The organism is Ammoniphilus soli (assembly GCF_040813775.1).
On record NZ_JBEGDL010000015.1, the window covers coordinates 57672 to 115342 of the forward strand.

57 protein-coding genes and 1 pseudogene (2 of these 58 cut by a window edge) are annotated in these 57671 nt (G+C 43.9%); 43 read left to right on the plus strand and 15 right to left on the minus strand.

Translation table 11 applies throughout. The features are described from left to right. Positions 1-963, minus strand: the 5' portion of a protein-coding gene (locus ABLT31_RS24095; protein ID WP_367756544.1) for a spore germination protein. Its footprint begins 630 nt before the window's first position; the window shows 963 of its 1593 coding nt (coding positions 1-963); its start codon is at positions 961-963; its stop codon lies off the left edge, out of view. A gap of 374 nt (positions 964-1337) precedes the next feature. Here ABLT31_RS24095 and ABLT31_RS24100 point away from each other — a divergent pair, with 374 nt between their 5' ends. From ABLT31_RS24100 to ABLT31_RS24125, 6 genes are all read left to right on the plus strand, one after another. Beyond that, on the plus strand, positions 1338-2171 hold the full coding sequence (locus ABLT31_RS24100; protein WP_367756546.1) for a transketolase: 834 nt from the start codon (positions 1338-1340) through the stop codon (positions 2169-2171). Beyond that, positions 2171-3124, plus strand: a complete 954-nt coding sequence (locus ABLT31_RS24105) for a transketolase family protein (RefSeq protein ID WP_367756548.1) — start codon at positions 2171-2173, stop codon at positions 3122-3124. The genes ABLT31_RS24100 and ABLT31_RS24105 overlap by 1 nt, the downstream gene beginning before the upstream one ends. Before the next feature lie 45 nt (positions 3125-3169). Further along, on the plus strand, positions 3170-3928 hold the full coding sequence (locus ABLT31_RS24110; RefSeq protein ID WP_367756550.1) for an SDR family NAD(P)-dependent oxidoreductase: 759 nt from the start codon (positions 3170-3172) through the stop codon (positions 3926-3928). A 126-nt stretch (positions 3929-4054) separates the two neighbouring features. Continuing rightward, a complete protein-coding gene (locus ABLT31_RS24115) occupies positions 4055-5389 on the plus strand; it encodes an MFS transporter (protein WP_367756552.1) in 1335 nt (444 codons plus the stop codon). A gap of 261 nt (positions 5390-5650) precedes the next feature. After that, positions 5651-6361 (plus strand): FadR/GntR family transcriptional regulator, encoded by a 711-nt coding sequence (locus ABLT31_RS24120; protein ID WP_367756673.1) that lies wholly within the window; start codon positions 5651-5653, stop codon positions 6359-6361. A 127-nt stretch (positions 6362-6488) separates the two neighbouring features. After that, entirely contained in the window at positions 6489-6635 is a 147-nt protein-coding gene (locus ABLT31_RS24125) for a hypothetical protein (RefSeq protein WP_367756554.1), read from the plus strand. Between the two features lie 88 nt (positions 6636-6723). Here ABLT31_RS24125 and ABLT31_RS24130 read toward each other — a convergent pair whose 3' ends face one another. Further along, the gene (locus tag ABLT31_RS24130; protein ID WP_367756556.1) at positions 6724-7338 is read right to left on the minus strand and encodes an RraA family protein; all 615 of its coding nucleotides are present in this window, start codon (positions 7336-7338) and stop codon (positions 6724-6726) included. Between the two features lie 233 nt (positions 7339-7571). On the opposite strand from ABLT31_RS24130, the gene ABLT31_RS24135 reads away from it, so the two are divergent. The 21 genes and pseudogenes from ABLT31_RS24135 (at position 7572) to fumC (ending at position 28506) form a co-directional block, all read left to right on the plus strand. Continuing rightward, complete coding sequence (locus ABLT31_RS24135; protein WP_367756558.1) at positions 7572-8345, plus strand: IclR family transcriptional regulator; 774 nt, start codon at positions 7572-7574, stop codon at positions 8343-8345. A gap of 243 nt (positions 8346-8588) precedes the next feature. After that, complete coding sequence (locus ABLT31_RS24140) at positions 8589-8765, plus strand: hypothetical protein (protein ID WP_367756560.1); 177 nt, start codon at positions 8589-8591, stop codon at positions 8763-8765. Positions 8766-8800: 35 nt separating this feature from the next. Then, positions 8801-9292: an acetyl-CoA carboxylase biotin carboxyl carrier protein gene (gene accB, locus ABLT31_RS24145; RefSeq protein ID WP_367756562.1), complete on the plus strand. Its 492-nt coding sequence runs from the start codon at positions 8801-8803 to the stop codon at positions 9290-9292. A 33-nt stretch (positions 9293-9325) separates the two neighbouring features. Continuing rightward, the gene (accC, locus tag ABLT31_RS24150; protein ID WP_367756564.1) at positions 9326-10681 is read left to right on the plus strand and encodes an acetyl-CoA carboxylase biotin carboxylase subunit; all 1356 of its coding nucleotides are present in this window, start codon (positions 9326-9328) and stop codon (positions 10679-10681) included. A 4-nt stretch (positions 10682-10685) separates the two neighbouring features. Further along, positions 10686-11048: pseudogene (locus ABLT31_RS24155) on the plus strand (glutamate dehydrogenase); the annotation flags it as partial. Between the two features lie 178 nt (positions 11049-11226). Continuing rightward, the gene (locus tag ABLT31_RS24160; protein WP_367756566.1) at positions 11227-11907 is read left to right on the plus strand and encodes a DNA-binding response regulator; all 681 of its coding nucleotides are present in this window, start codon (positions 11227-11229) and stop codon (positions 11905-11907) included. Between the two features lie 429 nt (positions 11908-12336). Further along, on the plus strand, positions 12337-13809 hold the full coding sequence (locus tag ABLT31_RS24165; protein WP_367756568.1) for an NAD-dependent malic enzyme: 1473 nt from the start codon (positions 12337-12339) through the stop codon (positions 13807-13809). A 17-nt stretch (positions 13810-13826) separates the two neighbouring features. After that, the gene (gene citD / locus ABLT31_RS24170; RefSeq protein ID WP_367756570.1) at positions 13827-14099 is read left to right on the plus strand and encodes a citrate lyase acyl carrier protein; all 273 of its coding nucleotides are present in this window, start codon (positions 13827-13829) and stop codon (positions 14097-14099) included. 12 nt (positions 14100-14111) lie between these two features. Next, entirely contained in the window at positions 14112-15005 is an 894-nt protein-coding gene (locus ABLT31_RS24175) for an aldolase/citrate lyase family protein (protein WP_367756572.1), read from the plus strand. Beyond that, complete coding sequence (citF, locus tag ABLT31_RS24180) at positions 14999-16546, plus strand: citrate lyase subunit alpha (protein WP_367756574.1); 1548 nt, start codon at positions 14999-15001, stop codon at positions 16544-16546. The genes ABLT31_RS24175 and citF overlap by 7 nt, the downstream gene beginning before the upstream one ends. A gap of 30 nt (positions 16547-16576) precedes the next feature. Then, complete coding sequence (locus ABLT31_RS24185; protein WP_367756576.1) at positions 16577-17443, plus strand: GNAT family N-acetyltransferase; 867 nt, start codon at positions 16577-16579, stop codon at positions 17441-17443. An 11-nt stretch (positions 17444-17454) separates the two neighbouring features. Then, entirely contained in the window at positions 17455-18885 is a 1431-nt protein-coding gene (gene citG / locus ABLT31_RS24190) for a triphosphoribosyl-dephospho-CoA synthase CitG (RefSeq protein ID WP_367756578.1), read from the plus strand. Between the two features lie 478 nt (positions 18886-19363). After that, positions 19364-19723 (plus strand): sensor histidine kinase, encoded by a 360-nt coding sequence (locus ABLT31_RS24195; RefSeq protein ID WP_367756580.1) that lies wholly within the window; start codon positions 19364-19366, stop codon positions 19721-19723. Then, positions 19716-20438 (plus strand): response regulator, encoded by a 723-nt coding sequence (locus ABLT31_RS24200; RefSeq protein WP_367756582.1) that lies wholly within the window; start codon positions 19716-19718, stop codon positions 20436-20438. The genes ABLT31_RS24195 and ABLT31_RS24200 overlap by 8 nt, the downstream gene beginning before the upstream one ends. 196 nt (positions 20439-20634) lie before the next feature. Beyond that, the gene (locus ABLT31_RS24205) at positions 20635-20895 is read left to right on the plus strand and encodes an HPr family phosphocarrier protein (protein WP_367756584.1); all 261 of its coding nucleotides are present in this window, start codon (positions 20635-20637) and stop codon (positions 20893-20895) included. Positions 20896-21004: 109 nt separating this feature from the next. After that, complete coding sequence (locus ABLT31_RS24210) at positions 21005-22597, plus strand: ATP-binding protein (RefSeq protein WP_462976531.1); 1593 nt, start codon at positions 21005-21007, stop codon at positions 22595-22597. 178 nt (positions 22598-22775) lie between these two features. Further along, positions 22776-23837, plus strand: coding sequence for a tripartite tricarboxylate transporter substrate binding protein (locus tag ABLT31_RS24215; RefSeq protein ID WP_367756588.1), 1062 nt, complete (start codon positions 22776-22778; stop codon positions 23835-23837). A 234-nt stretch (positions 23838-24071) separates the two neighbouring features. Then, positions 24072-24863 (plus strand): class I SAM-dependent methyltransferase, encoded by a 792-nt coding sequence (locus tag ABLT31_RS24220; RefSeq protein WP_367756590.1) that lies wholly within the window; start codon positions 24072-24074, stop codon positions 24861-24863. 15 nt (positions 24864-24878) lie between these two features. Further along, the gene (locus tag ABLT31_RS24225; RefSeq protein ID WP_367756592.1) at positions 24879-25334 is read left to right on the plus strand and encodes a tripartite tricarboxylate transporter TctB family protein; all 456 of its coding nucleotides are present in this window, start codon (positions 24879-24881) and stop codon (positions 25332-25334) included. A gap of 15 nt (positions 25335-25349) precedes the next feature. After that, a complete protein-coding gene (locus ABLT31_RS24230; RefSeq protein WP_367756594.1) occupies positions 25350-26876 on the plus strand; it encodes a tripartite tricarboxylate transporter permease in 1527 nt (508 codons plus the stop codon). A gap of 241 nt (positions 26877-27117) precedes the next feature. Then, complete coding sequence (fumC, locus tag ABLT31_RS24235) at positions 27118-28506, plus strand: class II fumarate hydratase (protein WP_367756596.1); 1389 nt, start codon at positions 27118-27120, stop codon at positions 28504-28506. 5 nt (positions 28507-28511) lie between these two features. Here fumC and ABLT31_RS24240 read toward each other — a convergent pair whose 3' ends face one another. Beyond that, entirely contained in the window at positions 28512-28757 is a 246-nt protein-coding gene (locus ABLT31_RS24240) for a hypothetical protein (protein ID WP_367756598.1), read from the minus strand. A 208-nt stretch (positions 28758-28965) separates the two neighbouring features. Here ABLT31_RS24240 and hprK point away from each other — a divergent pair, with 208 nt between their 5' ends. Beyond that, positions 28966-29898: an HPr(Ser) kinase/phosphatase gene (gene hprK, locus ABLT31_RS24245; RefSeq protein WP_367756600.1), complete on the plus strand. Its 933-nt coding sequence runs from the start codon at positions 28966-28968 to the stop codon at positions 29896-29898. A gap of 92 nt (positions 29899-29990) precedes the next feature. Here hprK and ABLT31_RS24250 read toward each other — a convergent pair whose 3' ends face one another. Then, positions 29991-31046 (minus strand): potassium channel family protein, encoded by a 1056-nt coding sequence (locus ABLT31_RS24250; protein ID WP_367756602.1) that lies wholly within the window; start codon positions 31044-31046, stop codon positions 29991-29993. A 314-nt stretch (positions 31047-31360) separates the two neighbouring features. On the opposite strand from ABLT31_RS24250, the gene ABLT31_RS24255 reads away from it, so the two are divergent. Beyond that, positions 31361-32791, plus strand: a complete 1431-nt coding sequence (locus ABLT31_RS24255; protein ID WP_367756604.1) for an alanine/glycine:cation symporter family protein — start codon at positions 31361-31363, stop codon at positions 32789-32791. Positions 32792-33049: 258 nt separating this feature from the next. Here ABLT31_RS24255 and ABLT31_RS24260 read toward each other — a convergent pair whose 3' ends face one another. Then, entirely contained in the window at positions 33050-33568 is a 519-nt protein-coding gene (locus ABLT31_RS24260; RefSeq protein WP_367756606.1) for a hypothetical protein, read from the minus strand. A gap of 293 nt (positions 33569-33861) precedes the next feature. Here ABLT31_RS24260 and ABLT31_RS24265 point away from each other — a divergent pair, with 293 nt between their 5' ends. The 5 genes from ABLT31_RS24265 to ABLT31_RS24285 all read left to right on the plus strand — a co-directional run bounded on the left by ABLT31_RS24265 (position 33862) and on the right by ABLT31_RS24285 (position 37950). Next, positions 33862-34572 carry an EcsC family protein gene (locus tag ABLT31_RS24265; RefSeq protein ID WP_367756608.1) on the plus strand — a complete coding sequence of 237 codons (711 nt, stop codon included), beginning with the start codon at positions 33862-33864 and terminating at the stop codon, positions 34570-34572. Positions 34573-34844: 272 nt separating this feature from the next. Beyond that, entirely contained in the window at positions 34845-35063 is a 219-nt protein-coding gene (locus tag ABLT31_RS24270; RefSeq protein WP_367756610.1) for a hypothetical protein, read from the plus strand. 196 nt (positions 35064-35259) lie between these two features. Next, positions 35260-35454, plus strand: coding sequence for a hypothetical protein (locus ABLT31_RS24275; RefSeq protein WP_367756612.1), 195 nt, complete (start codon positions 35260-35262; stop codon positions 35452-35454). Positions 35455-35669: 215 nt separating this feature from the next. Next, the gene (locus ABLT31_RS24280) at positions 35670-37277 is read left to right on the plus strand and encodes an ATP-binding protein (RefSeq protein ID WP_367756614.1); all 1608 of its coding nucleotides are present in this window, start codon (positions 35670-35672) and stop codon (positions 37275-37277) included. Beyond that, the gene (locus tag ABLT31_RS24285; protein ID WP_367756615.1) at positions 37255-37950 is read left to right on the plus strand and encodes a response regulator; all 696 of its coding nucleotides are present in this window, start codon (positions 37255-37257) and stop codon (positions 37948-37950) included. The genes ABLT31_RS24280 and ABLT31_RS24285 overlap by 23 nt, the downstream gene beginning before the upstream one ends. A gap of 214 nt (positions 37951-38164) precedes the next feature. Here the strand turns inward: ABLT31_RS24285 and ABLT31_RS24290 are convergent, their stop codons facing one another. Together ABLT31_RS24290 and ABLT31_RS24295 are read right to left on the minus strand one after the other, a co-directional pair. Beyond that, on the minus strand, positions 38165-38995 hold the full coding sequence (locus ABLT31_RS24290; RefSeq protein WP_367756616.1) for a M48 family metalloprotease: 831 nt from the start codon (positions 38993-38995) through the stop codon (positions 38165-38167). A gap of 171 nt (positions 38996-39166) precedes the next feature. Then, positions 39167-40477 carry a CitMHS family transporter gene (locus tag ABLT31_RS24295; RefSeq protein ID WP_367756617.1) on the minus strand — a complete coding sequence of 437 codons (1311 nt, stop codon included), beginning with the start codon at positions 40475-40477 and terminating at the stop codon, positions 39167-39169. A gap of 371 nt (positions 40478-40848) precedes the next feature. Between ABLT31_RS24295 and ABLT31_RS24300 the strand changes: the two genes are divergently transcribed. The 8 genes from ABLT31_RS24300 to ABLT31_RS24335 all read left to right on the plus strand — a co-directional run bounded on the left by ABLT31_RS24300 (position 40849) and on the right by ABLT31_RS24335 (position 49706). Then, positions 40849-41925, plus strand: a complete 1077-nt coding sequence (locus tag ABLT31_RS24300) for an AbrB family transcriptional regulator (RefSeq protein ID WP_367756675.1) — start codon at positions 40849-40851, stop codon at positions 41923-41925. Between the two features lie 90 nt (positions 41926-42015). Then, positions 42016-42633 (plus strand): sporulation-specific diadenylate cyclase CdaS, encoded by a 618-nt coding sequence (gene cdaS / locus ABLT31_RS24305; RefSeq protein ID WP_367756619.1) that lies wholly within the window; start codon positions 42016-42018, stop codon positions 42631-42633. 116 nt (positions 42634-42749) lie between these two features. After that, on the plus strand, positions 42750-44426 hold the full coding sequence (locus ABLT31_RS24310; protein WP_367756621.1) for a spore germination protein: 1677 nt from the start codon (positions 42750-42752) through the stop codon (positions 44424-44426). After that, positions 44383-45558 (plus strand): GerAB/ArcD/ProY family transporter, encoded by a 1176-nt coding sequence (locus ABLT31_RS24315; protein WP_367756623.1) that lies wholly within the window; start codon positions 44383-44385, stop codon positions 45556-45558. The genes ABLT31_RS24310 and ABLT31_RS24315 overlap by 44 nt, the downstream gene beginning before the upstream one ends. Continuing rightward, entirely contained in the window at positions 45555-46700 is a 1146-nt protein-coding gene (locus ABLT31_RS24320; protein WP_367756625.1) for a Ger(x)C family spore germination protein, read from the plus strand. Before ABLT31_RS24315 ends, ABLT31_RS24320 begins: the two co-directional genes overlap by 4 nt. Before the next feature lie 2 nt (positions 46701-46702). Next, a complete protein-coding gene (locus ABLT31_RS24325; RefSeq protein ID WP_367756627.1) occupies positions 46703-47839 on the plus strand; it encodes a Ger(x)C family spore germination protein in 1137 nt (378 codons plus the stop codon). A gap of 232 nt (positions 47840-48071) precedes the next feature. Continuing rightward, positions 48072-48911, plus strand: coding sequence for a GGDEF domain-containing protein (locus ABLT31_RS24330; RefSeq protein ID WP_367756629.1), 840 nt, complete (start codon positions 48072-48074; stop codon positions 48909-48911). 75 nt (positions 48912-48986) lie between these two features. Then, positions 48987-49706 (plus strand): YebC/PmpR family DNA-binding transcriptional regulator, encoded by a 720-nt coding sequence (locus tag ABLT31_RS24335; protein ID WP_367756631.1) that lies wholly within the window; start codon positions 48987-48989, stop codon positions 49704-49706. Between the two features lie 609 nt (positions 49707-50315). On the opposite strand, the gene ABLT31_RS24340 is transcribed toward ABLT31_RS24335, so the two are convergent. From ABLT31_RS24340 to ABLT31_RS24375, 8 genes are all read right to left on the minus strand, one after another. Then, positions 50316-50621 (minus strand): hypothetical protein, encoded by a 306-nt coding sequence (locus ABLT31_RS24340; RefSeq protein WP_367756633.1) that lies wholly within the window; start codon positions 50619-50621, stop codon positions 50316-50318. 361 nt (positions 50622-50982) lie between these two features. Beyond that, complete coding sequence (locus ABLT31_RS24345; protein WP_367756635.1) at positions 50983-51183, minus strand: hypothetical protein; 201 nt, start codon at positions 51181-51183, stop codon at positions 50983-50985. Between the two features lie 350 nt (positions 51184-51533). Next, positions 51534-51695 carry a hypothetical protein gene (locus ABLT31_RS24350; protein ID WP_367756637.1) on the minus strand — a complete coding sequence of 54 codons (162 nt, stop codon included), beginning with the start codon at positions 51693-51695 and terminating at the stop codon, positions 51534-51536. A gap of 89 nt (positions 51696-51784) precedes the next feature. Further along, complete coding sequence (corA, locus tag ABLT31_RS24355) at positions 51785-52828, minus strand: magnesium/cobalt transporter CorA (RefSeq protein WP_367756639.1); 1044 nt, start codon at positions 52826-52828, stop codon at positions 51785-51787. 8 nt (positions 52829-52836) lie between these two features. Then, complete coding sequence (locus tag ABLT31_RS24360; protein WP_367756641.1) at positions 52837-53916, minus strand: DUF3231 family protein; 1080 nt, start codon at positions 53914-53916, stop codon at positions 52837-52839. A 59-nt stretch (positions 53917-53975) separates the two neighbouring features. Continuing rightward, on the minus strand, positions 53976-55109 hold the full coding sequence (locus tag ABLT31_RS24365; RefSeq protein WP_367756643.1) for an NAD(P)/FAD-dependent oxidoreductase: 1134 nt from the start codon (positions 55107-55109) through the stop codon (positions 53976-53978). Positions 55110-55432: 323 nt separating this feature from the next. Next, positions 55433-56290, minus strand: coding sequence for an ABC transporter substrate-binding protein (locus tag ABLT31_RS24370; RefSeq protein WP_367756645.1), 858 nt, complete (start codon positions 56288-56290; stop codon positions 55433-55435). 171 nt (positions 56291-56461) lie between these two features. Beyond that, on the minus strand, positions 56462-56710 hold the full coding sequence (locus ABLT31_RS24375) for a DUF1450 domain-containing protein (protein ID WP_367756647.1): 249 nt from the start codon (positions 56708-56710) through the stop codon (positions 56462-56464). A gap of 373 nt (positions 56711-57083) precedes the next feature. Between ABLT31_RS24375 and ABLT31_RS24380 the strand changes: the two genes are divergently transcribed. Next, a protein-coding gene (locus ABLT31_RS24380) for an undecaprenyl-diphosphate phosphatase (RefSeq protein ID WP_367756649.1) crosses the window boundary here: on the plus strand, positions 57084-57671 show its 5' portion. The gene runs 216 nt beyond the window's last position; only the first 588 of its 804 coding nucleotides appear in the window; the start codon lies at positions 57084-57086; its stop codon lies beyond the right edge, outside the window.

A 57671-nucleotide genomic window follows, 5' to 3' on the forward strand; every position in this document is an offset into this window, starting at 1 on the left:
ACGCAGCAAGCGAAGAAGCGTAGCGATATCGAACCGCTGGTAATAGTCTTCCGCTGCCGAAAAGAATTGCGGGAAAATGACTGGAATGAGGAGGACGAAGGGGGTTCCATCCACAAAAATGGCGATACGCCCTTCCAAAAGTCCGGCAGCAATGACATCAGGCCTTTCTGTATGAAACACCGTGGGAAAAACGGTGTATGTTTCATCCTGGATTAATTCTTCAATATAGCCGCTTTCCAGTATACTGTCTATTTCGATCCGGGTAAGTCGTTTCCGGACTTCTTCAATGACTTTTCCATTCGCAATCCCCTGAATGTACATGATGTTGACCGCAGTTTGGGTTACCCTTCCTATGGTTAGGTTTTCCAACCAAAGGTTAGGATCTTTAATTTTTCTCCGGACCAATGCGGTATTCGTCCGTATGTTTTCAGAAAATCCTTCTTTTGGGCCGCGGATGACCGTTTGCGAAGAAGGCTCCTGAACACCGCGGTCTTCCCATCCTTTCAAACCGATCAGCAGACCTTGAGAATATCCATCTAATAGGATGGCAGCATCCCCTGATAAGATGGATGGAAGCAAGGTTTCAAAATCCGAAACATCCTTGATGTTCCCTACAGGAAGAAGCTCTTTCAGGAGTTGAAAATTAAAGTTCTCGGATGAATGGTCTAAATTCACGTCGCTTTCTGGTATATCCAGCATTAAAGATTCCATGATAAATTGATTGACAGATTGAGCATCAGACAAGCCTTCTGTAAAGACCAGAGCTATTTTAATCGACTTTTTCTTTCCGATGCCAAATTCCCTGATAACAACATCCGGGCTATTTCCAATAACCTCCATAATTATTCGAATATTTTCCTGAAGATTGGTTTGTAAAGGTGTTTTTTTCTTTATATGTTGATTATTAGGGATTGAATTAGATTTAAATATTTTCCTGATCGTTTTGAACATACCCAAAAGCATATCATCTCCTATTTACACCTCGATACTAGGTTAGTTCAAAATGTTTATTGTGCATATTGTGGTTAATTTAACCAATTAGTTTATATGTATTCTCAATGGATTTCATCTTTGCACCAGAAACTTGTAAACATCATTTCTGTTACAGTATTTGAGGTTTGAATGCTGTTTTTTTGATTTGAATAAAAATTATTTCCTTTCCAATTCTTTATTGACTATTACACGGGTTGTAGGTATACTAAATATACAAGTTCACTTAGCAGACAAGTAGACAAGTAGACAAGTGAACAGGATAGAAAAGTGCACACAGGGTTATAAGGTTTGTTACTAAAAAAAGAGAGCAGTAAACTTCAAGTCTACTAAGAGGAGTGACAAATATGAAAGCGATAGGCGTAGAAGAACTAAAGCAAAAAGCTATTGAGCTTAGAAAAACAGCTCTTACCATGATTTATGAAGCGCAATCTGGACATCCGGGAGGTTCCTTATCCGCAGCTGATATTATAGCAGCTCTCTACTTCAAAGAGATGAATGTGGACCCTCAAAACCCTAAATGGGAAGACCGTGACCGATTTGTTCTATCCAAAGGACATGTTTGTCCCATATTATATTCGGCTTTAGCTTTACGAGGTTTTGTTCCTTATGAAAGCGTGCACACCTTAAGAAAATATGGTTCTCCTTTTCAAGGCCATCCCGATATGAAAAAGTGTCCAGGCATTGATATTTCTACTGGATCCCTGGGGCAAGGACTTTCTTGCGGAGTGGGCATGGCCATAGGCGGAAAAAGAGATCAAAAAGATTATCGAGTGTTCGTCATGGTGGGAGATGGAGAGTGCCAAGAAGGCCAAATCTGGGAAGCAGCCCAAAGCGCCGTGAAGTACAAACTGGATAATCTGGTTGTATTTGTGGATGACAACCGATTACAAATTGATGGAACCTGCGACGAGGTCATGCCTAATCAAGATTTGGAGAAGAAATTTCAGGCTTTTGGTTTTGAGACGAGAAGAATTAATGGTCATTCCATGGAAGAAATTTTGGAGACGTTGGATTATGTTAGAGAAGCTAAAAATGGTAAACCCAAGTGTATTGTCGCTGATACGGTAAAAGGGAAGGGAGTCTCTTTTATGGAGGACGTGGTGGATTGGCATGGAGTCGCTCCTAATGAACAACAGTATCAACAGGCACTAGCAGAAATTGCAGGGGGGTTAAAATAATGAGTGTAATGGAAAAAGCAGCCCGCGTAAAAAAAGCCACGAGAGAAGGCTTTGGTGATGAAATTGTGAGATTAGGACAAGAGAATAACAATATTTTCGTGGTAGATATCGATATCGGAAAATCTTGTAAAACAGGAGCGTTTTCTAAGCAATTGCCTAATCAGCATATCAATGTGGGGATCGCAGAGCAGAACGGCTGCGGAATTGCTGCGGGTCTTGCAACAACGGGCAAGATCCCATTCGTTAGCACTTACGCGGTATTTGGCTCCTTAAGAATGGCTGAGCAAATTAGGCAAGAAATTTGCTATCCCAACTTAAATGTAAAAATTGCCTGCTCTCACGGGGGACTTACCCCAGCAAACGATGGCGGAAGTCACCAGGCTATTGAGGATATGGGAGTTTTAAGAACCATTCCAAACATGACGGTGATTATGGGTGCTGATTATTATTCTACAAGAAAGCTAGTTGAGCAAGCAGCAAAGATGTACGGTCCTGTCTACCTTCGCTTTACTCGTGATTCCGTTCCTGTGATTTATGATGAAAACGAAGAGTTTACGATTGGGAAAGCCAAAAAGCTAAAGGACGGAAAAGATCTCGCGATCATTGCGAATGGCGATACGGTACATCTGGCATTGGACGCAGTTGAGGAACTGGAAAACGAGGGGATCTCGGTAAAGCTATTAGATATGCATACGATTAAACCTCTGGATAGAGAAGCAGTTGTTGAATGTTTAGCTCTCGGCCATGTCATTACAGTAGAAGATCACAATATTCTAAACGGTCTCGGAAGTGCCGTTTGTGAAGTAGCAGCGGAAGAAGGACAAGGAAAGGTTAGAAGAATAGGGGTTCAAGACCGCTTTGGAGAATCTGCCCCTTATGAAAAGCTGATGGAGCTTAACGGAATTACGGTCGATAATATAGTGAAAACAGCTAAGGAAATGCTTGCGAAGTAAAAAATCTAGAAGAATTAAAAACTATTAAATAGGGGTGCGTAAAGGATGTTTAAATTAACTAATCGAGTAGCTATCGTCACGGGAAGCGGTACGAAAAGAGGAATTGGGCGTACAATAGCCTTAACGCTTGCCAAGCAGGGAGCAGCTGTAGTTGTAGCCGATTTAAATGCAGAAGGAATTGAAGATACAGTCAATGCTATTACTGAAGCTGGAGGGAGAGCTTTGGGTGTAGAATTGAATGTTACTAGTAAAGAATCTATAGATGCAATGGTAGGAAAAGTGCTAGAAACCTATGGAAGAATCGATATTCTCGTAAATAACGCCGGGATTTCCCAAAAGGTGACGGTTGAAGACATGACGCTTGAGGACATGACAAGAATTTTTAATGTGAATATGTATGGATTATTCTTATGTACACAAGCCGTAGTCCGAGTTATGAAGGAACAGAAATACGGCAGAATCGTAAGTCTCTCCTCCGTGTCAGCTAAAAGAGGGGGAGGAGTATTCGGAGGTTCGCACTACTCTGCATCCAAAGCCGCAGTATTGGGCTTCTCTAAAAATCTCGCCCGTGAAGTTGCACTTGATGGAATAACGGTTAACTGTGTTGCACCAGGACTTGTTAATACGGACATCTGGAAGTCCCTTCCTGAAGAGTTAGCGAATAATGTTATTGCAGGAATACCAATGGGCAGACCTGGGGAAACGGAAGAAGTTGCAGCAGCCATTGCATTCTTGGCTTCTGAAGAAGCATCGTATATTACAGGTGAAGAAATCGATATCAATGGCGGTTCCCACATGGATTAATCCAATTTTTTCCATCTAGGCATTCCGATTTATTATGCCTAGATGGAAAACAAAACAAGCTATTATCGGCATAAAAGTTTATATATAATGAAAGTTAAGTTATCCATAAATAAAGGAGGGATTACTTTGGATACAACACAATTAGAGAAGTCAACGATTAAAAAAGTTTCGATAAGATTACTACCTTTTCTATTTCTTTGTTTTGTAGTAGCTATACTTGATAGGGTAAACATTGGATTTGCTGCCCTACAAATGAACGAAGATTTAGGCTTTTCAAATGCGGTTTACGGGTTGGGTGCGGGAATCTTCTTTCTAGGTTATTTTCTTTTAGAAGTGCCGGGGAGTGCCCTGATGAATAAAGTGGGAGCTAGAAAATGGATTTCTAGAATCATGGTTTCATGGGGATTAATAGCATGTTTCATGGCTTTTATGCAAACACCACTGCAATTTTATATTGGTCGCTTTCTTCTAGGAGTTGCTGAAGCAAGTTTTTATCCATGTATGGTGTGGTATTTAAGTGGTTTTTATCCAACAAAGCATCATGCAAAAGCAATAGCAGGATTTATGCTGGCTATACCGGCTGCTAACGCAATGGGTGCTCCTTTGTCAACGTACTTGCTGACGATCAACTGGTTGGATATATCAGGATGGCAGTGGTTGTTTATTTTACAAGCTATTCCAGCTATCATTTTAGGTATTGTATGTTACTTCTATCTTAATGATAAAATTGAGGATATCAAATGGTTAACCAAAGAAGAAAAACAATGGTTGATTGATATTACGACGAAAGAAAATCTTGAGAAACAAGAAGTCAAGCACTACACCTTTATGCAAGCGCTAAAAGATCGTGATGTTCTCACCTTATCCGTTGGATACTTTTGCTGGATGATTGGCTATTACGGAATTAACATGTTCTTGCCTACCATCTCGAAGGGCTTATCGGAGTCCATATCCTTGAGTTCACAAAGTATGGGTTGGATTATAGGGCTTATGTATTTATGTGCTATGGTTACGATGATTCTAGTTGGTAACCATTCAGATAAGAAGAATGAAAGACGCTTACATGTTGCGGCATGTTTAACCGTAAGTGCAGTGGCCATGATCCTGAGCTCCTATGTTGCAAGTATTAACATTATCGGATCATTCATCCTGCTAGCCATTAGTTTATGTGGAGCATTTGGTGCATACTCCCCGTTCTGGGCTATTCCTCCTTCTTTCTTAACGGGAGCTGCTGCTGGGGGTGCCATAGCTTTGATTAATAGTGTCGGTAATCTAGGCGGATTCTTTGGGCCGTACCTTGTCGGATATATTAAAGATGTAACGGGATCCTTTCATTTAAGCATGATCTTTCTAGGATGTAGTTTGATTATAGGTGCTAGTATAGTCCTTTTCTTAGTAAGACAGTCAGGAAAGTTTAATGGTGTAGAAAAGATAGATCGTGAGAATAGAAAGGCTGTATAAAGCCTAATACGATAGGTGATTGGTGCCACGCGTTGAAATTGTGTAAGCGGTATCGATATGTTGAGCTGATTACTATTTTATGGTAGAGTAGTCTTATTCTTCCTGTATGGGCTTTCATTTTAGAATGCCAGGATCGTTTAGATAAGGAGTTGTGATTCTTCACGTTTGGATGATGGGAAATTTGCCTTTTAAATTAGTAAATTATATAATAGGATGGATTTATAAAATATGGGTATAATGAGTCAACAATGTTTGAAAGAAGTGGTTACCATAAAATTCAATCCAGTATCCAGTCAAAAATTGCATGTACAAATTTATCACCAAATTCTTTCAGAAATCCAGTCAGGGTCATTTAAAATAGGTGATAAGCTTCCTTCTGAAAGAGAACTGTGTGCACAATTCGGTGTGAGCCGCGCAACCATTAGACAGGCTCTTAGTGCATTGGAGCTGACCGGCATCATTTATTCCCGCCAGGGAGAAGGCGTGTTTGTGAATAGCACCCAGGTTTCAGTTGAAAGTTCCCAATCAGAAAACTTACTTGAGTCCGTATCGCCAGAAGATATTATTGAAGCAAGAATGAACATAGAACCTCTTATTGTAAAGTTTGCGGCGTTAAGAGCCACGACTGAAGATATTAAGAATCTCTCTTCGACCATAAAAAAGATGGAAGAGGAAACGAAGGCCGGCATATATGTACCAGAAACAGATGAACAATTACACAACGAGATAGCCAAGGCTTCCCATAACGATCTCTTTATTAATTTTATGTCTTCTATTACTAATGCGATGAAGCAGCAAGAAATGTGGAAATTTATTCGGGATAGAACCGTGACCCGGCCAGACTATAGAGAAGTTAATTTTAATGAGCATAAGTCGCTCATTAAAGCGATTGAGGAGCACAATGAAGAAAAAGCAGTAAAATTAATGACTGAACATATGCAAAACTTATATGAACGATATTGGAAAGACTAGATGGTATTCATAGCGAACACCCAAAAATATCTAAGACTGTTTTGATTTTCGTCTAACATGAAACAGGCGAAGCAGGTTTGATATTTCTTGGGTGTTTTTTATACGGCTTGATGCATGAGGTTAACGGGTGCCAAAGTTGGGTGAGTTATCCTATGAACAAGTGAAAAAGAATCTCCGGAATGAATGGGAGAAAGCTGGTTTGAGAGTAGAGGTTTCTCAATATAATCAATCCGCGAAGAGAAAAATAATAGTTTTGCAGCATAGTGTAAGCTGATATCCTAACATTGAAACTCACGTGTTCATCAAAATGAGAAGGGTTACCCACTCGGTTAGACCGATTGTAACCCTTCATTTGTCTTCTATTACGAAAGAATATCATCCAAATGCTGCCTCACGGCTTCCGGTTTTCCGGAGATCATGCTGGCCCGTTCTTCATCTTTTTTCATCTTCTCTATGGCTTTGGCGAGAATCGTTTCGGCCTCCGCTTGGGGGACAGCCACCACGCCATCGGCATCGCCGACAATAATATCTCCCGGCTGGATGGTTACCCCGCCGCAAGATATGGGCACATTGATTTCTCCCATTCCAGCCTTGCCGCTGGCTGCAACGGTCGTTCCTTTGTAAAAGACAGGATAATCAAGATCTCGAATTCCTTGAATGTCGCGAATGACCCCGTCAACGACCATACCTTTGATTCCTAGAGTCTGTGCCATGCCAACGACAAAGTCTCCGGCCACCGCGCGGTATGTATCCCCTTTGGCATCAATCACTAAGACATCTCCTGGCTGAGCTTCCCGAATGGCCCGAAGTACGGCTTGGTTGTCTCCCACAGGCATTTTGACGGTGAACGCCCTGCCGGCTACTTTATATTCATCCTTTAAAGGCTTAATGCTGGAATCTAGGTTGTTGAGTCCTTGCATAGCGTCAGAAATGCAGGTGGTTGGCACCTCTTCAAATCGTCTCACGATATCTTTCATGTAAATCCCCTCCATGTTTTGATAGGATTGCTTATTATCTATTTAATCATATGAGCAGGATTCGGTAAAATACAAATGGATTATGGATAGCCATAACTGTTTGTCCGATGACACTATGCAAAATTGAAAAGTATCGGAGAATCCATTAAAATTGATAGAGCTACTTTAACTAAACGGTAATGCAACAATTAGCGATTATGAATCATATTCTTTTTGATAAGGAGGGATAGCAGGTGCAAAGCAAAAATAAGACAGTTGTTAAATCTATGTGTCTCCTTAATCTTTTTATAACGCATGCGAAGCTAAATTTGAATGAGATGGTAGAACTTTCGGGTGTTCCCAAAACCTCCGTTTACCGAATGATTGGTTCCCTTGAAGATATGGGGTTCCTTACTAAGGACGAGGAAGGAAAGTACTCACTTGGTCTTTTGTTTCTCCAATTTGGACAATTAGTGGCGGAACGTCTAGATATTCGGCAGATTGCTTTACCTATCATGCAAAACTTGAGAGATGATGTTGGAGAAGCCGTAAATCTTATTGTAAAAGATGGGAAGGAATCCATATATATTGAAAAATTGGATACGAACCATCCTGTGAGGCTTTATACAAAAATAGGCCGAAGAGCTCCGCTCTACGCTGGAGCATGCTCTCGCATACTCCTTGCTTATTTGTCCGATGATGAAAGAGAACAATATTTGAATGAAATTGAACTGCATCCCATTGGGCTCGGAACCATTACAGATAGGGAAAAACTTCGCCTTGCTTTGGAGCTGTCCAGAAAGGAAGGCTACAGCGTGAGCCATTCTGAGCTTGAGAATTATACTTCTGCTGTGGCTGCGCCCATTTTCAATCATATGGGACAAATGGTAGCGGGTCTTAGCGTTGCGGGTCCTGACGTACGCTTTCAGGACGAGAGATTGCCTGAATTGATCAAGAAGGTTAAAGAAGCGGCCAATCAAATTTCGGAGAAGCTCGGATTTATGGATTCATCTTTGGTTAACTTATGAGTTGCCGATTACATTAAAAAACTCATCTTCCATATGTTGATATGGCAGATGAGTTCTTTTTGTTTCTGGGAATGAATTCACTTTAAAAAAATATGCCTGTTTTTCGATTTATCCCTTGTGGTTCTATATTCAAACAAGTATAATAATTTTATAAAACCGAATTACGGAATATTAATTCCGAATTACGGAATTAAAGGGAGGTCAAATTGTACCAGACCATCACTAAAGGAAACTGCTTTTGAGTTGCTCCCGTTTGGAGAATCAGCAATTATTGTCGATTTCGGCAAAGGGATTCATCCGGATAACCACCGAAATGTGAAAGCGCTAACGGAATATCTGGAGGAGGCAGAAAGACTCTACAACGAAAGAGAAAAAATCATCCAAGATTTAAGAACAGGAATGAGATTGGAGCAGAAATAAGAAATTTAATTCAACCATAAAAAGGAGTGGCTATCATGCTTAAAATACATGAAATCAGAGAAATCATCAAAATGGTTAATGAATCTTCTATTCAGCAATTTGAATTTGAACAAGAGGCAACCAAGATTATCATTGTGAAAAATGACGTAAGATCTGCATCTAACCCAATCCATCGTGAAGAGGCTGTTGGCAATGATACGAAACTTGATCCATTACCCGCTTTGACCCCAGAGGTACAGGCCGTTCCCGTTGCTGTAAAAGAGGTTGAAGAACGCAAAGAGGTGAAGGTGCATAAGGTCGTTTCTCCTATGGTTGGGACGTTTTATTCCGCTCCCGAGCCAGGTGCCGAGGCATTCGTAAAGATCGGTCAGAAAATTGATGCCAATACCGTGGTTTGCGTGTTGGAAGCTATGAAATTATTTAATGAAATCGAGGCGGGAGTAAGTGGAGAGATCGCAGAGATCTTGGTTAAGGACGGAGAGATTGTTGAATATGGCCAACCTTTATTTGTCGTTCATCCAGAATAGAACACAATCTCATTTGGGTAAGGGGGAAAAGAGATGTTTAAAAAAGTGCTGATTGCCAATCGGGGAGAAATCGCAGTTCGCATTATTAGAGCTTGCCGCGAAATGGGAATTGCAACTGTAGCGGTGTATTCAGAAGCGGATCGACAGGCATTGCACGTCAAATTGGCGGATGAAGCCTATTGCATTGGACCTGTCGCCTCTAAGAACAGTTACTTGAACATAACCAATTTAATGAGTGTAGCAACTCTTACCGGAGCGGATGCCATTCATCCGGGATATGGATTTCTCGCTGAAAATGCCGATTTTGCGGAAATTTGCGCTGCCTGTGATATTAAGTTCATTGGACCGGATGCTGAAGCTATCCAAAAAATGGGCGCGAAAGCTGTGGCTAGAGAAACGATGAAAAAAGCTGGGGTTCCGACGGTTCCCGGTACGGAGGGGCTCATCGAAGATCTTGGGGATTCCGTCATGGTGGCCCGGGATATTGGATATCCCGTCATCGTGAAGGCTACAGCAGGCGGTGGCGGAAAAGGGATGAGAGTAGCAAGGGATGAAGAGGAGTTAGTCAAATCCATCCGCCAGGCCCAAAAGGAAGCGGAAACGGCTTTTGGCAATTCAGGAGTTTATTTGGAGAAATATTTGGAAGAGCCGAGGCATGTGGAGATTCAAATTATGGCAGATAAGCATGGCAATGTGGCATACCTTGGTGAACGGGATTGCTCCATTCAGCGGCGCCACCAGAAGCTGGTGGAGGAAGCCCCATCTCCTGCGCTTGATCAGGAACTAAGGGAACAAATGGGTCTTGCGGCCATAAAGGCAGCTCAGGCTGTTCATTATCACGGGGCAGGAACGGTGGAGTTTCTGTTGGATAAACACGGTGAATTCTATTTTATGGAGATGAATACGCGAATCCAAGTGGAACACCCCGTTACGGAATTGATTACGGGTATTGACCTTATAAAAGAACAGATTGCTGTGGCTGCGGGTTACCCTCTATCTTTCAGTCAAGAAGATGTAAAAATAAATGGTTGGGCGATAGAATGCAGGATTAATGCAGAAAATCCGGATAGGAATTTCATGCCATCGCCAGGCAGGGTGGAAATGTATCTTCCCCCGGGGGGATTCGGCGTAAGGATTGACAGTGCGGTTTATCCCGGATACGAGATTTCCCCTTTCTATGATTCCATGGTGGCAAAGGTGATTGTGTGGGGGAAGGACCGGCAGGATGCCATTCAGAGAATGAAGCGAGCGCTAGGCGAATTCGTTATTGAGGGCATATCCACAACGATTCCATTTCATCAGCGATTGCTGGAGCATGAGAAGTTTATAGATGGAGATTTTAATACGAAATTCCTGGAAAATTACAATGTATTAGAGGGGAAGAAGTAAAACGATCGAAAATCAAATTACTGAAGCCAATGCATCAGATATTAAGGCAAGGATTGTAGTTGAGGCCGCAAATGGACCGACTACCTTAAAGGCAACCGAAATCTTGACTCAGAGAGGCATTTTAATTGTCCCTGATGTATTAGCCAGCGCTGGCGGTGTGGTTGTTTCCTATTTTGAATGGGTTCAGAACAATCAGGGATATTATTGGACGGAAGAGGAAGTCAACGAAAAATTAGAGAAAATTCTAGCTGCCTCTTTCAACCATGTCTATGAAACTTCTGTAGAAAAGCAAGTAGACATGAGATTAGCCGCATACATTGTGGGACTGAAAAAAGATCAAGCTGTTATTTGGAGAGGATGGGTATAGTTCGATAATGAAGGAGGAAGGGTCGCATCGAACATTTTGACGTCATGATTGTTGGTGAGCGGTGAATGACGAGGGTGTCTCAAAAGTTAGCTTTTGGGTCACCCTCCCTTTTGCTAGAATAGGAGGAGAGTCCCCAAAAGAAGGACTTATCTTTTCTTTACATGTGAGGAGGAATCAAATGAATTTTGAAGAACACTATTCAAGCTTTTTGAAGGACCATCAAACAGCCCGAAAAGGGGAAGGTCTCCGAAGGTTAAAAGAAGGACATGCACCTGCGGAGATGATGTTTTTAAAGAAGGTATGGTGGCCGGTTTTTCGCCATTTCCATCACCTGCACCCAGAATATGAGGTTGATGATTTCAAAGATGGGAAAAGGTATTTAGATTTTGCGTATATCCGCCATGGCATAAAAATCTGCTTTGAAGTGGACGGCTATGGTCCTCACTTGAAGAACATTAGTCGCTGGCAGTTTTCGGATCAACTCGAGCGGCAGAACCAGCTGGTGATTGACGGATGGATAGTCTTACGCTTTTCTTACGATCAAATCACAGAGAATCCCCGCCGCTGCCAGCAAGCAATCCAACAGCTCATAGGTAAAATGTTTGGAGACGAACTCTCCCACTTCTCACTTTCCTATCTAGAAAAAGAAGTCATTCGTTATGCTTTGAAAAAAGGCGACGTGATTACACCCGGGGAAATTGGAAGTCTATTAAATCTGAGCTATAAACCGGTGAAAAGGATCTTATTGGAGTTGAGTCAAAAAGGCATGATTCACCCGACCCCAGGAAAACAGAGAGTTCACTTCTACCGGTTGGACGAAGGGGTGAAAAGTCCATTTTTCCATTCCCGTGTGGAATAAGTGGAAAATCGCCACTTAAAATCAAAATCAAGCTAGAAAAAGTCAATATAATGGGAAAAGTTCCACCTAATTCAGTTTTAGCCCCTCATTTTGGTCGTTTCCCGTCCAGTAGTGGTCGTTTTTCCACCTACACGTAAGAAAAAATCATGATCTGGAGTTTTAGTTGGCGAATCTCCACTTATTGCAACCCCAACCACCTTTGCCTCGCAAATCTGCCGACCTCCCACGCACCCTAAGACATTGCTGTCCCCAAAAACTCGGTTCCTTAAGGGACAGCCTTTCGCATCTGTGAATTTTATGAACAAAATGATTCTAATGAAATTTAACGAATTTATTCCAATATACTTCAAATTTTGTATTTTCAAGTAGTATTATGAACTACGAACAATATAAACGATTGACTAAGGGAAACGGAAAGGTGGAGTATTCATGTCCATACCAGTTGGAGCAAGCATGCATATCATCATTCGAATTCAATTCGAGAAGGATCAGGCTTCTTTTGGCGAGATTGCCGAAGTGATCAGTCAAGCTGGAGGGGACATTGTCGGGATCGATGTGATTTCATCGAGCAAGACCCATACGGTTCGTGATATCACGATTAATGCGATAGATACCAAGCATGGGGATTCGATTGCCGAAAGTTTAAAGAGTATCCAGGGTGTGAAGATTTTGAATGTGTCTGATCGCACCTTTCTTATGCATATTGGCGGAAAAATCGAAATGGCTTCCAAAGTGCCTGTTAAAAATCGGGATGATTTATCAAGGGTCTATACACCGCATGTGGCTAGGGTATGCACGGCCATCGCTGAAGATCCGGAGAAGGCTTATTCCTTAACGATTAAGCGCAACACGGTGGCGGTGGTCTCCGATGGAACAGCGGTATTGGGTCTCGGAGATATCGGGCCAAGCGCTGCCATGCCGGTGATGGAAGGGAAAGCGATGCTGTTTAAGCAGTTTGCAGGTGTAGATGCTTTTCCGGTTTGCTTGGATACCCAAGATACGGAAGAAATTATAAAAATAATCAAGGCGATCGCACCTGCTTTTGGAGGAATCAATCTAGAAGATATTTCATCTCCGAGGTGCTTCGAAATCGAAGAGCGGCTGAAAAAAGAGCTCGACATTCCGGTTTTTCATGATGACCAGCATGGAACAGCGGTAGTCTTGCTAGCCGGGCTGTTGAATGCGCTTAAGATTGTAGGTAAAGAGCTGAAGGATATCAAGGTCGTATTAAGCGGAATCGGGGCAGCGGGTATTGCTTGCACGAAAATGCTATTGGCTGCCGGAGTGCGTCATATCATTGGCGTTGACCGCCACGGTGCGATTAACCGACTCAAAGATTACGAAAATCCGCATTGGAAAGCTTATGCTCAAATCACCAATCCTTATAATGCAACTGGAAGCTTATCAGACGTTATCGAGGATGCGGATGTATTTATTGGGGTTTCCGCACCGGGAATCCTCAAGGTGGAGGATGTCAAGAAAATGGCCAAAGACCCGATTGTATTTGCTATGGCCAATCCTGTTCCGGAGATTGACCCGGAATTGGCAGAGCCTTACGTTCGGGTGATGGCGACAGGAAGATCTGACTTTCCTAACCAGATTAACAATGTCCTATGCTTCCCTGGAATTTTCCGCGGGGCGCTGGATTGCCGGGCGAAGGAAATTAATGAAGAAATGAAGCTGGCTGCAGCCCAGGCCATTGCATCGGTGGTCACCGATGAGGAGTTGAGCGAAACCTATATCATTCCTAGTGTATTTAACGATAAAGTGGTGGAAAAAGTGCGGGAGGCCGTTGTACAAGCTGCTTATAAAACAGGGGTGGCCCGCAAGCAAGCTTTGCCAACGGGAGAGCATGCTCAAGATCAGCATATGGACTTAGAACTAGGGTTGGTTGAGGTCTAAAAAGGGGGACAAATTGGATGGTTACGCAGCTTAAGCCAGCCCAAGCGGGAACGGTTGAGTCGTCGGACATTTTAATCCTGCTGGCTCCCGCAGAACCTGGAACCGGAATCCGGATTGAATTGATCAGTCCCACTATGCAGCAATATGGGGAACACATCAAAGTGCTTATCACCGAGACTCTCCGTTATCACGGCATAGAAGACGCGACTGTTCACGCTAATGACAAAGGAGCATTGGATTATACCATTCAGGCCCGCGTAAGAACAGCTATTTCGCGGGCAGTCAGCTAAGGAGAGAACAAAATGGAACATTTACGCCGAGCGATGCTTTTCGCGCCGGGAAACCATCCTGCCATGCTGCAAAATGCGGGGATCTACGGAGCAGATACGCTCATATTTGATCTGGAGGATGCCGTTTCCATTCCAGAGAAGGATAGTGCGCGCTACTTAGTTCATAACGCCATCAAATATCTGGAGTATCCGTGCGAAGTCGCGGTTCGGATCAACCATATCAGCACGCCGTGGGGATATGATGATTTAGAAATCATCTTGGCGGCCAAGCCCGATCTGATCCGTCTGCCGAAGGGAGAAACGGCGGAGGATATCAAAATCGTGGATGACATCATTAGCCAAGCAGAAGCGAAACATGGCTTTGAGCCGGGTACGATCAAAATGATGGCGGCAATTGAAAATCCGAAAGGGTTGAGAAATGCATACGAGATCGCAACGGCAAGCCCAAGGATGGTGGCGCTGGCCATCGGAGGAGAAGACTTTGTCACTTCGCTTAAAGGCTGGAAGACCAAAGGCGGCTTGGAATTGTTCGTGGCTCGTACCGAATTGCTTTATGCAGCGAGGGAAGCGGGAATTTGCGCAATAGATTCCGTATTCTCTGATGTCAGGGATGATGAAACCTTCATAGCTGAAACCACGCTCATCAAAGAGCTGGGCTTTGATGGGAAATCGGTGGTGAACCCAAGACAGATTGAATTGGTTCACGAGATCTTTACGCCTACATTAGAAGAAGTCAGGAATGCGAAAAAAGTGCTCGCTGCTTATCAGGAAGGGCTTGAACGAAAATCTGGCGTAATTTCCATGAATGGAAAAATGGTGGATGCTCCCATGATTGTCAGAGCAGAGCGGATATTGGCCTATGCTTCTGCTGTAGGGGCTTATCAGGGGGAGGAAGCAACATGCTAAAAAACGCAGCAGGCAGATCCGTACCGGAATTCCTGAACGGATACAAGAAAGTAACACCATATCAAGGGCCCTTTGCCACTCAGCCAACCGGCCGCGTGGTTGGACCGAAGGTCGCGTCTTTTGATCCGTCAGCCAAGAAACTTCTACAGTCATTGGATGAGGCCATTGAAGCAACCGGGTTGAAGGGCGGAATGACCATTTCCTTTCACCACGCTTTGCGAAATGGGGATTCCGTCATCAATATGGTTGTCGGCGCTATTGCCCGCAAGGGGATTCGAGGGCTTACCCTTGCCCCCAGCTCGTTTTTAGATGTGAACGATGAACTTGTTCCTTTCATCGAGCAAGGGGTCATCACCAGGGTTGAAACAAGCGGAGCCAGGGGGAAGCTGGGGGAATACCTGACGCTGCACGGCCTGGAACAAAAGCCTGTGATTATCCGTTCCCATGGGGGCAGGGTACGGGCCATTGAATCTGGAGAGCTGCATATAGATGTGGCCTTCATTGCTGCGCCAACCTGCGATAGGTTTGGGAACATCAATGGAGTGGAGGGTCCCTCCGCCTGCGGATCCATGGGATATGCTATGGTCGATGCCAAATACGCAGATAAAGTCGTGGCGATTACCGACCACCTCGTGGATCATCCGATTTGTCCGGTGAGCATTCCCCAAACCCAGGTTGATTTTATCGTAGAAGTAGACCAAATCGGGGACCCGAAGGGGATTTCTTCCGGATCGTTGCGGATTACCACGAACCCTAGGAATCTGCGCATTGGGCAAATGGCAGCCAGAGTCATGGAGTATTCGGGTTACTTTCAAGATGGTTTTGGGATGCAATTAGGTTCAGGTGCGGCAGCAGGAGCGGCGGGGAGATATTTGAAAGAGAAAATGCTGGAACAGAAAATCTCGGCAAGCTTCGGCATTGGCGGGATCACCGGCCCGTTTGTCGATTTGCTGGAGGAAGGCCTGATTCGTACCGTTTTTGACGTTCAGAGCTTTGATGGTAAGGCGATTGAGTCCATAAGGAAAAATCCTTGGCACCAGGAAATGGATGCAGGCTTCTATGCCAATCCGCATAACTGCGGTCCTATTGTCAATCAGCTTGATTTTGTCGTCCTTTCCGCCACAGAGGTTGATGTGAATTTCAACGTGAACGTAATTACCGATTCGAATGGCATTATCATGGGAGCGGCGGGAGGACATCCGGATGCTTCAGCCGGATCGAAATGCACCATTATCGTTGCACCATTGCTGAGAGGACGTTTGCCGATGGTGACGGAGGCCGTGCAAACGATTGTAACGCCGGGTGAAACCGTCGATGTCATCGTTACGGAAAGAGGAGTCGCGGTCAATCCCAAGCGAGAGGACCTGATGGAACATCTGAAAGGGTCAGGTCTGCCCCTCATGACGATCCATGAACTCCGGAATTTGGCTTATGAATTGGCAGGGAAGCCGCAGCCTATAGCGCTAACGGATGAAATTGTCGGGATCGTGGAGTACCGGGATGGAACCGTGATGGATGTCATTCGGAAACCAATGTACTAAATAAGGCTGCCAACGAAAAGGATGGGACATATGCTTAGCGGGATTGAAACGCAAATCGTAAATCTGAAGGATGGACATCAGTTCAGGGAGGTCCAAGCCTTTCTGGGGCGATTCGGTTTAACGTTTGATCAAGGTGTTGAGTACACGCTGACCTTTCTTCGTGACGGGAGAATCATCGGAACGGGATCTTTTACGGGGGAGGTCTTGCACAATATCGCCGTGGATCAGGCTATGCAAGGGCAGGGGCTAGTTTCTGCCATTGTCTCGGAGTTAATACAGGAATTGGCTCGAAGAGGCAGATTTCACTATTTTATATTTACGAAGCCATGTCTTTCCCGCGTTTTCGAAAAGTTAGGGTTTGTGGAGATTGCGTGCGCTGAACCTTATGTTTCCTTGCTGGAAACCGGGATCGGATCCGTATCCGTCTACTGTGATCAAATAGAAAAGCGAATGGCCTATCTAGAGGGAGAGCGTGCAGCTGTTGTCTTGAACGAGAATTTTCTTGCTGAAGGGAATCGGATTGTCGAGCAAGCGTCTGAAGAACATGATGCCGTTATAGTTTTTGTCAGTGACGGACTAAGATTAGCAAGGGAGAAGTATGCTTATCTAAACAATGTCATGGTTTTTTCGGCAGATAAATACACGGTTTCTTCTGAAGTATTCCCAACTTATTTCATTCGCAGGGAAGATCAGCTGATTTCTCGAACGCGTCTTGATGCCATGCTGTTTGCGACTCAAATTGCGCCAAGACTAGATATCAAAACCCGTTATGTTGCAGATCCAACTTGTTCAGTTACCTCCGCTTATAACCAAGCTATGCAGGAGATCTTGCCGGTCTATGGCATCGACGTTCGAATCATTAAGCCGGCAGAACAGAACCTCATCTCTATTGGGTAGGAGAGGCAAAAATGCAGACATTCCAATACAGCTACGTTAAAATTGAAGACATTTTGGAGGCAAAAGAAAAACGCACTCAGATCCAGCGGGAACTTCGGAGTTTGTATTATTCCCCTGTAGTCAGTATTTCGGTAAATATGCCTGGAAAGGTGAAATACACGAATGACACCGTTGATCTTATCTATAGCGCATTAGTCAAAATGCGTGAGTATGCGAGAAAGGCAGGATGTACGCTTCTCGAAGAACGGATTTTTCATGCGCCTACTGGTCCTGTTGCGATGATCGCTATGAAAGGCGATGCGCATGTCATCAAAGGATTGGCCATGTCAATAGAAGAAGAGCATTCGTACAGCAGGCTGCTGGACATCGATGTATTTGATCAGGAGGGGAGACAGATCAACCGCGCTAATCAGGGGTTAAAGGAGCGAGCCTGCATGGTTTGCTCCCAACCCGCCGTGATGTGCATCCGATCCCAGTCTCATACTCCGGAGGAAGTTTTGTCAATGGCCATGGGTTATATGAATAAGTTTAAAGCGGAGCAGACCAACATTTGGCCTGCTCCTGTTATCATGATAGGGAATCTGGCGTTAGAAGCCATCCTCATGGAGGCCACCTGCAGCCCTGCACCAGGGCTTGTCGATCGTTTTCATTCCGGTGCTCATGAAGATATGGACTTCTTTACGTTTATCACGAGCAGCAGTGCGATTAATGTAGCCATGTATCGTTGTGCCATGGCAGGGTGGATGCATAAAGGAGAACCGCGGGATCTGCTGAATGTTCTTCGCCCGATTGGAAGAGAGGCTGAAGCCTCCATGTTTAAGGCTACGAAGGGCGTCAACACCCATAAGGGGATGATTTTCTTAGTGGGTATCCTGTCGGCTGCGGCCTCTTTGGCCATTCGGAAACATGTGGCAACACTAACCAGCCAGACGGTAATAGCTGAAGTAATGGCCCTTTGTGATGGCATCGTGGAACGGGAACTAGCTAGTTTACAGAAAAAGCATCCGGAGAGGGATTTAACGGCAGGTGAGCGTTATTATTTGGAATACGGAGTGACCGGGATCCGCGGGGAAATGGAAGATGGGCTCCAGAGTGTTCAGGCGAAGGGGCTGCCTCGCTTGAGAGAAGCGCTGAGCGAAGGACTCTCGGTCAATGACGCCTTAATTCATGCGCTGATAGGGATCATGACCGCCTCCCAAGACACAACAATTTTAAACCGGCATGACATGGACACCCTTTATCGGGTCCAAGCGGAAGCAGCGTCCATTATGGCTGATGGAGGGATGCTTACTCCCCTAGGCCGGAGGCGCGTAAAGGAATTGGACGAAACCTATTCCAGGAGCGGGATCAGCCCGGGAGGAGCGGCCGATCTGCTGGCTGCTACGTACTTTTTGCATCGGATAGAAGAAGATTCTTTATCCTGGTCCATACAGACGACATAATGGGAAAAGCTCCACCTATTTTAAAAATGGAGAAAAATAAGAAGGCGATAGTTGGAAAAAAGCCACTTATCACTGATAAAACGGTCCAAAACGGAGTCATTATCGTGATTAGTTGGCAAATTTCCAACAATTTCATATAAAATCTCATAAAAATTAATCGTAAGTGGAGATATTCCATTTATTTCATTGGCTCCATCCAAATCAAGAAAGCCCTTGAAGATCCCAGCCGCCCAGCCGGGATCCCAAGGGCTTTATATTTTTATAGAGAAATCACTCCCCAAAATATAGCTTCAATGGTCATGACAATAGTAGTTGCAAACGCCCATTTTATGGCATATCGCTGCAGCTCGCCAAAATCGGAACCTGATAAAGTCATATATTATCGATCAAATATACTCATATGGTTTTTATGAAAAAAAATATAAATATGACTCTTATCGAATTTATCGTCGTAATCTGTTAAAATAGTATTTCGCCAATGATTGATTCCAAGTCTATCGTTACGATTTTGGGGAATATTATCGATAATGCCATGGATGCGGCAAGAGAAAAACAAGGCTTAAAGCAGAGGTTAAAATCTCCTTTCACTGATCTGGGCAGGGATATTGTCTTTGATGTTGAAGATAATGGTGCAGGGGTGCCTAAAGAATCGGAGAATCTTATCTTCATGGAAGGCTTTTCGACAAAAAATAAGGAAAACCGCGGGTTGGGTTTAAATATTGTGAAAAACACGCTAGCTCTGTTGGACGGGCACATTTATATCGGGGAAAGCCATTTAGGCGGAGCGAGATTCACGATTGCTATACCGAAAGGGCAGGAGGGAATGAACCATGTCTGATGAATCCATAACAGTGATGATCGTCGAAGATGACGAAGTTGCAGCAAAAATATATGAACAATTCACCCATAAACTGGAAGGTTTTCGCGTCATTGCAACGGCAAGTTCAGGCCAGCAAGCCATGGAACTGTTGAAGGTCTTTACCCCCAACTTGATCTTGCTTGATATTTTCTTGCCGGATATGAATGGAATCGAATTGGTTTGGGAGGTTAGAAAAAATCATCGAGTTATCGATGTGATCCCGATTACAGCAGCCAATGATGCGGATACGGTAAGTGAGGCTATACGCGGAGGGGCATTCGGTTATATCATTAAGCCCATTATGATCGATAAATTTTTATCCACCTTGGAGCAGTATGCCAATTCAAGAGATCACCTGCGAAAAAATAAGATTATGGACCAGAATGAAGTGGATTTGTTTTTTGGAAAAGGCGACAAAACGTTGATAAAAAAAGAGGAAGCAAATAGAAAAGAGGGCGGAGAAGCCAACCGGCTTCCCAAAGGAATCGATAAGCATACCCTAAAATTGGTCCGTGAAAAAATGAAGGAAGAGACGGGGAGCGTAAATGCGGATCAATTGGCCCAAGTGATTGGGATAAGCCATTCCACTGTTCGCAGGTATTTGGAGTTTATGGTATCGAATCATGAATTAGAAGTGGAGATTGTATACGGAACGGTTGGCCGTCCGGAAAGAAGATATCGATTTGTACATTAAGAAGGATAAGAAATAGATTGTTTATGAAATTTATTAACTTAATATTGATTAATCGTGCTGTTATCTGATACTTTATAGATAAAGAGTTATATGAACTCTATAAAACTAGAAAATGACAACGGATTAAACATGAGGGACAGGGATGAAAACCTTGTTTTACATTTAATAAAAAGAAATTTACAGGGAGGGGAAGCCAATGGCTCTTCAAAAAGCAACGGTTAATTTGAAAAATGGATTGCAGGCCCGAGCTGCTGCATCTTTTGTTCAGCAGGCCAATCGTTATGCAGCAGATGTTTTCATTGAAATGAAAAATTGTAAGGTTAGCGCAAAAAGCATTATGGGAATTATGAGTTTAGCCCTAGGAATGGGATCGGAAATTGCCATTTCAGCAGTAGGCCCAGACGCCGATGAGGCTGTAAATAATCTCAAATCGATAGTAGAAAAGGAAGCGGTATAAATCAAATTGACACTCCAATTGAAACTGGAGTGTTTTTTTTATTTACTAGCCACATAAACTGCGTTATTCTACTTAAAAACGTATCCTGGGGAGAAGGAGATCCATGTTCTTGCCACTAAGAAAGATCCGGATGAAACTGCTTACGCAGATCGTTTTGTTGATTACGATTGTTGTGCTGATCAGTATGTTTCTTGTAAACGCTCTTTTTACATTTATGATTGAAAACATAATAGAGAAGAATTTGGGCCAACAGGCGATGATGGTGGCAAAGCTAGCGGCGGAAAATGAGGATATAATTCAAGGGTTTGAGGACCAGGATCCGCCAAGGGTAATACAACCGATTGCAGAGAGGATTCGGGAAGTAACAGGGGCCAGTTATGTGGTGATCGGAAATCGGGAGGGGATCCGTTATTCGCACCCTAATCGATCCTATATCGGTAAACGGATGGGAACAAGCAATGAAGCTGTTTTTATAGAACGCGAATCGATTATTTATGAAGGCGTAGGGATTTCCGGCCCGGCGATTAAAGCGAAGACCCCGATATGGAATGCTAAGGGACAACTGATCGGCGTATCCTCTGTCGGCTTTTTATTGTACGACTTTGAAAGAAGGGTCACCGAGTATAAAGCAAGAATTATCGCTCTTTCTATCCTGCTCCTTTTGATTGGAGTAGTGGGTGCGATCCTTATTGCCCGACGCGTAAAAAAGCTGATTTTTGGTTTAGAGCCAGAGGAAATTTCCTTTATTTTTAAAGAAAAGGAAGCTACGCTAGAATCGATTCGGGATGCCATTGTCGCGGTTAACATGGAACACAAGGTCACTTCGATGAATAAAAGGGCACGGGAGCTGTTCCAGGGGGATCAGTTGGCGATCGGCGGAACCATTCCCAATGAACGTGTTCAGGATATGCTGAAGGAAGTGATTCAAAAGAAGGAAGGCCAAATCAATCAGAACATGATTTTGGGGCATCAGCAGTATGTGTTGGACTTCGCGCCGATTCTTGAGCAGAACGAGGTGAAAGGGGTGGTCTTGACCATACGTACGGTGTCTGAAATCGAGCAACTGACGGATGAAGTGTCAAAAATCAAATCTTTTTCCGATAACATGCGAGCCCAGAACCATGAATACCTCAACAAATTGAACACGATTTATGGCCTGTTGGCCTTGAAGCAGTATGATAAAGCGATGGATATGATATCAGGAGAAGTTAAAGAACGGCAGGATATGATCGAGTTTTTGATGTCATCGGTGAAAGATCCGCTAATTGCAGCTTGTCTGTTGGGGAAGCTCAACCGTTCTAAGGAGTTAAAGGTCTCTTTGGAAATCGATCAAGAAAGTCATTTAGTGGGGGTGCCGCAGTCGATCGATTCGAAGGTGCTGGTTACCATCCTAGGAAATCTGATTGACAATGCGATGGAAGCGGCGAAGGAAAAGCAGGGGATGAATGCAGTAGTGAAGGTTTCATTCACGGACTTGGGACTGGATCTCCTCTTTGATGTGGAAGACAACGGGACAGGAGTGCCGGAAGTGTGGGAGGATTCCATCTTTGTAGAGGGATTCTCGACGAAAAGCGGCGAAAACCGTGGGTTAGGGTTAGCTATTGTGAAAAATTCACTCGCCTTGCTGAACGGGCAAATTTATATTGCAAAAAGTCATTTGGGCGGAGCCAGATTTACGATTGCCATACCGAAAGGGAAGTAGAACACTCCAAAGGGAACTTGGAGTGTTTTTTTGTTTTGACCCCGTGAAAAAAATGAAAAAAATACACTTAATGCATTTTATCCTAATTAATTGAGTAAACTATCCATTCTTAATTTTCGGTGTTAACATGATCAATAAGAAAGCGATATCAGAAAACGTTTTTAAAGGGGGATAAAAAATGGTAAATCAAACAAGATGGAAAAAATGGACAACGATATTTTTAAGCGGTGCCCTAGCTCTTAGCTTAACAGCATGCGGCGGTGTGAGCCAACCGGCAGGAAATGAAAGCGAAACCAATGCCAATGCCAAGACGGAAACGGCGTCAGCTTATCCGGAAAAGCCCATTTTGATTACGGCACCTTCTGGCGCAGGGGGTGGTTTGGACTTAACGGCGAGAGCGTTAACCAAGACCTTGACGGATACCAAATTAGTGTCCGAGACCATGACGGTGGAAAATAAACCGGGCGGAGGCCAAGCGGTAGGTTTAGCGGACTTTGCAACGAAAGATCCTAAAGATCCTTATCGACTTTATTTGCCTTCGGTTCCTTTAATCATTAACAACTTGAAAAAGGAAGGGAATAGCCCGTATTCCTATAAGGATTTGACTCCATTAGCCCAGTTGACTAAAGACTATGGCGCGATCGTGGTAAAAGCCGATTCGAAATATCAGGACCTGAATGCTTTATTTGAAGATATGAAAGCTAATCCTGAGAAGATTACCTTTGCCGGCGGATCAGCCCCTGGTTCACAGGACCATTTAGTAGCCATGCTTCCGGCAGTCAAAGCGGGAGTAGATCCCAAGAAAATTAAGTTTGTGTCCTATGATGGCGGCGGTGAAACGATGACCGCACTACTAGGCGGAAATGCGGATGTGATCGCGACTGATATTTCCGGTACAGGTGAATATTTGAAGGCGGGAAAAGTGCGAGTGCTAGGGATTTCCGCATCCGAGAGATTAGGCGGCGATTTTAAAGACATCCCTACGTATAAAGAGCAGGGCATTGAGGCAGAATTCACGATCTGGCGCGGTCTCTTCGGTCCGAAGGAAATGCCTGCGGATGCCGTGAAGTATTGGGAAGAACAGCTGAAAGCCATGTCCGAAACGGAAGAGTGGAATAACGCATTGAAGGCCAACGGATGGGAAAATGGATTTAAAAGCGGGGAGGAGTTCAAGAAATTCCTTGAGGAACAAGAAGCTTTGATTCAAGAAATTCTAGTTTCACTGGATATGGCGAAATAATAGGACTGGCAGTTGATAGGTACTCTAAGGTTCAATTTTCAGCAGCCTGGATGATAACGGGAGTTTCTCTGACTATTCATTAGTTTAGATTAAAAAAGTGAAAAATAAGCGGAGTTTTTCCGGTTAAACCCCAAAAAACATGGATTTTGTCAGTGTTTTAAAGAGATAACCGGACTTTCTCCTGTTATCTCCCCCTATCCTAAATTCTAAGCAAACTTATATTCGGAGGTTACCATGGACAATCAACAGATTAAAGCCAAAGTACAGGATCAATTCGGGAAAAACGCTGAAAAATATGTGGCCAGCGAATCCCATGCGAAAGCCAATGACCTTTCAGAAATGATTGATTGGCTAAGCCCTGAATCGAACCATGTGGCATTGGATATTGCGACAGGCGGAGGGCATGTGACTAAGGCGCTATCCCCTCAAGTCGGTCAAGTGTTTTCGACAGACTTAACTCTTCCGATGCTGGAAGCGGCAAAGAGACACTTGGATTCAACCTGCAAAAACGTATTTTATGTCCAAGCGGATTCAGAATCCTTGCCTTTTCTGGAGGAAACGTTTGATATCGTGGTCTGCCGCATTGCAGCCCATCACTTTCCGAATCCGGAGCGGTTCGTTCGCGAAGTGGGGCGCGTGTTAAAGCCAGGTGGGCGGTTTTTGCTCATTGATAATGTGGCACCGGAGCAGGATGGCTTGGATGTTTATATGAATCAGCTTGAAAAGCTAAGAGATGAGAGCCATGTCCGATGCTATACCACGTTAGAGTGGAAGCAATGGTTTGTACAGGCCAACCTCCAGTATGAGCGAGCTGTTCTTCGCAAGAAAACGCATAACTTCCCGGTATGGGTTCGCCGTACCACAGAAACGGAGGAGCAGGTTCGCCGAGTCGAGGAACATATCTTGGCAGGCAGTCAAGATATGCAATCGTATTTTTCCGTCACCGTAGAAGAGGGCGAGATCAAGTCACTGCAAATCGATGAGTGGATGGTCATGCTGCAAAAAGTGCAAAAAGGCAAGGAATAGCGAGGTGGGCATCATATGAGCCAGAGGTTTGACCGGTATTCAAGTCTTGTCTTTTTTATCATCGGGATGGGATTTGTGTACGAAAGCGGAAGGATTTCCACAAGTGCCTATGGCAGCAGTGTAGGTCCGGATATTTTTCCGAAGATGTTGGGAATCATTCTTATCCTATTAAGTGTCCGTCTGTTTTACGAAACCAAGTTTTATTCGACGGTAAAAGCGAAGGCGCAGGCTTTGGATTATAAGAAATTTATCATTATCCTTGTTTCTGCTGTCCTTTACGGATTATTATTGGAGCCGCTGGGGTATGTGCTGACCACGTTCATCTTTTTGGCCATTGGGTTTCAAACGATGGAAAAAGGCGGTTGGTGGAAAACGCTGCTCATCTCCGGCGGATTCTCTTACGGCATCTATTATTTATTTGTTGAAGTATTGGAAGGTTCCTTGCCAGGGTTTCCTGTATGGTTCAACTAGGAGGTGATCGACGACATGGACACGCTTCAATATCTTGTGAATGGATTTTCCATCGCGTTACAGTGGCATAACTTAGCCTTTGCGTTTTTTGGCGTATTAATTGGTACGGCCGTCGGCGTCCTGCCAGGCATCGGACCGATGAGTGGGGTGGCCTTGCTGATCCCGGTGACCTCCACCTTAACCTCGGGACTATCTCCTGAGTCGGCGGCAACCAGTTCGATTATCCTGCTTGCCGGAGTTTACTACGGAGCAATGTACGGTGGTTCGACCACTTCGATTCTTTTGAACACGCCTGGAGAATCTTCTTCCGTGGTTACTGCGCTCGATGGCTATCAAATGGCCAAGCAAGGCAGGGCAGGGGCAGCGTTGTCGATCGCGGCCATTGGCTCTTTCTTTGCCGGAATTGTGGCGATTGTGGGATTGGTTCTTCTCGCCGAGCCGTTATCGGATTTAGCTTTGTCGTTTGGGCCTGCCGAGTATTTTTCCCTGATGCTTCTAGGTTTGTGTGCTGTCAGCGGACTAGCGGGAAAATCGATGACCAAAGCTCTCATCATGACCCTCTCCGGATTGCTGTTAGCGACGATCGGAATGGATAATGTGTCTGGCGTAGCCCGCTTTACCTATGATATTCCCGTGTTGTATTCCGGATTGGAGTTCTTGACGATTGCCGTGGGTTTATTTGCCCTTGGCGAAGTGTTTAAGACCATACTGGAAAAAGAAACAAATGAAGGTGAGGTAGCGAAGGTAGGACGGATTCTCCCGACGAAGCAAGATATGAAAGACAGTGCAGCCCCGATTGTACGCGGATCTTTTCTTGGATTTTTCATCGGCATCCTTCCGGGAGCGGGAGCCACATTGGCCTCTTTCTTCTCTTATATAATGGAAAAGAAATTAAGCAAGAATCCAAGCAAATTTGGCCAAGGGGCCATTGAAGGGGTAGCTTCCCCTGAATCAGCGAATAATGCAGCTTCTGGTGGAGCGATGATCCCGCTATTGACATTGGGGATTCCAGGCTCCGGGACGACCGCGATCCTAATGGGTGCTCTCATCATGTACAATATTCAGCCCGGTCCGCTGCTCTTTACCGATCATCCGGATGTGGCCTGGGGGCTAATCGCGAGTATGTTCCTTGGAAATGCCATGCTCTTGGCCCTGAATATGCCTTTAGTAAAAGTATTTGCTAAAATTATCGAAACGCCGCCTAAGTATTTATTGCCCATTATCATCGCGATTTCTATTTTCGGGGTTTATGCGGTTCAGTTTACCACCTTTGACCTCATGCTGCTGATTGGGTGCGGTGTAGTAGGATATTTCTTAACCAAAAACGACTTTCCGGTCGCCCCGTTGGTTTTAGGATTAGTCTTAGGGCCGATGATCGAAAATAACCTGCGCAGAGCCCTGACTACATCGAATGGAGATTTCATGATCTTCCTGCAGAAGCCGATGTCGCTTGCCTTCCTGATCGTGGCGGCATTGTGGATGATTATTCCATTGATGCTAAAAATGCGAGGCAAGAATGTCATTATTAATGAAGAAGCTTAAGAAGACCTTGGGATAAGGTCTTCTTTTTCTGTTTCACCGCACAGTGAATTTTAATTACGATGCTTAATAAATACTCTATTAAGTGAAGAAATTTTCAAACAGGGCATCGCACCATAGGTGATGCTCTTTTTTTTTGAATAACATTGACATTTTTATCCAAGTATAAATAGGACGATTTAGTAATATTTTACAAAAGGCACATGCAGATGTTAACGGGTTTAGTGTGAAAGGAGGAATATCCATGGATTATCGGATCGAAAGGGACTCGCTGGGAGAGATCAAGGTGCCGGCTGATAAGCATTGGGGAGCCCAAACCCAGCGGAGCACAGAGAACTTTAAGATTGGTACCGAAAAGATGCCGATCGAGGTGATCAGAGCTTTTGCCATTCTAAAGAAAAGTGCCGCATTGGCGAATCAGAAGATAGGAAAGCTGCCATCTCCTAAAGCGGAAGCGATTGTCCAAGCGGCAGAGGAGATTTTGGAGGGGAAATGGGATGAGCATTTTCCTCTTGTGGTTTGGCAGACCGGAAGCGGGACCCAGTCGAATATGAATGTCAATGAAGTAATTGCCCATCGCGGGAATGAATGGCTAGAGCAAAAAGGGGTCATTGAACGAATCCACCCCAATGATGATGTGAATAAATCGCAAAGCTCCAACGACACGTTCCCCACAGCCATGCATATTGCAGGTGTTCTGGCTATCGAAAACCAGGTGCTGCCGGCTTTAGTTCAACTAAAAGAAACGCTTCACAAAAAAATGGATGAATTTAAGGATATTATTAAAATTGGACGCACCCATTTGCAGGATGCCACCCCTTTGACGCTAGGGCAGGAGGTCAGCGGCTGGCATGGGATGATGGAAAAAAGCAAGAACATGCTCAGCGATAGCGCGGAAAGAATGAAGGAGCTGGCTATCGGAGGTACAGCTGTCGGAACGGGCATCAATGCCCACCCGCAATTCGGCAGCATAGTGGCGGAGCAAATCAGCTCCTTAACGGGAAAGAAATTTGTTTCTGCACCCAATAAATTTCATGCGCTGACGAGCCATGACGAGATCGTATTCGTTCATGGGGCGCTTAAAGCACTTGCTGCGGATCTCATGAAAATCGCGAATGATGTCAGATGGTTGGCTAGCGGTCCACGAAGCGGAATCGGGGAAATTAACATTCCTGCTAACGAGCCGGGCAGCTCGATTATGCCGGGAAAGGTGAACCCTACGCAAAGCGAAGCTTTAACGATGGTGGCCTGTCAGGTGATGGGTAACGACGCGGTGATCGGGTTTGCGGCCAGTCAAGGAAATTTTCAGCTTAATGTCTTTAAGCCTGTGATTATCTATAATTTTCTTCAGTCCTGTCGATTGCTTTCCGACGCGATGCTTTCTTTCAATGACCGCTGCATAGCCGATCTTCAACCCAATTTGGAAGTCATCGGTCGCAACCTTGAGAGATCGCTCATGCTGGTTACAGCCTTGAATCCGCATATCGGTTATGATAATGCAGCTAAGATCGCAAAACTGGCGCACCAGGAAGGGATAACCTTGAAAGAAGCGGCGTTGAAACTGAATTTGCTCACGGAAGAGCAGTTTGATTCCATCGTTAGACCAGAAGAGATGATTCGACCGAAGGCCTAACGGGTTTAGATTGCTTTACTAATGATGTCTTCCTGTTGAGCCAGCAACTCTTTGGAACGAAGCCGAATCACTTCGAGAGAAATGGTGTGCAGTAAGCTTTCGTAATTTAATAAAGATAAACTTACGCTGCTTTGGAAGGAGGTATGGACACTATAAACTATACACTGAGCTTCCTGATTTTTAAGCAAAACATCTTTAAAGAATGGATATTCACATCGTTGAAAGGCTTCATTTATATTTCCGATAGTCACAGCACTCACACTCCATTTGATTGTTAAGTCCATAATAACACTGTTAACGGCTTATTAATGTGAGAAATGTCACACTGCATGAAAGTGATCGAGGATATCGATCACTTTTTATTTGTCCGTTTTTAGAACGTTAACAGGTGGAGATGACTTTTTAATTTTTATTCAGTATAATTCAATTTTAAAAGGCTATCAGGACGGTGAATGGAAAGTGAAAAGCATTACAGTTGAAAAATTGGTACGGAAGTTTTCAATGATAGTATTGGCTGGTGAAGATCAGCTGCAGAAAACGATCACGCAATCAAGAGTGCATCGTCCGGGTCTTGAGTTTGTTGGTCATTTTGATTTTTTTCCAGGGGAGCGCATTCAAGTCCTGGGAAGAAAAGAAGTGAACTATCTGCACAAGTTAAGTAAAGAGGAGCGTAAAATCCGCATCGGCAATGTCGTGCAATATCAGCCACCGTGTTTTATCGTTACAGCCGGCGAAGAGGGGCTTACCTATTTAACTCAACATTGTATAGAACAGGGAATCCCTTTATTGGTCACCAACAAAGTGGAGACGACTTCCGAATTCATTACGAAATTGGATGCCTACTTGGTTAAAGAATTAGCGCCTGAAATTGCTGTGCATGGAGTTTGCGTGAATGTGTCGGGGCTGGGGATTCTGCTTCGAGGCAGCTCGGGAGTAGGGAAAAGCGAGACGGCACATACCTTGATTCGTCGGGGACACCGGCTCGTGGCGGATGATATCGTTGTCCTAAAGAAGCTAAGTCCGCAAACCCTTCTGGGCACACATGATGAAAAGACAAAGGAATTTTTGGCTCTCCGCAGTATCGGGCTGTTGAATGTGGTTCGCTTATATGGAAGAAGGGCCTTTCAGGATGAAACCCGAATTGCTCTGGATATTAAATTAATGAAATGGCAAAAAGATGCTTTGAATAATGAACTGGAACAAGAACCAAAATATATTGAATATATGGGTGTTAAGATTCCTTCCCTTGAAATTCAGCTCCAGCCTGGACGAGATGTCGCAGGATTAATTGAAGTGGCTGCCAATAACTGGTTTTTGAGGCAGGAAGGATACAGCGCGGCAGAGGAGTTTATGAGCAGAATTGAAGCTTTTTCGAGAACCAATACGGAATAGTTTAGTACCGTGCATTTGAATTTTCAGGAGCCATTCGGCTCCTGTTCCTCTAATGGGAGTTCGTCGCCAATCGTAGAGTGGGTTTGTGTTTTTTAATGCCATATTTTGGAGGAAATTTGTGAAAGAGTCTCTTCATCACAAATGACGAAAAGCTGTGCATCATCAGGAATGGGATCATCCAGTTTATGGTTTATGTGAAGATCACCTCGGTCTGCTACAAGGGTGGCTCCTTTGTTAAGAAGATCAGTGAAAGCATCACGATATGTAAACCATTGATGTTGTTTTGGAATCGCATACATACCTTCATCAGTTTGTCTGCTCATCAGTTCGGAGTACATACGCGTAACTCCGTGGGAAAATATGGACCTTACTGCTGCATGGGAAATCATTTCTTGTGTAGGAATAAATTCATCCACCTTCACATGTTTAAATAATCGAATATGCTTTTCGTTAATGACTTCAACAGTCACATGAATGGGGGTTTGAACTTTTTCTTCAATGGACGTAATGGCAGTGGCAACCAATAATGTCTTTCCATCGACAAATAATGGATTTTTTACACTTTGATTTGTTTCGGTTATTTGATCAGCAAAAATAATGACCCCTTTTGCTTTAGGTAAATTGGCTTGGAGTAAAGTCTCTTCCTCGGCAGCATCCCCACGGACATAAAAAAGACGCTCTTCTATTATGGGAACCTTCTCCAATTCATCAATGAGGACAATGTCAATATTGTCATCCGACTTTAAGATTTCTTTGATCGCTAACTTTGACTTATCACTCCATCCAATCAGAATGATATGATTATCGCCTTTGAATTTCATTTTTCCACCAACTTTAAGATTTTCGATACGATGTACAGATTCAATCACTTTCCCAAACAGTACACTAATAAGACCGATGCCGGTAATATAAAGACCGATAGTAAATGCTTTACCGGCATCTGTGACTGGAGAATAGTCTCCAAAACCAACGGTTGCAAGTGTTGTAAGAACCCAGTAAATAGCAGTAAAATACGATTCAAAGTTTTTTGGCTCAAGAGAGAAGGCAATATATGCCGCAGCTAATATGTAAAAAATGACAAAGGGTACAAAAATTCTAGCCCTCAACTTGATCAGGTAGTGCAATGATTTTTTTAGAATGGTTCCCATCCGTATCCGCCTTATAGTTCATTAATTAGGTATATATTACCCAATTCTTTTATCAGCATGAAATTTGAAACGATGTCATTCGAATCTGGATGAGGTATCCTGAATGGTCCTTGATAAGCAAACTATTTTTTCGCAATTCCAATACCGATAGTTTTAAATATTACTATATTAAACAAATCTATTCACAAACCTTTCACATGTATGTATAATCAATAAAGTATTTTGGTGAGTCAAGTGAATCATTCGAATCCTAATTTTAGTCATATTGGAAGCGATTTAAATCTGTAATTCAGAAGGAAAGGTGGTTGGGAAAGTTGGGATTCCTACAAAGTGTTGTTTCTGCAAGCAATGATCTTCTTTGGTCTTATATTATTATAGGCTCTCTTATTTTCGTTGGCGTATACTTTACGCTGAGAACGAAGCTTGTCCAATTCAGAATGTTAGGTGAAATGATCCGTCTATTAGGAGAAGGAGCAACTCAATCCAAGAATGGAGAAAAGGGAATATCCTCATTTGGAGCTTTTTGCATTAGCACGGCTTCCCGCGTAGGTACGGGAAATTTGGCTGGGGTTGCTATTGCGATTGTGTCCGGAGGTCCTGGAGCGGTATTTTGGATGTGGCTGATTGCGATGATCGGTTCGGCATCGGCGTTCATTGAAGCTACGCTGGCGCAGATTTATAAGGTGAAGGATAAAGGGAATTTCCGCGGCGGTCCTGCCTACTATATGGAAAAAGGACTCAATAAGCGCTGGATGGGAATCTTGTTTGCTGTCCTGATTACGATATGTTTTGGGCTTGTGTTTAACTCGGTGCAAGCCAACACCATTTCAGTTTCCCTTGAATCCGCCTATGGGATTGATCGTATGGTGATGGGATTCATTCTTGCGGTTTTGACGGCGTTCATTATTTTTGGCGGGGTAAAGAGAATTGTAAAAGCAACGGAATTCATGGTGCCTATTATGGCGGGCGGGTATGTTCTTCTTGCCTTTTATGTGGTCCTCACGAATCTTTCTGAGCTTCCGGCTGTTCTTACCCTCATTGTGAAAAGCGCGTTTGGCTTTGAGCAGGTAGCCGGCGGAAGTATGGGTGCGGCAGTCATGATGGGGATCAAGCGCGGCTTGTTCTCCAATGAAGCGGGGATGGGAAGTGCGCCGAATGCTGCGGCAACCGCGCATGTGACTCATCCGGCGAAACAAGGCTTAATTCAAGCGCTAGGTGTATTCGTAGATACGCTTTTAGTCTGCAGCGCGACCGCTTTTCTTGTCTTGCTTTCAGATGCCTATGGAAAAGAGGATTTAACCGGTATTGAACTAGTCCAAGCGGCGCTTACGACTCATATGGGCTCATGGGCAGCTGGCTTTGCCGCTGTTGCTGTATTCCTCTTTGCGTTCAGTTCTGTGGTAGGGAACTATTACTATGGAGAAACGAATATTGAGTTTATCAAGAACAGCAAAACTTGGCTATTAGTCTACCGTTTGGCTGTTATCGGGATGGTCCTGTTTGGTTCCGTTGCGAAAGTAGGGATTGTCTGGGATCTTGCGGACTTGTTCATGGCCTTGATGGCCATTACCAACTTGATCGCCATCCTGATGTTAGGAAGAGTAGCCTTAGCGGCGTTAAAAGATTACCAGGAGCAGAAAAAGCAAGGAAAAAATCCAGTTTTCCATGTATCTCATATTGAAGGTCTTCAAAATGTGGAATGCTGGGGCGAAGCGATCGAAGAAAATCAGCGAAAAGCGGTTTAGGATAGGGAAAAGGACAGTGCCAATATGGCTCTGTCTTTTTTAGCGGGTGTAAGGCGATCATTACGGGTATTCGCCCGGAAATTACGAACACCATGGTTGAACTGGGTATTGCCTTACACGAAAAAGTGGAAACCATAGGGACATTGCAGCAAGCAATAGAAGAGTATAGCCAAAATCAATTCAAGGGAATTGTCTCTTAAATCGAAGAAAGCTCTTTCATTGTGGAATTCACAGTGTAAGAGCTTTTTCATTTCGTGATTAAGATACGGTCATTTTCCTTTTGAAATATCTTTTATCCCCTAATTCTTCTATGGCCATTCCGATGATCTGCTTCTCGTAGTGCAGCGAATGATTTCCATCCCCAAGAAGATCCGTCCATTTTTGTCTTTTGAATTGGAGCAGATGCTTCAAATCCAGTAATTTGTTTACGATTTCCGTTGATTGTTCCTGTGTGGAAGCTTCTTTTGCTCCGATGGGAGGATAGTTTTTTTTACATAGGGATTGGAGGTAGACGTTGATTTGGTTCAAAGAGATTTCTTCATTGTAGTAGGCGATAAGCCTATGCGTTAGAAATTCATAATCATCCGTGTTGACGATATAGCTTTTTCCCCCCTGAACGTGGATTACACCGGAAGCTATTAAAATCACTTCATTAATGAATTGGAGTTCCTGCTTGAATATTTCCTCACCCGTAGCAAATGATTTTTTAATGGCTTGTTGTCGTTGGGCAATCCACTGTCCGATTTTCAGCAAGCGGATAATTGATTTGAGTTTCATTTTTTATCCCCCTCCTATTTTCTTAGTGCAAAAATCTTTCACACCATAAAGAAAAGGATGGCTTGGTAGTTAGCCTCATCTTTCATCCTACTTTAATTTATGAATCAAACAAGCCTTTCTAATACCATTTTCGTATTCCAAAAATCTGCATAGCGCGAGGGTCATTCCTGTATAAAAAGACAGTTATCCCTCGATAACAGGGCTGGAGGGTCGTGAAAGCAAAGATTTTGAATACTAACTTCCTTTTGTGCCGTAAATAAGGAATAGATCCCTTAGGAAGGAAAGAGAAAACGATGACTCCGTATGAACAACAAGCCTTGGATGAGGCCATGGAATGGAAACGAAAGATCAGACAGCGCTCCAGCTTGCTGCAACGAATATCGAAAAAAGCACAAACGAAAGTAAATAGCATGATCCCTGAAAAATTTCATCATTACGTGACGGAAACGGTGAAAAAACTTGTGCAAGCTACTTTGTTTGGCTCTGAATTCACCACCAAATCAAGAAGATGGGAAGTCCTCAATCTGGAAGAAAGAGAACAGCAGATCAGAAAGACCTGGGATGTTTATCGGCGGACGGCGGTGGTGGAAGGAGCAGGGACAGGGGCAGGCGGAATATTTTTAGGGCTTGCTGACTTTCCTTTGCTATTGTCCATTAAGATGAAGTTCCTGTTTGAAGTGGCCACTCTTTACGGGTATGATGTCAAGCAGTATGAAGAGCGACTTTTCATCCTTCAAGTGTTCCAGCTCGCCTTTTCCAGTGTTGAGCATCGGCAAGAAACCCTGCAAATCATTGAACAATGGGAAGAACGGAAAGATGATTTGCAAACGGTGGATTGGCGAAAGTTTCAGCAGGAATACCGGGACTACATTGACTTTATAAAAATGCTTCAGTTAGTACCCGGGATTGGTGCGGTGGTGGGCGCATATGCGAATAACAACCTGCTTCAGCAGTTGGGAGAGACGGCGATGAATGCGTATCGTTTACGGTTGTTGAAAGACTAACCCCATTTTGATTGGGTTAGTCTTTTTCTATTGAATGGGAGAATTAATGAGTTGAATATGTTATCTCTAAAATGGAAAACTAGTAATGTTATATACTTTTTTAGCAAATATGTTATACTTATATTAAAAGATTCATTCCAGAAAGGAGTACGTCATCATGGGAGATATACGATGGATGAATGAAAAAAGAGACAGGATGGTTGATAGATTGACGAGTGGTATTATTGGTCGGAAAGAACGAATGGATCTGTATAATCAAATGACATACATAAATGAAAACCTCTCCCTTGCATGATCAAAATCCCGTGATAGGTACAGAAATTATTATGAAATTAGGAACAAGGGAATACCGCTTATGGCTTTACCTAAAGGATAGGAACTTTGAACGCCCGGATATGCATGAAATGGTCGAATATTTTGGCGTACACGTCCGCACGTTGCGCGGATGGCTGAAGAAGTTAGAGAAAAACGGATATATAGAGAAGAGATAGAATCATAGTTTGTATTTGCCCTTCCGAGATCTGAAGGGCTTTTTCTGTTGTGGCATGGCATGAACTTTATGAACGAAATGACCCTTAAGCATTTTATTAAACATATTTGAATAAACTTTATATTTGATATAAAAAGAGTAATATAAAGGTTGTAAGTGCTATCATACAGATGAGATTATAGGAGGAGTACAGCATTATGACGGGAACAGCTATTTTATATTTGCAGGATGAACGGATGATTATACTCCGCAATATTGAAAAGACAGTAATGGAAGAAATCCAGGCGCAATGCGGGTGTGATCGCTGCATTTGCCATGTGGATAATAAGGAAGTCGACTATGGGTCTGTGAAGCATGCGATATGGATGGATCGTGCCGATATTGGCGACTAGAAGCTGTGAACAAAATGATTTTTTTACTCATAAATGTTTAAATTCAACTTATGGTTATAATCTATAAAAATGATTGGTGAGCTAGTATACTGGAATTGAAAACGTTGTCAATGAAAGCTCCGCTTCGAACTGTCGAGGTGGAGTTTTTCCCTGCTTATGAGACGTTAGAAAAAGTGGAATAATAAACCAAATCCCGAGAGAGGAATGGATCTCGCTTGCGATTGCAAACCAAATTGATCTTATTAATCGGCTCCTTAATTTTGCTGGTTATCTGTATAACCGGGATTACCTATGAATATATGCTGGAAAATACCTTAAAGGAACAAATCGGGATCCGGGCATTAGAGGTAGCGAAGACGGTAGCGCTGGTACCGGAGATACATGATGCTTTTTCCGAACCCGAGCCTTGGAAAATCATTCAACCCATTGTGGATAAGATAGAAGATGGGACAGGAGCGGAGTTTATTGTTGTGGGGAATCAGGAGGGGATACGATATTCTCATCCGAAATCGGGACAGATTGGCAAAGAAATGGTCGGAGGAGACAATCGGTTGGTGCTTGAAGGACAATCGATTATTTCTGAAGCCGTGGGAACTTTAGGTCCTTCGCTGAGAGGGAAAACCCCCATTTTGGATGAATCCGGACAAGTCATCGGTCTCGTATCGGTCGGCTTCCTCCTTGAGGATATTGACAGGCTGGAAGTGGCGCACCGTAAACGAATGATTTTCTTCGGGGGAATCGCGCTCGCTATTGGTATCTTAGGGGCCTTGCTGATTTCGAGGAATGTAAAAAAAGCCATTCTGGGGTTAGAGCCGGAGGAAATTACTCGATTGTACCAAGAAAAAAAAGCGATTATCCAATCGATACGAGAGGGCATCGTCGCAGTGAATGCAGAAGGTGTCATTACGACTGCCAATAGGAATGCCATAAGCAGAGCCGGCTTTACTCAGGAAACCGATCTTATTGGAAAACGTGTGATGGATATTTTTCCAGGTTCCAACATCCTGCGGGTGATCCATTCTGGCAAGGCTGAGTACGATCAGGAAGTGCTGATCGGTGATCAAACCGTGGTGGCGAATCGATTGCCCATCCTTGATAAACATCAGAAGGTCCTTGGAGTAGTGTCCAGTTTTCGGCCTAAGTCGGAGTTGTATCGGCTCGCCCAGGAATTAGCTCATGTTAAACAGTACGCCGAAGCTCTAAGGGCTCAAACCCATGAATACTCCAATAAGCTTTACATGATCTATGGACTCATTCAATTGGAATCCTATCAAGAAGCCATTGAAGTCATTACAAATGAAGTGGATATCCATCAAAACCTCATTCCTTTCATTATGCAGGAAATCCCTGATCCGATGATTGGCGGGTTGCTATTGGGCAAGTTTAATCAGGCAAAGGAACTGAAGGTAGATTTGGAAATCGACCGTGAAAGCAGTTTTGGGGATATACCTCCTGTTCTTGACCGAAGTGACTTGGTTACGATTCTCGGGAACCTGATTCAGAACGGGCTGGAGGCTGTCTTGAGTCAACCGGTGAAAAAAGTCAGCGTATCCCTTACGGATATTGGGAACGATCTGATTATGGAAGTGGAGGATACAGGCCCTGGAATCCCAGATGAACATGTAAGCAAAATATTTGAAAATGACTTCTCCACTAAATCAACAAAAAATCGGGGAATTGGACTGGCACTAGTCCACCAAGCCGTAGATAAATGGAATGGTTTTATTACCTACTCGCGAAGCACTGCAGGAGGCAGTATCTTTACCGTTGTGATTCCTAAGGATGGAAGGGGAGAAATGAATGATTCAGGTTCTTATCATTGAAGACGATATCCGAATCGCTGAGATTAATCGGCGGTTCATCGACAAGGTTCCTGATTTTCAAGTCATAGGAATAGCTACAACGAAAGAGCAGGCGATGGAACAGATCGAAATTTTGCAGCCTGATCTGGTTTTGCTTGATGTCTATCTACCAGATATGAATGGGTTGGAATTTATGTCCTGGATTCAGCAGGAGTATCCCAATACGGATGTGATCATGATTACAGCGGCGAAAGAAGTCCATTCAGTGAGGGAAGCTATTCGCAAAGGGGCCTTTGATTATTTGGTCAAGCCCCTAATCTTTGACCGATTCAAAGAAACGATGATGAACTATCGGGAGTTTCGGCTCAAGCTTACCCAGCTTAAGAATAACCCGCAAACAATGGGGCAGGAAGACATTGATTCCTTGCTTCAGGGATCTAGAAAATTGGAACAAAGGGAAGCCTATCTTCCCAAAGGGATTGACCAGCTTACACTAGAGAAGGTTTCTTTGGCCATTAAAGAAGAAAGTCAGGGCTTGACTGCGGAAGAGGTCAGTCAGAAAATAGGGGCTAGCCGTTCCACAGCCAGAAGGTACTTAGAGTATCTGGTTTCCAAAGGAGCCTTGAAATCCGACCTGTCCTATGGCGTAGTAGGCAGGCCGGAAAGGATTTATCGGAATGTCTATGCGGATTAGGTTTGAGAACATGGGTCTCGGGGTCAGCCGCAATAACGGGAGAATTTCCGGTTATTTCTCAATTTCTGAAGAAAAAAGGGAAAATAAGCGGACTTTTTCCTGTTAAGTACTATGAACTTAAGATTTTTTGCCATTTTAGAAACAATAACCTGATTTTCTCCTGTTATTTTATTCGAGTTGGCCTCATTTTTTGAAATAACAGGACTTTCTCCTGTTATCCCCGGCCCCCTGCCTGTACCCCCCGCTTTTCCATATGGTCTTTTATCCGATCAATCCTATGCATGACCGGTGGATGGGTAGCCGAGATCTTTTCCCAGAAACTCCGATTCCAAGATCGCTCCGCGTTTGTTGAGCGTTTTAAAAAAGAAATAAAGCCATCGCCTCCACCTGCTTCAACAACGAAGGAGTCGGCACGATATTCTTCTCTGGGTCCCACAACGCGAAAGCCGGCACCGAAATACCATCGGATCATAGCGAGGATAAGATAAATGATGGCAATGGGTCCGGTAAACGTTGCGTCAATCCATCCCATTGAGCTTGGAAGCAGATCATAAGATTGAAATTTGATAACATGCAGGATCACCCAGGCAGATAGGATTCCCCCGATATTTAAGATTCTCGTCATAGCATAACGCGAGCTGTCTCCATGCTTCAAATGACCAAATTCATGGGCTAATACCCCATACAATTCCTCACTTGTTGATTTCTCCAGCAGCCCTTTGGTCATGCCGACGGCATGCTTCCCTATTGCATACGCATTGGGGAAGGAGGAGTCCGCTATGAACAGGCGTGGAGGTTGGGGGAGATGGGCCTTGACCGCAAGATCTCGAAAAAGCGAATCTACTCTACTGGATTCTTCCGATAACGCAGGTCTAAGTCCACTGCTCCATAAGAGAAAAGATTCAATGAATCGCGTATGTGCAGCCCCAACGAATAGCAATGTAAGCATTAAACTTCCCAATAAGCCATAAAGGGCATTAGATACAAAACAACTCGCCATCACGAAAAAGATCAACCCATTAAAAAGGACCACTAAAGTAAGCATAGGAAATCCTCCGATGACAACAAAAATCCTTGTTAATTTAATTTTTTCTTTTTTAAATTCTCTCTTTTTTGTCGATTTCCTACTTTCGGATGAAAATAAAAAAGCTGTCCTCAAGCGCAAACTTGAAGGACAGCTTTTTCACATTTATTTATTATATAGGAAGTTGCTATTTTAGAAGGATAATACACCGATAATCAGGGCGGTCAAAAGCATAACCATGGTCGTTCCAATGGCCCACTTCAAGGTAAAGCGCTGATGTTCCCCAAAGTTTACGCCAGCCATTCCTACTAAAAGGTAAGTGGAAGGGACAAGCGGGCTGAGCAAGTGTACAGGCTGTCCCAATAGGGAAGCACGCCCGATTTCGATAGGGCTGATGCCATAGGCTGTAGCCGCTTCCGCAATGATGGGAACAACTCCAAAATAATAGGCGTCATTGGACATGAAGAACGTAAAAGGCATGCTTGTAATCGCTGTAATGATAGGCAAATGCGGACCTAAGGCATCCGGGATCATGCCCACAAGCGTGGTGGCCATGGCATCGACCATTTTTGTTCCGGATAGAATGCCGGTAAAAATTCCGGCGGCAAAGACCATAGATACGACAGCCAAGGCATTTCCTGCGTGGGCGGATAAGCGTTCTTGCTGCTCTTTGAGTTGCGGATAGTTAACCATCATGGCAATGGCAAACGCTATCATAAACAATATAGTAAGCGGCAAGATGCTCGTCAATAAACCAGCCATCAGCAGAATGGTTAATAGGAAGTTAAACCACAAAAGCTTTGGGCGTTTCAGTTCCATGGTTTCAGCCGTTGCTGCAATTTGTTCGGTGAAACGCATTTGCTCAGAGTGAGAATATTGGATTTCAACAGTCCCTAATCGTTGACGTTCTTTTCTTCCAAGGTAGTAAGCTACACATAAGACCCAAGCACTTCCTGCAATCATACCTGGAATCAGGGGCGTAAACAACTGGGAAGCATCCAGGTGCAAGGCGCTCATGGCTCTCGCCGTAGGACCGCCCCATGGGGTAATATTCATCACGCCGTTTCCTAACATCGCAACCCCTGCCAGGATCAGCGGGTTCATGCCGAGCCGCTTATAGAGCGGAAGCATCGCAGAAACGGTAATCATATACGTGGTTGTTCCGTCGCCGTCTAAAGAAACGATCAAGACAAGAGCAGCTGTACCTACAACAATTTTTAGAGGATCCCCTTTTACTGTCTTGAGAATCTTAGACACTATAGGATCAAACAATCCGGTATCGATCATAATGCCAAAATACAAAATTGCAAATATGAGCATGACTCCTGTAGGAGCGATTTGCTTGATTCCATCCATCATCATGGGGCCGAGTTCCGGGGCAAAACCGCCTAATAAAGCGAAAACAATCGGAACCAGGATGAGGGCGGTCAGTGCGGAAAGACGCTTGCTCATGATTAAATACATGAAAATCGTAACCATCATAAACCCTAATAAAGCTAGCATGTGATAATATTCCTCCTGTCTAAGATAAAATGAATGCGTGTTCATCAGTGATAGTGAACCGTTTCCTGACTTCATGATAAGGTTTACATACAAACCTATGGTCCCGCATCCCTGCTGCCATTTGTACGAAAGTCAGAAAACTTTGATATGCCTTGATTATAGCAATAGCGAGGAGACAAACCTAGTTTGTGTTAATAACATAAAATAAAGACATTAGTGGAATTAAAATCATTAAGTTTAAGGAAATAAGAATCCAACTTATGGTTTTAATGCTCTTAATCTTGAAGAAAGAATGAAAGACTGCTATTTTTAAGGGTGCTAGTAATATAAGATTTCGGATGTCATCGGTTCGAGGAGATGAGGAAGTGGAAATGGTTAAATATGGGCTTATGCTGCTGAAAACGATCGCGGTGGCCCTATGTGGGGCCCTCATTTTTTCTTTATTGAACATGCCCCTTCCCTGGATGCTAGGTCCGCTGTTTGGGGTTGCCGCTTGGCGATTGACCGGTGGACGAGCCTTGACCTGGCCGACAGGACTGCGCCAGGCAGGGTTAATGGTCTTGGGGTATATGCTGGGGATTTCTTTTACAAAAGAAGCCGGGCTCGTTATGATTAATCAATTGCCTTACATGGCTGGCTCAACCGTTCTCCTAGTGATTTTTAGTTTAGTATTGGGACTTGGAATGGCCAAGAAAACCAAGATCGGGACAGCCAGCGGTTTATTCGGCAGTGTACCTGGCGGCCTTTCCCAGGTATTAATGTTGAGTGAGGAAATTCAAGAGGTGGACAAAACGACGGTTACCTTAATGCAGACCATTCGGGCGACGGCTGTGATTTTCCTCGTTCCTTTTATTACGCTGCATGGGCTTGGCGAAACGAGCGGTTCGGGTTCTTCCGCGATGCCTTCATTTTCTTCCGATACTTTATCTTTTGTTCACTATATTAGTTATGCGGGAGCCGTACTCCTTGGCGTGTGGGGAGGAAAACTCCTTCGGCTGCCGGCTCGATTCCTGACGGGACCGCTTTTAGCAACAGCAACGCTGGTGGCATTCGGGGTATCAGCCCCCCATTTGCCTACGGTGGTCATTGTGCTGGCGCAGCTATCCCTAGGAATCCATCTGGGCCGGCAAATCAAACGGTTAGAAAACGCCAAGAAATTACTGATGTATACTCTTTCCTCAAGCTTAATGATTGTGATTTTTTCACTGTTTATCGCCTACTTACTAACCAAGTGGACACACATGGACCTGCATACTGCGTTTCTCAGCACGGCACCCGGAGGAATTGCGGAAATGGGACTGACTGCCTCCATTGTGCACGCCGACATGTCGCTGGTCAGCGGGTATCAATTATTTCGGATTTTTTTTATCATGTTCCTAGTTATTCCGCTCTTACAGGTGTGGATCAGAAATAAAGGGCACAAGATCCAGGATGACATGGCCTCGTGAGTATGTAAACAGGGTATGATTTTACATGAAAAGTCAAAAAGTAATAACTGAAGCTAAACCGTGATCGGTAGGTGGAGGTGTACGGAAGCAGTGGACCACTGTGATTTTTCTCCCATGAAAAATCGGCTAAAGGAGTATTTGCATCAAGTGGACGTTGATCTTCATGAAACGATGCGTCTGCTGGATAAGGAAGATTGCTGCCTATTAAGTGATTTTAAACATATTCGAGAAAAATTAACTCAAATTGAAATGGCTGCCGCCTCTTTTTATTTGCAATGCTATCTGGCTCCTTATACGGACAAATCCATGGAATTGTCGATGAGTATTCAAAATCTTTCTTTGCGAAGGCACGGAGCCTTAATCGTATTTGAGCGACAGGATCCGCTGGATGGCATTCTCCAGGCCGGGGTGAGCGTGGATGCCCATTTTACTCCATCTTTAATGGAATCCATCTTTTATCCCGGAAGCCCTCTTCATGATGGGGCTGTCTTACTGAGAGGAAATAAAATCGTGTCGGCCGCTCATGTGCTTCCCTTATCCCATGTCTTAGCGGATACCAAAAAGCTGGGAACACGCCACCGGGCAGCTCTTGGCTTGACGGAGGTCAGCGATGCCCTTGTGATCGTCATATCGGAAGAAACGGGAAATGCCTCGTTTGCTTTGCAAGGGACGTTGTATCCGATCAGTACAGGGGTATCCATACACTAAATAAAAATTACCCGCCATCCGAAAAGATGAGGGTAATTTTTTTTGTGAAATTGATTTTACATGAAATGGTTCAATTAGGATAACCTAGCCTTAAAAGAACGATCAGGGATGATGCTATGGCGAAGAAATTAGTTCTTCCTAGGAAGTCAAAGAAATTCGAGAAGCAAGAGGCTAGGCTATCTTCTCACCTAGAAAAGAAAATGCAGCCGCTTGAAGAAATCCCGATATCCAAACGGCTCGAAGAAAATATAGGGCGGATCCGGGATATCCTTGGGGAAAGTGATGATTTGGTAGTCAGGGAGTTTTCTATCGGTGCCAAAGGTGAACTTGATGCGGCTCTTCTCTATATTGATGGGTTGACGGATAGCAAGGTGATTAATGATTTTATCTTAAAGAGCTTAATGTTTGACACGCGAAGCGAAGATCCCGATGTAGCAGTACGGGAGAGCCATATCCATGAAAAGTATACCCGTTTTGCCCTAACTATCAGTGAAATTGCCTGTGTTGAAAACTTAAAGGAGGCTCTGCGGGGACTTCTGGCCGGTGATGGCATTCTTTTGATTAAAGGTTCAACTACGGCGATTTTGCCTAATATTAAGGGTTGGGAAAAAAGAGGGGTAGAAGAGCCAAATACCGAGCATCTCGTGCGGGGCCCCCGCGATGGGTTTACGGAAACGCTGCGGGTCAATACGGCCCAAATTCGCCGCCGATTGCAGGATCCGGATCTTCGCATCAAAAATCTAACGGTTGGGAAAAGAACCAATACCAATATCGCTCTTGTCTATATCGAAGGGATTGCAGACCCAAGTGTTGTCGAGGAAGTGGAAAGGCGGATCCAGGAGATAGATATCGATGGGGCATTAGAGAGCGGATATATTGAACAATTTATCGAAGACAATCATTGGTCCCCGTTTCCGCAGATTCAAAACACGGAGCGGCCGGATAAGGCGACCTCCAATATTTTGGAGGGGAAAGTCGTCATTATCGTGGATGGGACTCCCTTCGTCTTGATTGCGCCAGCCATATTTAACCAATTCTATCAGAGTCCAGAGGATTACTATGAACGGTTCCTCATCGCTACCTTGATTCGCTTTATCCGGATGGCTTCGATGATTATTGCGTTGCTGCTGCCGTCCATTTATATTGCATTCACATCGTTTCATCCGGAGATGATTCCGTCTAAGCTTGTCATTGCCATGGCGGCCGGGCGTTCTACCGTTCCTTTTCCTTCGATTATAGAAGCTCTATTAATGGAGGCCACAATGGAAATCTTGCGGGAAGCGAGTGTGCGCCTGCCAGGCCCTATTGGTCCCACAATCGGCATTGTAGGCGCTCTTGTTGTTGGGGATGCGGCCGTTTCCGCAGGAATCGTCAGTCCGATTATGGTTATTGTAGTGGCCCTAACGACGATTGGATCTTTTGCTTCTCCGTCTTATAGCGCGGCTATCGCCTTGCGCATGCTGCGCTTCCCGATCATGATTATTGCTTCCATGTTCGGGCTCTATGGGATCATGCTGGCCATTATTCTGATTGTTATCCATCTCTGTTCTTTAAAATCCTTTGGCGTTCCTTATTTGACCCCTTTTTCTCCCAGGAGGTTTACCGATATGAAGGATAGTTTGATTCGGGTGCCTCTTTATTGGATGAAAAAAAGGCCGAGCTTTTTCAGCCAAGGAGATGTGATTCGCACAAGGGACTCAATGGGAACGGAAGATCAGGAAATTATGGAAGATAGAGGAGGTAAAGAACGTGCCGGAACAGAGCCGCCAAAGCCAACGGATTCGAAGGAATAAAGAGGAGTATTCACTAACAGGTTCTCAAGTGATGTCCCTTATCACAAGCACAATCATTGGTGTCGGGGTTCTGACGCTTCCGCGGGCGGTCACTGACAAGGCTCATCAGTCGGGGTGGATATCCACCATATTAGGCGGCCTCATCGGAATCGTTGTTTTGTGGTTCATTCTAAAGATTGCCCGGCGTTTCCAGGGGAAAGGATTCATCTCCTTGGCCCAAGAAGTCATGGGATCTGCTAAGCATCCATGGGTGGGCAAAGTCCTGATTTCCCCCATTATCCTTGTCTTCATCCTTTATTGGCTGTTGACAACGGCTGGGGTAGCTCGTACCTTCGGTGAAGTGGTGGTGACCGCCGTGCTGGTTCGTACACCGCTGGAAGTGATCGTCGGATCAATGCTTTTGGTTGCGTTCACCCTCGTATTATATGATCTGGAAGTGATGGCACGAGTGAATGAGGTGTTGCTCCCCATTATCATCATCCCGGTTCTGTTCATTGCTGTTCTTTCCTTTCAAAGCGCGGATTTTACGCGTCTGCTTCCGCTTATGTCTGTGGACTGGAAGGGGCTTTTGCAGGGATCGCTTGCTGCAGCTTTTGCCTACCAGGGATATGAACTCCTATTATTATATATGGGAAATCTTCCTCCGGATAGCCAAAAGACAACGCGGGCAGCCATGTTGGGAATAGGGTTTCCTATTTTGGTTTATGTCCTTATTGTCGTAGCCGGCATCTCAGCTTTCGGCTATGAGGAACTGCAGCAATTAATGTGGCCGACACTGGAATTGGTCAAGACCACGGAGATGCCGGGATTGATCCTGGAAAGGCTGGAGTCGGCTTTCCTCGGCGTTTGGGTGGCAGCTGTCTTTACCACGACTGCCAACTTGTTCTTTTCTGCCTGCTATGCTGCCCAAAAAATAGGGGGGCTCAGGACGCATCGCTATGTGGCGGTAGCCGTGCTCCCGGCTTTATATTATATGGCCATGTGGCCGGAGAATGTCCATCAGTTGTTCCATTACATCGAAATGGCTGATTATATGGGTTTAGGGTGCAGTTTACTTGCCCCCATGCTGCTTTTATTGATGGCTATTATACGGAAAAAGGGTCGCCATGGATCCGGGGGGAAAGCATCATGAACGGTTGGAGGAATATGGCCAGTGCTTTAGGGGTCTTCCTTCTATTGTTTGCTGCTGGGTGTTGGGATCGCCAAGAGATAGAAGAACGGACTTCTGTTGTGGCCGTGGCTCTCGATCAGTCGAAGGAAGGTAAGGGATTGCTCCGTCTCACCGTACAGATTCCCATTCCGAAAAAAATTGCTGGAAGCGGGGCGAGCGGCGGGGCAGGAGGTGGAGGACGGGAAGCCGTTCGGGTCATGAGCGCCACCGGGTACACCTTGTCGGAAGCTTCCCGTAACTTGCAGAAGCGGTTAAACCAGGAAATTTTCTATGGGCATACCCGCATTATCGCCGTGGGGGAAGATCTGGCCAGGGAGGGGATTGATACGGTGGTGGATGCCCTGCGCCGAACTCCCCAAATCCGCCGCCTGCTTTGGCCCGTGGTTGTGAAAGGAGAAGCTCTTCAGCTATTGCAAAGCAATCCAAGGCTTGAGCAGATTCCCATGATGTACCTGATGGATTTATTGAACAATAACGCGAAGATGGGAACGATTCCGGATGTCAGTTTGGGACGTTTTTTCATCCATCTCTCCGATTCTTCACGCGAACCTGGCATGAATATGGTGGAAGCGACTTCGGACGAGGTAAAGTGGGTGGGCTTGGCTATTTTTGAGGAGAGCAAAATGATCGGCCAGCTGGACCCGCGAGAAGTGGTTTCCCTGCTTCAAATTAGGGATGAAAAAATAGGAGGAACCATTGAGGGAGCTTGCGAAGGTGAAGGGGGGAAAAAAGTAGCCTTTAGTCCCAAAACCATTAAAACCGAAAAGAAATATCGAAAAAGAGCGGGGGAGATGGGAGTGCAAGTCAAGGTTAGACTGGAAGGGGATATTATGGAATCCCAGTGCAGCACCGATCTTGCCAAACAGGAAACGCTCCGGGACATCCAGATGGAACTAGAAGCGGAGATGGAGCAAAGAGCGGACCGATTGCTCAGGCATCTGCAAAAAGAAGTCAAGCAGGATCTGTTTGCCTTTGGCATGGACATTCGCGCCAAGCATCCTGACTGGTGGGACCCGAAGAAGTGGGAGGAGGAGTTTCTGAATATGAAGATGGATGTTAAATATGAGATCCTAATCCGCCGAACCGGGATGGAAATGAGATAGGGATGAAAAGAGCCGTATCTCTCATTCTCTTGATCGTATGCCTCACACTTGTGACAGGATGTTGGGACAACACGGACTTGGAATTGCGGACATCCGTCGTGGCCATTGGTGTGGACCGGTCGAAGACGGATAAAGGACGCTATACTATGACCATTCAAGTTCCCATCCCGAATTTGATTATGGGCGGTGCAGGGGGTGAGCAGGGCCAGGAGGCCATCCGCGTGATGAGCGCCACGGGAAATACGCTGAACGAAGCCTCATCCAACCTGCAGAAACGGCTTAACCAGGTGCTATTCTACGGTCACACCCGCATCCTCGTATTAAGCGAGGAGGTGGCAAAAGAGGGGATTGAAGAACTGTTAGATCCCTTCCGGCGGGCTCCCCAAATCCGGCGATTGATGTGGCCCATGGTGGTCAAGGGGTCGGCGCGAGAGCTTCTCCTTTCCAATACGAAACTGGAGCAAATCCCAACCGTTTACATTATGGATCTGTTGGATAATGGGGCCGAGCGAGGCCTTATTCCGCATGTTACGATTGGGCACTTATTTGCCGATCTTTCTGATTCTTCTACAGAAGCCGGAATGAACTATGTGGAGGCATCCAAAGAGGAATTCAAGTGGAATGGATTTGCCGTCTTCCGGCAGGATCGAATGGCAGGTACCCTCAAAGACGGTGAAGTATGGTCACTCCTTCACTTGCGGGAAAATCAGCTTGCTGGTGAAATTGATGTTCCATTTGGAGGGACGCGAAAAAAAAGGAACCTGGTAACCTATCGACCTAAAACCATTCGCGTGAATAAGGACTTCACTCCAAAAGGGGATACTGGATATGAAGCGGAATACCGTATCCGTTTGGAAGGAGATGTGATTGAATCGCAGTGCGATATAGATTTTTCACAGGAAAAAAACATAGAAAAATTAGAAAAGGTGCTTTCTGAAGAAATGACGAATCAGGCGAAAAAAATGATCCATAAACTCCAAAAAGAATATAAATCGGATGTGCTGAAATTAGGGACATTTGTGCGGGCAACGCATCCCCAATGGTGGACCGCCGAAAAATGGATCGAGGTATTTCCATATGGGAAAATCCAGGTAACCTATGAAGTGCATATTCGCAGGACAGGGATGGAAATAAGGTAAGGGGGTGGAATATGGACCAAAGTGAAACGAAGGAACGCTTGATATGCATTTTAATCGGTACCGTAACCATGATTATCATTATTATAATGGATATGTGAAAACTAACCCGCCTTCAAGAAGAGGGCGGTTTTTATTTGGAAATTGACAATTGGTCTTTTCGGTGATGTACTTAGATTAGGGGGAGATGTAACTCCGTTCGTGTTACCCAGTCCCTTGAAGGGAGATACACTTGTTGAGACAAAAATATTTATTATGGCTGATCATTGTTTTAGGTACCCTTTTACCTATCGTTATATATAAGATGATCACGGAGGCAGGGCAGGTGCCCTATTCCTTTATTTGGTCGATTTTTGTGCTTCCAAGTATTTTTTTGATGGTTTTATATCCGAATTGGAAGGTTGTCATCGGTTCTGCTATTTTTTATACAGCTTTAAAATTTATTACCGTAATGAGTTTGGACCCTGATGTTATATGGAGTGAAAAAATCGCTCTTTCCATTGGTTCCTTGGTGAACTGGTCGATTCATTTAACAATAGGGTACTTTAGAATCAAATATGACAGGCTATTGGAAAAAGTCAAGCAAATGACGCTAATCGATTCCTTGACAGGACTTTATAATCGAAGGTACTTTGAGTTATATCTAGAAAAATCCCTTCCCCTGATTAAAAGAAATAACCGTCCATTCCTCCTTGTTTTGCTGGACATTGACCACTTCAAAAAAGTGAATGACGCTTATGGCCATTTATGCGGGGATGAAGCGCTCAAGCACATTGCTGATACGATCAAAAAGAAGGTTAGGGAAACGGATGTGTTTGTTCGATTAGGGGGAGAAGAATTTGCCCTTCTAATGCCAGAAACCAATCTAGAAGAAGGAGAGATTGTGGCAGAACGCATCCGTGAAAGCATTTTGAAAACAGAATTTATGTATAAGAATACATGTGTTCCTTTATCAATCAGTTTAGGGTTGTCGATCTATAAAGGGGAAAAAGTGGACGAGTTTCTGGAAAAGACCGATCAGGCGCTATATCAAGCTAAAAACAAGGGCCGAAATCAATTGGTGGTGTGCCGTTAATATTCAATTATGATATAATAAAAAGCGCTTGGTTTACATTAATAATTTTTTCTTAATGAAAGAGAGTGGAACAATATGGGCCGTAAATGGAACAATATTAAAGAAAAAAAGGCATCAAAAGATAAAAATACGAGTCGGATCTATGCCAAGTTTGGGAAGGAAATTTATGTAGCTGCTAAGCAAGGCGAGCCTGATCCGGAATCCAATCGAGCATTAAAAGTGGTACTTGAGCGTGCCAAAACCTACATGGTACCGAAAGCGATTGTTGACCGTGCAATCGAAAAAGCGAAGGGCGGTTCGGAAGAAAGCTATACCGAGCTTCGCTATGAAGGCTTTGGACCGAATGGATCCATGGTGATCGTAGATGCATTGACCAATAACGTAAACCGTACGGCTGCCGAAGTGCGTTCGGCGTTCAATAAAAATGGGGGCAACATGGGAGTGAGCGGATCTGTTGCCTATATGTTCGATGCTACAGCTGTTATTGGCATGGATGGAAAAACAGCGGATGAAGTACTGGAACTATTAATGGAAGCGGATGTAGAAGTGCGCGACATATTGGAAGAGGATGAAGCAGTTATTGTCTACTCCGATCCTGAACAGTTCCATGCTGTACAAGAGGCTTTCAAGAAAGCTGGAATCACCGAATTTACCGTAGCAGAATTGACTATGCTTGCGCAAAATGACCTAACTCTTCCAGAAGATGCCCAAGCCCAATTTGAAAAGCTGATTGATGCATTAGAGGACCTGGATGACGTGCAGCAAGTGTACCATAATGTGGATTTAGGGGAATAATAAGTACTTGACCGTTGGGAAACTCTGATATATCAACGTTTATACTGATTATGCTTTTGTTCTGATTTAATCAAAATGAATGCTTATTACCCGATTTTTACTTCAGCAATGGTATACATGCTGATTTTTGCTTGAAATTACGGTGATATACATCTAATTTTGTCTTTAGATAAGAAAAGGCATATGAAGAACTCACTTTTTGTATGGAATAAATCATACAAGAGGTGAGTTTTTTATGTTATTAGAGGATATTTACAAAGAGTTTCTTTGGCATGACAAAAGAAGAAGTACTTAGTAGATTGGTCAACCAAAAGATATAAATAAAACCATTACCCAATATAGAGTTAGTGAACAGTGGGTATATCCAAACCAATATTTATATTTCGAAGATGGTGTTTTAACCGCTATTCAAAATTAATGAATGGTCATGTCATACGAGAAGGTTGATAAGATGTCCAACTATAAAGATATAGAAAAGCGTCTTATATTAATGAACGATCCAAATTGGGTTAAGACCATTTTTTCAACAAACGGGATTTGTCATCTAACGAGTCGCCAAACGAAATTACAAAAATGCCGACTAAAGAGTCGACATTTTGTACAATCTGTTTATTGAAAGTTATTTTGTTGAGCTTGTGCTGTAGCTTGAGCTTGTTGGGCAGCTTGTTGAGCCTGTTGAGTTGCCTGTTGGGCTTGCTGAATCGCTTGTTGGAGTTGCTGTTGCTGTTGAGCGTTAGCTTGCGCACCAAATTGAGTTTGAGCTTGTTGAAGTTGCTGTTGAGCTTGCTGTAATTGTTGCTGTGCTTGTTGGATTTGCTGTGGGTTTGCACTCGCTTGTGCCGCAGATAAAGATTGTTGAGCCTGCTGTGCAGATTGGATAGCCTGTTGAATTTGTTGTTGTTGTGCTTGTGCCATTAAGAACACACCCTTCTTAAGAAAGTTTTTGTCGAGTGAAAAACTCAACAGTAGTTATGATGTGACGAATCCACTTGGATATTACACTAATTTGACGAATATTTTTTGGAATTAAAGCTATCGGGATTGTCTTAATTAAAGAGTACATTTAGGGTGTGCTCTATTATTTTCTAACCAAAACTAACCTCGGTAATTAAACTTGCAGGATTAAAAACGGATCACCCTATCGCTGGCTCGGTCCATAATTGGGCAATACCGCCACCTAGTTATTTGTACAATGTGGATTTAGGGGAATAAATTAAGAGCTCACTTCCGTATGGAATACCATGCTGGAGGTGGGCTTTTTTGTTATGGGAAGTAGTTATATTTCAAATGTCAGATCGTTCCACCCACGAACGAGTTTCACTCTTCTGTCATGTTTAAGGACTTCAATTAGGTCTAATTCAGACGAAACGCCGATCACATTGGAGAAGGCGTCCGCTTGGTAAAAGATCTGACCATATTCTTTAAGGAACTCAGGTTGGGAGAAAGGGGATAATTGAACTAAATATTCTTTGAGCATAACCTCATCCTTTCAAGATAGTTAGTAAATCTATAATACCAGAAATTACTAGGCTTGGGTTGTTCAAGATTATACACCAAAGTCAGGACATGAATAAAATTTTTAACTTTAGTACAATACCACTTTTCTTTTGGGTCAAACATGTGTATAATATATCTTAACGTAGGGACATCATTTGTCATGTGGGTACATTTTATGTCCCTGTACTTCTATGAAAGTTGACTTTCTTTGTTACTAATAATTCTCCATTAACACAACTCCTTCATTGCCCTTTGCTATACAGCAGAGGGTATTTTTTTGGGCAAAAATATCCGTCCAATCAAATTGGAACGGTTTTTCTCACGTTTGCCCTACATCCACCAATGATGATGAAAGGATTTATCCTCTTCTTTTTCATTTTTATTTTCATTTTGATGGGAATCGCTTTTCTTAGATTCGTAAGTAAATAGCCAGACAGCAAAAGCAAACAAAAAGATAAAAAATACGGATACCCATAGGTCAGACGAAAGCATTTTACTTTCACCTCCACATTTCTCTTATCAAATAATATGCGGTAAGTTGGATATCCGTGTTAATAAGAATTGAAATCAGACCTAGGTAATTAACCTAGGTCTGTTCCTGTGGATTTTCCATTCCATTTTTCCCCATCTGCTTTGGGGGAATTGCCCCACCATCCCTTTTTCCTGAAATACAGGGCGATGCTGATCCCTAGTCCGAACATGAGGATGAGGGAGTAGAAATATCCATATTTCCATTTCAGCTCCGGTATGAGCTCGAAATTCATTCCGTACATTCCAGCAATAAAAGTCATGGGAATGAAGACGACACTCACAAGAGTCAATGTTTTCATAATGGCATTCATATGGTCGGATTTGAGGGACATCTGTAAGTCGAAAACCCCAGTAAGGTTTTCTCTAAAGGTGTCAAAAGCATTCACTACTCTTGAGAAATTTTCTTGCAGATCCTGCATATAGAAACCGGAATCTTCATTAATATATGGAAAATCTGATCTGCCGATGGTCTTGATTGCATTCTCTTGCGCTTCCACGACATGCCTGAGGTCATGCAATTTGGCTCTCCATCGGTAGACTTTATGCCCAATTTCATTGGCAAAAGGGGTTTTGAATACTTGTTTTTCAAGGCCCTGTATTTCGTCGGCAATTTTATCCACTACCTTGAGGTAAAACATCTCAATCTTGTCTAAGATGTGATACAGAATATGACCGGTGCTAGACATATGATCGGGATGATCACGAAAATCTTCCTGCAGGTCAGAAAATAGAGCCAAATCATTTTCCTCTTCATGAGTAATCACATAGTTTTCTCCGACTAAAATGCCTATCCGTACAACTGAATAATCCTCTTTGATCGCCACGACTGATATCACGGCATGGTTTTGGTATATATCAACTCGAGGGATATCGCTGAAGGAAGTCATAGCTTGTTCCGCTAAAGGATGTACCTTTAACTCTTTCAGATACTTTTTTAGATCCTCTTTTTGGGAAGGGTCGATATGAACCCACATGATTTCGCCGCTTTGGGCGGGAACAGAAAACTCATCCGTCTGGACGTTCGTCTGGTTGGCCGTATTAAATAAAAATACAGGACTGGGGGGCTGATCAGTTTGTTCAAATTGTGTATTCATAAGCTTTACTAATGCTCCCTTTTCGCCAAAGATTTTCTGTCCACCGCTTCCGGCGGTCTCTCCAGCCAACCATTTTTAACCATGAGAGACAGCCAATCGTTGGAACTTTTCATGACGTTAGCCAAGGTTTTACTGTACGCTGCAAGAATATCAGCCCTCATGGATGTTCCAATGCCTGCTCCATAATAGGCAATAGCAGAACTCATTTTAAAGCCTATATGAAACATCATGAGCTTGTCGGAAAAGGGACTGACGGTAGATTTTGTAATATGATCTTCCCAAGTAGGCGGTGAGGGAAGATCATCTTGAGTTAAAAAGTGACGCAAGCTTTCTAAATTCTCTTCTGCTATTCCTGTAGTTTTTAAGAAGAATTGGCGTATTTCAGCCGATTCGGCCACTTGACTAAAAGACAAAGCGGTAGTCTTGGAAAGGATGGTTTTTTTCATGTTGAAGAAAAGATTATTGATCTCGACAACGCTAAGCGGTTTAGGATCTCCAAACAGATCAGAAAGCAACCCCTTTTTTTGAAGAAACTCCACCTGATCAGGCGACGGAATAACGGGGGATTCATAGAACTGTCCTCTAGATTTGCTCAGATTGATAATTTTATTATATAGCTCTGCTGCAGCTGATTCACATTGGATAAAATAGTTCCGGATATCCTCCCGTTCAGAAGAACCAATCGCTAAGCTGTAGGCGGTAAACCCATGAACAGTCATAATTTCGATAAAATACAAAATGAAAGCATCCGAATATAGGCGAGGTGCTTGGAGATTAACATCCTTCTCAACGCTAAAGCCCACCGGAATCGGGTAGCCAGCCTGAGTGAAAAATTCTTTGGTTTTTGCTATATGGTTTTGGGATAATTGCACGGATTGCTCTAGAACAGATCGTATTTCCTTATCCTCAACGATTTTCAGGAGATAAGTATAGATACAGATTGCTTCAGTATCGCCCATATATTGAGACCATAAATTAGCTGCTTCCGCAGCAGTAAGGGTCTTCTTCCTCGACCCGCTTTTCTTTTCTCCAATAAACTCGCTTAAGATATCATCGATGTCCGCATCGGTAATGTTAAAGTTCCCCATATAGCGTCCTCCAGAAATCATTTGATAAACCTATTTTCTGTATGGACTGGGAAATTCATTCATTGGCTGCTTATATCCTCTAGGGCCCCTTTCAGATCATACGGTTGCAAATCCACATCTACGTCTAATCCAAGAGCCAGCTTGGCTAGTTGATTTCCTAGATAAGGACCTACGGTCAAGCCTGAAGCGCCTAATCCGTTTGCGATGAATATTCCTTCCCATCGGGGGAGAGCTCCGAAGACCGGCAAGAATCCTGGAGTGAAGGGACGGAAACCCACCCTTGCTTCCAGAAAGGTTCCATTGGCTAGGCCAGGAGCGACCTCTAATGCTTTATTCAAAACCTCTTGCAATCCGCTAGCCGTAACCCGGGTGTCATAGCCATTTGGATTATTTTCATGCGTGGCTCCAATGACGATTCGCTGACCATCAAAGGATAGCAAATACTGATCGGTCGGTGGCATGATAACAGGCCATTTATCGGTGCTGGATTCCGGCAGTTCCAGATGAATGATTTGGGCTTTTTGAAAGCTCACTTTAAAGTGGACGCCTAATGGCTGTAATAATGGATTGGCCCAAGCCCCAGCGCAAATGATCACGCTGTCCGATTCTATCGTTTCCTTCTCAGTATGCACCCCTATGACACGATTTCCTTCGTAATGAAGGGTGGCATCTCTATGCAGGAGACTAGCCCCATTTTTTTGGGCAGCCCGCAAGAGAGAATCACGAAGGGCACGCCCATCAACCCGTGCTGCACCGCTTATATGTATGGAAGCGAACCCCTCAGCAAGAGGAGGAAATAAACCGTTCGTTTCTTCTGGAGAAAGAGGGGTAATCTCACCAATTTCCGGTGCGGTATCTTTTCGTTGGATTGCCCGGTCTTCGATTTTGGTTAATTTTTCGCTGTCCGTATGAATACTGAGTGCTCCAACCCGAGCATAACCGGTATCGGTTTCCCCGTCTTTTTCAAGTTCCTCGATAAGACTTGGATAAAAGCGCGCTCCCGCTTTCGCCAGCTGGTACCAAGCCTGGTTTCTGCGTTGCGATAGCCATGGGCAGATAATCCCGGCGGCGGCATCTGTCGCTTGTCCTTTATCTTTTCGGTCGACGATGACCACTTCAGCGCCTCTTTTGGCCAACTGATAGGCAGTGGAGGCTCCGAGAATCCCTGCTCCAACGATAATGAACTTCTTCATAGATTTTATGGTCCTTTTCTATAGAATTTTTTCTTCATTAATATACCGAAATTAGCAAAGAAAAACATATGTAGCTTTAATTCACCTGATTATATGGTAGAGGGTGAGCCAAAGGGTAGGTAAATTGTGGAGATGACTGTAAGTGGAGAAACGTCACTTAAAAACAAAATCAAACAAGATAAAGTGTAATTAATGGGAGGAATTTTCACCTATTTCAATTACAACTTCATCTAATCTTCCTGCCAATCTGTTAAGAGGCTGATCCCCAGAAAAGTCGTTTTCATCGGCCTTTGGGGATCAGCCTCTTCTATTGGTTATGGGGACTATGGTCTTTTTTGTACGCTTGGTACAAAAAGTCCTTTTCCATATTTATCTTTGCCGAATTCACCGATCAATTTTTGAGTTTCCTCACTTACAATATAATTAATCAACTTTTCCGCTAATTCGGGTTTGCTTGTTGATTTAACCTGAATGATGCCATATGGGTTAAATAATGCTTGATCGCCTTCGAAAAGAACCTTCAAATTGGACGGTTGAGCCAGGTAGGTTGCTTCGTCAATCAGAGTGTAGGCACCTTTTTCATCCGCCATTTGCAAGGTGGCTCCCATGCCTTGCCCCGTAGAAAGATACCAGTCACCTTCCGGTTTTAATTCAGCTTTTTTCCATACGGATAGTTCCTTCTTATGTGTTCCCGAATCGTCTCCTCGGGAGATGAAAGTGGACCCCGTTTCCGCTATTTTTTTGAATGCTTCCGTAACCGATGCCATTCCTTTAATTCCAGCAGGATCATTTTCTGGTCCAATCACTAGAAATTGATTATACATGACATCGTAAGCATTGATTCCATAGCCATCAGCAACAAATTGGACTTCCGCTTCGCGGGCATGAACAAAGATGACATCGGCATTTCCATCTTTGCCAAGCTGAATAGCTTGTCCAGTTCCTACGGCCACCACTTTCACTTTAATTCCCGTTGACTGTTCAAATGGCGGCAAAATGGCATCCAATAATCCTGAGTCCTGTGTACTGGTGGTTGTACTCAGCACAATTTCTTGGGGAGTATCTGCTGATTTGGTTTCTTCAGGCTGGATTGGCTGGGTTGGTTGACTGCTTTCAGTTGTACCGCAAGCACTCATAATTAGGAGCAACAACCAAATGACAAGAAATTTCGCTAGCCTCATATTTTTCCTCCGTTTAATATTATGTCTGGTGAAAATTATAGCAAATATTGAAGGAAATAAATACTAGGAATTATAGTTTTTGTTGGTTTTTGTTAGTTTTAGTGTAGTTTAGTTAGAGTGCGTTTTTATAAAAGAAGCCGGTCCTGTTAGGGCAGGCCAGCTTCACTCATGTTATACGTATACATTTTTGGTGTTGGCTTTCAGCCATTGGTCAATCTGCTGAATGAGAGAGTCAACATCGTCATCCATGAACATTTCTTTTCCTATAAAGACATAGGGTTTCGTTAAGCAGTCCCCGCAGTAGTTTAAACAGCCTTGTTCACTCAACTGTACGCTTCCGTTTTCTTCCCATTTTTTAAGTCCCTCTGATAGTTTGCCAGCTATATCATTGCCGCTGCAATATTTAATAAGGATATCCATGAAGATTCCTCCCTTGGTGAGATTGATCTAATACTGGAATTATATTTATTTTCAAAATAGCTTGCAAACAGGTGCGGTTCAGGAGATATGCGTTAACGTGAAAGAGCGAATCTGGGGGATATTATTATAGATTGTTCCATAATAATGAGGTACTTTGTAGAGAAATGAACGCAGCAGAGTTAGAGAAAGGAAATTTTTTAAGGTAAAGGCTAAGGTCAATTAGTCCTGTTTCATGGTAAAATGATAGAATTGAGTCGAAGCAAAAAGACCTCATGCAAGAGGTCTTTTCTCATGGGAGGTGTATTGTAGATACGTGACATCATAGAATCCTTAGTCACACGAGTTTACAATTTAGGAAGGCGGATATGTATTCATGAACGATATCATTAGCGCATTAATACTGGGTATTCTTGAAGGATTAACAGAATTTCTTCCCGTTTCATCAACCGGTCACCTCATCTTAGCTGGCCATTTACTAGGCTTTGAAGGGGATACAGCGACGACATTTAAGATTGTCATTCAACTAGGCGCCGTCATGGCCGTGTTTGTGCTTTATTGGAAAAGGTATATGGACATTGCAAAAGGTCTTCTTACGTTCAATTTTTCGGCCAAAAATAAATTAAATGCGATCCACATGGTCCTTGCCATGATTCCCGCTTTAATTGTTTACCTGATATTTAAGGATGTTATCAAAAACACTTTGTTCGGACCGGCTCCCGTCCTGATCGGTTTAATCATCGGGGGCATCTTGATGATCATAGCTGCACGGGCCAAACGAACAGTAACAGCCGAAAATACGGATGACATTACCTATAAGCAAGCCCTAGGCATCGGCTTATTCCAATGCTTGGCGCTGTGGCCGGGGTTTTCGAGATCTGGATCGACGATATCCGGCGGGCTGCTGCTGGGGACTAGCCAGAAAGCGGCGGCGGATTTTACCTTTATCATCTCTGTTCCGGTT

Coding starts and splice junctions, on each gene's coding strand:
- fumC (WP_367756596.1), top strand. CDS start 27,118: ATGGATTATCGGATCGAAAGGGACTCGCTGGGAGAGATCAAGGTGCCG.
- ABLT31_RS24230 (WP_367756594.1), top strand. CDS start 25,350: ATGGACACGCTTCAATATCTTGTGAATGGATTTTCCATCGCGTTACAG.
- ABLT31_RS24260 (WP_367756606.1), bottom strand. CDS start 33,568: ATGAAACTCAAATCAATTATCCGCTTGCTGAAAATCGGACAGTGGATT.
- accB (WP_367756562.1), top strand. CDS start 8,801: ATGCTTAAAATACATGAAATCAGAGAAATCATCAAAATGGTTAATGAA.
- ABLT31_RS24100 (WP_367756546.1), top strand. CDS start 1,338: ATGAAAGCGATAGGCGTAGAAGAACTAAAGCAAAAAGCTATTGAGCTT.
- ABLT31_RS24110 (WP_367756550.1), top strand. CDS start 3,170: ATGTTTAAATTAACTAATCGAGTAGCTATCGTCACGGGAAGCGGTACG.
- ABLT31_RS24270 (WP_367756610.1), top strand. CDS start 34,845: ATGAAAACCTCTCCCTTGCATGATCAAAATCCCGTGATAGGTACAGAA.
- accC (WP_367756564.1), top strand. CDS start 9,326: ATGTTTAAAAAAGTGCTGATTGCCAATCGGGGAGAAATCGCAGTTCGC.
- ABLT31_RS24320 (WP_367756625.1), top strand. CDS start 45,555: ATGAACGGTTGGAGGAATATGGCCAGTGCTTTAGGGGTCTTCCTTCTA.
- ABLT31_RS24265 (WP_367756608.1), top strand. CDS start 33,862: ATGACTCCGTATGAACAACAAGCCTTGGATGAGGCCATGGAATGGAAA.
- ABLT31_RS24250 (WP_367756602.1), bottom strand. CDS start 31,046: ATGGGAACCATTCTAAAAAAATCATTGCACTACCTGATCAAGTTGAGG.
- ABLT31_RS24225 (WP_367756592.1), top strand. CDS start 24,879: ATGAGCCAGAGGTTTGACCGGTATTCAAGTCTTGTCTTTTTTATCATC.
- ABLT31_RS24285 (WP_367756615.1), top strand. CDS start 37,255: ATGATTCAGGTTCTTATCATTGAAGACGATATCCGAATCGCTGAGATT.
- ABLT31_RS24290 (WP_367756616.1), bottom strand. CDS start 38,995: ATGCTTACTTTAGTGGTCCTTTTTAATGGGTTGATCTTTTTCGTGATG.
- ABLT31_RS24220 (WP_367756590.1), top strand. CDS start 24,072: ATGGACAATCAACAGATTAAAGCCAAAGTACAGGATCAATTCGGGAAA.
- ABLT31_RS24335 (WP_367756631.1), top strand. CDS start 48,987: ATGGGCCGTAAATGGAACAATATTAAAGAAAAAAAGGCATCAAAAGAT.
- ABLT31_RS24185 (WP_367756576.1), top strand. CDS start 16,577: ATGCTTAGCGGGATTGAAACGCAAATCGTAAATCTGAAGGATGGACAT.
- ABLT31_RS24345 (WP_367756635.1), bottom strand. CDS start 51,183: ATGCTCAAAGAATATTTAGTTCAATTATCCCCTTTCTCCCAACCTGAG.
- ABLT31_RS24175 (WP_367756572.1), top strand. CDS start 14,112: ATGGAACATTTACGCCGAGCGATGCTTTTCGCGCCGGGAAACCATCCT.
- ABLT31_RS24165 (WP_367756568.1), top strand. CDS start 12,337: ATGTCCATACCAGTTGGAGCAAGCATGCATATCATCATTCGAATTCAA.
- ABLT31_RS24370 (WP_367756645.1), bottom strand. CDS start 56,290: ATGAGGCTAGCGAAATTTCTTGTCATTTGGTTGTTGCTCCTAATTATG.
- ABLT31_RS24340 (WP_367756633.1), bottom strand. CDS start 50,621: ATGGCACAAGCACAACAACAACAAATTCAACAGGCTATCCAATCTGCA.
- ABLT31_RS24105 (WP_367756548.1), top strand. CDS start 2,171: ATGAGTGTAATGGAAAAAGCAGCCCGCGTAAAAAAAGCCACGAGAGAA.
- ABLT31_RS24300 (WP_367756675.1), top strand. CDS start 40,849: ATGGTTAAATATGGGCTTATGCTGCTGAAAACGATCGCGGTGGCCCTA.
- ABLT31_RS24375 (WP_367756647.1), bottom strand. CDS start 56,710: ATGGATATCCTTATTAAATATTGCAGCGGCAATGATATAGCTGGCAAA.
- ABLT31_RS24310 (WP_367756621.1), top strand. CDS start 42,750: ATGGCGAAGAAATTAGTTCTTCCTAGGAAGTCAAAGAAATTCGAGAAG.
- ABLT31_RS24200 (WP_367756582.1), top strand. CDS start 19,716: ATGTCTGATGAATCCATAACAGTGATGATCGTCGAAGATGACGAAGTT.
- ABLT31_RS24195 (WP_367756580.1), top strand. CDS start 19,364: ATGATTGATTCCAAGTCTATCGTTACGATTTTGGGGAATATTATCGAT.
- ABLT31_RS24130 (WP_367756556.1), bottom strand. CDS start 7,338: ATGAAAGATATCGTGAGACGATTTGAAGAGGTGCCAACCACCTGCATT.
- ABLT31_RS24360 (WP_367756641.1), bottom strand. CDS start 53,916: ATGGGGAACTTTAACATTACCGATGCGGACATCGATGATATCTTAAGC.
- ABLT31_RS24365 (WP_367756643.1), bottom strand. CDS start 55,109: ATGAAGAAGTTCATTATCGTTGGAGCAGGGATTCTCGGAGCCTCCACT.
- ABLT31_RS24325 (WP_367756627.1), top strand. CDS start 46,703: ATGAAAAGAGCCGTATCTCTCATTCTCTTGATCGTATGCCTCACACTT.
- citF (WP_367756574.1), top strand. CDS start 14,999: ATGCTAAAAAACGCAGCAGGCAGATCCGTACCGGAATTCCTGAACGGA.
- ABLT31_RS24160 (WP_367756566.1), top strand. CDS start 11,227: ATGAATTTTGAAGAACACTATTCAAGCTTTTTGAAGGACCATCAAACA.
- citG (WP_367756578.1), top strand. CDS start 17,455: ATGCAGACATTCCAATACAGCTACGTTAAAATTGAAGACATTTTGGAG.
- ABLT31_RS24350 (WP_367756637.1), bottom strand. CDS start 51,695: ATGCTTTCGTCTGACCTATGGGTATCCGTATTTTTTATCTTTTTGTTT.
- ABLT31_RS24205 (WP_367756584.1), top strand. CDS start 20,635: ATGGCTCTTCAAAAAGCAACGGTTAATTTGAAAAATGGATTGCAGGCC.
- corA (WP_367756639.1), bottom strand. CDS start 52,828: ATGAATACACAATTTGAACAAACTGATCAGCCCCCCAGTCCTGTATTT.
- ABLT31_RS24215 (WP_367756588.1), top strand. CDS start 22,776: ATGGTAAATCAAACAAGATGGAAAAAATGGACAACGATATTTTTAAGC.
- ABLT31_RS24295 (WP_367756617.1), bottom strand. CDS start 40,477: ATGCTAGCTTTATTAGGGTTTATGATGGTTACGATTTTCATGTATTTA.
- ABLT31_RS24275 (WP_367756612.1), top strand. CDS start 35,260: ATGACGGGAACAGCTATTTTATATTTGCAGGATGAACGGATGATTATA.
- citD (WP_367756570.1), top strand. CDS start 13,827: ATGGTTACGCAGCTTAAGCCAGCCCAAGCGGGAACGGTTGAGTCGTCG.